Raw genomic sequence first — 57671 nt, forward strand, 5'->3', positions numbered from 1 at the left:
CCGCAGCCGAACCAAAACTTGCCGGCACACGGGGAGCGGTGCGGAATGTCCTGTCAGGAGGGAGGTAAGATAATATTAGCCATAAGTAAGATAGTATTCAGATACGCGATTCGGTCACGGCTTTGCTGGCGACCTCCAGCATGCAGCCGGAGGAACGAGCATGAGCAGGCTGTCGATATCCAAGACGGGCTTGGCGGCGTGGCTCGCTTTGGCGCTGACGTGGGCAGCGCCAGGGGCGGCGCAGGATGCGAGCTGGCTCGCCGCTCCGTCCGGCAGCAGCTTCAACGACGCGGCGAACTGGACCCCGGCCACCGTGCCGACCGGCACCGCATCGTTCGGCATGTCGACCGGCACGAACATTACGTTCGCGAATGACACCACCCTGGGAGGGTGGACCTTCAACACCGGCGCTTCGAATTATACCTTTACCAGCGACCATGCTCTGATGTTCACCGGCGGGGGGATCGTCCTCAACGACGGCAGCGCCAGTATTACCAACAATAATTTGCTGCAATTCTCTCACGGCAGCACAGCCGGCAGCGCCAGCATCACTGACACCAATAACGGTGTCCTGCAGTTCATCGACACCAGCACGGCCAGCAACGCCGTCATCACTAATCATGGTAGCCTGGAGTTCTATGACGCCACCAGAGCGGGCAGCGCCAACATCACCAACAACAACACCCTGTACTTCTTCGGCAGCAGCACGGCCGACAACGCCAGCATCACGAACAACAGTTCTCTGCAATTCGCCACCCACGGCACGGCCGGCAACGCCAGCATCACTAATAACAGTGTCATGGAGTTCCTCGACACCAGCGCGGCCGGCAGCGCCAGCATCACCAATAACGGCAGCGGGTACTTCTACAACGACAGCACGGCCGGCGGCGCCGGCATTACCAGCAATAGTTACCTGCAATTCGCCAACAGCAGCACGGCCGGCAATGCCAGTATCACGAATAACAATCTTCTGCAGTTCTCCGACTCCAGCACGGCCGGTGACGCCAGCCTCGCTAACAACAGGTTCCTGCAATTCGCCGCCAACAGCACGGCTGGCAACGCCAGTATCACCAATGGGGGCACCGGTGCGTCGACCGACTTCTCGGGGTCGAGCGGACCGCTCAACAACGGGCAGCTCTCGGCTGGCTCGATCGCCGGCAATGGGCAATTCTACCTCGGCGCCAATCAACTCACGGTCGGCGGCAACAATCTGAGCACCACCGTCAGCGGCGTCATCAGCGACTGCGGACCATCAGGCTCGAGTTGTAGTTTACCTGGCGCCGCCGGCGGCGCGCTGATCAAGGCGGGGACGGGAACGCTGACGCTCGCCGGCGCCAACCTCTATACCGGAGCCACCACCGTCGATGCCGGCACGCTCAACGTCACCGGCTCGCTGGCGGCGTCAAGCCCGGTCAGCGTCAACACCGGCGCGGTGCTTGCCGGCACCGGCAGCGTCGGCAGCGTCGGCATCAACAGCGGCGGAACGCTGGCGCCGGGCGACGGTACGCCGGCCTCCTCTCTGAATCTCGGCAGCGTGGCCCTGCAATCGGGCGCGAAATATATGGTGATGCTCAACCCCGCCACCGCGTCATCCGCCCATGTCACGGGTGCAGCGACGCTCGGTGGCGCCACCGTCAAGGCGATCTATGCCAACGGCAGTTACATCTCGAAGCAATATACCATCCTCACCGCGGGCAACGTCAGCGGCACGTTCGGCTTGCTGGCCAATACCAATCTGCCGGCGAACTTCGCGACCAGCCTGAGTTACGACCCGACCCATGCCTATCTCAACCTGACGCTGAACTTTGTTCCCCAACTGGCGAGGGCCTTTGCCAGCCCAAATCAGCGCAATGTCGCCAATACGCTGATCAATTCCTTCAACACCGCCGGCGGCATTCCGCTGGCATTCGGTGCGCTGACGCCGGCAGGCCTGACCCAGGTCTCGGGTGAAGCGGCGACCGGCTCGCTGCAGGCCACCTTCAATGCGATGAACCTGTTCCTGGGGATCCTGAGTGATCCCTTCATTGCCGGCCGCGGCAATGGTGCAACCGCAAACGGTGCGGCCCCGGCCTATGCCGGAGATGGCTACGGCGTCGGCGCCTATGCATCGGGAGACGCGCCACGTTCAAAAAACGAGCGTGACGCCTATGCCGCGATCTCTCGCACGGCGCCTGCAATGGCCGATCCCCTCATTCCGCGCTGGAGCGTGTGGGCCACAGGTTACGGCGGCTCGCAGACCACCGACGGCAATACCTCGCTCGGATCCAGTACGGCGACCTCGAGTGTCGCCGGCGTCGCGGTCGGCGCCGACTATCGTATCTCGCCGTTCACAACCGCCGGCTTCGCGCTGGCGGGCGGCGGCACCAGCTTCAATGTCGCCAACGGGCGGGGCAGCGGACAGTCCGACCTGTTCCAGGCCGGCACCTTCATTCGACATGCCGTCGGCGCCGCCTATCTTTCCGGTGCGCTCGCTTACGGCTGGCAGGACGTCACCACCAACCGCATGGTGACGATCAGCGGCGCGGACCGGTTGCAGGCGCGCTTCAACGCCAATGCATGGTCGGGCCGTGTCGAAGACGGCTATCGCGCGGTCAGTCCCGCAACGGGCGGCATCGGGATCACGCCCTATACGGCCGGCCAGTTCACCACCTTCGATCTGCCGGCTTATGCCGAAAGTGTTCTGTCTGGCGCCAACACCTTTGCGCTGGCCAACCGCGCCAAAAGCGTGACGGATATCCGCAGCGAAGTCGGTCTCCGCACCGACAAATCCTACGCGGTGCAGGACGCGATCCTGACGCTGCGCGGGCGTCTTGCATGGGCGCACGATTTCAATCCGGATCGCACAGTCGCCGCGACGTTCCAGACCCTGCCCGGCGCCAGCTTCGTCGTGAACGGCGCTGCCATGGCCTCCGACGCCGCGCTGGTCACCGGCGCGGCCGAGATGAAGTGGATCGACGACTGGTCGGTGGCCGCCACCTTCGAGAGTGAGTTCTCCAACGTCACACGATCCTACGCCGGCAAGGGCACCATCCGCTACGTGTGGTGAGCCGCGGGCCTAACGTCACAATCGCCTTCGCATCTGGAAGCCGGCGACCCCCCACAAGACGAAGTCGCGCGGAAACAGCCGGAGCAGGAACGGCACCGCCTTGATCCCGAGACCGGGAAGCACGGACCTTTTGTTGGCCATCAGCGCGCGATAGCCGTCCGCGGCGACGTCCTTTGCCGACACATTGAGGATCGCGGAATCAAAACCGGGCTTGAGCCCCGCCCGCGCCTGAAATCCGGACGGCACCGGACCCGGGCAGATCACGGTGACCCGGACCCCGAGCGGCCCCAGTTCGCCGCGCAGCGCTTCGCTGAACGAGAGGACAAAGGCTTTTGACGCGTAATAGACCGCCATGCCGGGGCCCGGCAAAAATCCTCCGATCGACCCGACGTTGAGAATGCCGCCGCGCAGCCGGATCACGCTGGAGACGAAACGCAAGGTCAGATCCGTCAGCGCCCGAACGTTGAGGTCGATCATCGCAAGCTGGTCGGCGCGGTCCAGCTCGGCAGCCCGGCCGGACAATCCATACCCGGCATTGTTCACCAGATACTTGACCTCGACATTCTCGGCGGCGAGCGCCGCGGCGATCCGATCAGCCGCATCCCTCGCGCCGAGATCGCAGGGGACCACGATCGGAGACATGCGGCCCGACGCGGCGATGTCAGCCGCAAGAGCCTCGAGACGGTCGGCGCGCCGGGCGACCAGAACCACGCGGTGCCCGTGGGCGGAGAACACCCGCGCAAGCTCGGCGCCGATGCCGGAGGAAGCGCCTGTTATCAATGTCACGGGACTGGTCACGATCCACGCTCTTGCAAACGACGTTCGACGTAAAAGGCTCGATGGCAGCTTCCAATATCGTGTCGGAAATCAGCGATCAGGTCGCGGGATCGGCCGACCGCTTGCCGACGCGGTGCTTGAGGTCGATGCGGTCGCGCGAGGAGACCGCCAGAAGATCGGCGGCGCGCCACACCACGTTCTCCTCGAATTCGCTGACGTGGCCGTCCGCATAAACCAGCTCCCACATCATTTCGACGATGCGCAAGCGATCCTCGTCATTGAGCGAACGCATGATCACGCTGGTGAAATGATAGAGGTCGACTGCGTCGCCCTCCACCCGCGTCGCCGCCTCGATCAGCCTGTCGGCCGTTCCCGGGTCCAGCCCGAAGCGGGTTTCGATCAGTTCGTGCAGCTTGCGGATTTCGACCTCGGAAGGCGCACCGTCGAGCGAGATGATATGGACGAACAGCGCCGTCGCCGCGAGCTTGCACCCGGTTTCATCGAATGACCGGTTTTCCGGGGTTTCGGATGATACAACGTCGGCGATGAAATGGCGCAGCCTGTCAAGCATCGGTCCGTCCGCCACAATGTCTGGAATGTCAAGCGACCGCGTTCATCACACGAAAAACAACCGTGCGCCCTGGGCACAGGTTCCCCCGCAAGGGATTACACTTCGGCAAGGCCCGCGGGCCGCGGCTTACTGGCCATGCTCGGTCAATGTCCTGGCGCACCTTTTGCTGAGCCTGGCGCGGTGTTCCTTCAAGCATGCGAGAACTGTCGCGTCCCCGTCGTTCATCTTGGATCGGCAATACCGAGCCACATCGCGCGCGCAGTCGGAATGGTGTTTCTCCGCGGCGGTTTGCGCCGACGCGACTGCAGTCGTGACGAGAAGGGGAACAAGCGATAAAACAGCGGCGAAACGGATCATCGGCGCTCCATCGATTCAGTGGAAATGCCCGCATCTTGCAAAATCGACTGGTGATCCCCGATCACCTCTGTCGTCAGGATTGGATGATGAAGGAAACTAGAGCTATTCCGGCTTCGATTCCATCGAAGCCGGAATAGCTCTAGTTTTTTGACGCGTTTTCGTGAACCGGTATCCACCTCGCTTGAAAACGCTATAGAACACGCGGGCACCTCGTTTCCGGAAGCTTTAGCACAGGGCCTCGATGGGTCACAAGGCCGTACGAAATCCGCTGTGTCTTCAAATATTTGTCAAGCGCAGGCGGCGCTTCGAGGCGCTTTGATCCACACAGGAGAAAATACAGGAGTTTCAGCCGTTTTTTTCCCTCCCTGTCCATCGTTCAAGAGCCCGCCAAGGAGTCCGATCAACCGACGGGCTCGCGTTAGCATTGACTCCCAATGTGCCGCACTTCAGTAAACGATAGCCTCGTGTCGCTTCCTGCGCTCACGAGCAGCCCGCGACCATCTACTTTCATGCGGTCACTCCCGGTTACGGCGTCGCAAACTGACAGCCTGTCTCGGCATGCGACCGGCAAACGGATTAGCCGCGTCGGGGGCAAGCGGCATTGAGGTTAGAGGAAGATCGATGATTGACGACGATGAATTCAACGCCTTCGTGATCGGCTCGTTGCGCCGTGCCCTGGAGCAGGGAGGCGAGGCATTCAACCGCTCGATGCAGCAGGATGACACGTTCCTTCGCGAAAGTTTCGACAGGTGCAGTATCGTGTTTGCGCTGTGGCCCGACGCCCAGTCGAAATGCGGTTTTGCGATGATGCCCATTAAACGTGAACCGCCGCCGGACCCGCACGACGTGAAGGGCGAGGTGATGCCCTGCCCAAACAGGGAGGCTGCGTTCGCGCTCCAAGAGCGCTTCGGCAATCCGTCATTGAAGGACGAATTCCGACACTTCACGGTCGATGGCGTAATTCCATTTCCAAATCGCCTGAATTGAATGATTGTGGTTACCAGCCGGGCGCAGTCGATGGGCGCCGACCGACGCCGGCTGTCCAACGCTGCCGACCGGTTTCGCCGCCGCAGCTCTAAAATATTGAGGATGCGTATGATCTTTCGCCAAACCGCTCACCCTTTGGCGGATCGTGCGCTGGGCGATTCTGGCTAAACTAGAGCCTTTCCGCTTCTGATGGAACCAAAAGCGGGCTCTATGTTTTGATTTGACGCGTTTTCTTTAAGCGAACCGGTAGCCGCTTCGCTCGAAAACGCTCCAAAGGAGGAGTGGTGCCGCTTGCGTGACTCGAACACGCGACCCCATCATTACGAATGATGTGCTCTACCAACTGAGCTAAAGCGGCTTAGACCTTCACGCCATGCTTGCGGCGTGCCCGGCAAAGGCCCGCGCGCCGGGCCTCTGATATCGGGCACCGTCCCCCTTTGCAAGAACCCGCCGCCGTGTCGCCGGCAAATATCGCGCCCGACGCCGTCAACTACTGCCCCGGCGCGACAGGAGTCCGCGCAACCCTCCGGCTTGACGCGCGACCGACGTGTTTTCTTCAGCGAATCCGTCGTTTTGCGAGCCTTCGTCGACCCCGGGATCATCGGGAGCGCGAACGATCGGAATGACGGCGGGAATATCGGATCCGCCGGGTTTGCCCGTGTCCGACTGGGTTTGAAAGGCCGGCGAGGTCGCGGCCTCGACTCCGGGCGATGCCGATTCGACCGCAACTGCCGGGGCTGCGCCATCCGGGGGGACAGAATGCTCGTTCGGAAATGCCGCGGGCAAGGCTTCGACGCGCGGCGCATCTCCGGCGATCTGCTCCGGAACTTCGGCCTCGACCAAGGCGGGTCGGCTCGACGGCAGCGCCGCCAGCGGGGTCTGCCACTGAAACGCATCGAGCCGTCCTGTCACCGGCGAAACCGGGCGCCAATGATCCGACACATACCCATCTGCGGTCCACACCGGATCGTGCAGGGCGCGCACGGCCCGCAGCGTCCAGGCGCGCGCCCGGCCGCTGTCGCCGCGTTCGCTATGCTCGATTTCGGCCATCAGCATCGCAACGCGCTGGGTCGGGGCGGCGATCAGCGGCTCCAGAACCTGGCGGGCCCGGACGAACTCGCTGGCATCGATCGCCGCGCGCGCAATCGCCATCGCGCCTTCGGGATGACCCGGCGTTTTTTCCGCCAGCGTCTCGACGCGCGCCAGCCGCTCCCGCGCGGAATCGCCGGGCATGACATGAGCGTAGGCATCGGCAAGATCGGGATGCGGCTGCGCCAGCCACGCGGTTTCGATGAGCCGCATTGCGCGCCGCATCTGATTCGTTTCGCTCAGATACTTGCTTGCAAGCACCACCGCCGGAACGAGCGTCGGGGCAAATTTCACCGCCTCCATCACGGCATTGCGCGACGCGTCGCGATCCGACTGTTCGAGCTCCAGCGCCCGCGCGGTCAACAGCACGCCACGCTGACGACGATACACCGCCTTGTCGATCAAGCCCGATGCGACGTTCTTGTCGAGGATGGCGAGCGCGCCGGCCCAGTCGGCCCTGGCGCAGCGGAAACCCAGCGCGGCCTGCGAGGCCCATATCGAGGACGGAGAAACTTTAAGCGCCTCCTCCGCGATCGCCACCGCGGCCGCGCGATCGTCGGCCCGTTGGGCTTCGATGAAAAGTCCGCGCAAGCCCAATAACCGCGTATCCGCCCGTTCGGCCATGGCGCGGAACGCGCGCTGCGCTCGGTCCGCATTGCCATCGAGTTGCGCCGACTGAGCGTGCAACAGCAGCGCCAGCGGGTCGTGCGACACCAGGCGCCGGGCCACCCTGGCATGGCTGCGTGCAGCCGCGGCGTCGCCGTGACCGATCGCAAGCAATCCGCGGGTAATCGCATCCCGGCCGCGCGCGGTCCGGCGCTCCCGGCGCGCCCGCCGGATGCGTTTCGGCGCGAGCCACAGCCCCCGCACGATGCTCCACACCAGCACGGTCGCGACCACAAGCAGACCCAACCCGAGCGCGAAAGCCGGCAGCGTGGTCTCGATTCGCCAGACATCCCACGACATCACGATCGTGCCGGTCTGATCGGCGACCCAGGTGGCGCCCAATGCCGCCAGCGCAATTAGAACGAGGAACAGGATAATACGGAACATCTGAAACCTATGGCGCTGGTTTGGTCAGCGCCGTCATCGCGTCGGCTGCGAATTGACGCGACGCGGCAAGGGCGGCATCGTGTGCGTCGGCCCTGGCGATCCAGGGCTCGGCGGCGGTGCGGTCGGCCGAAGGGAGCGTTTTCAATTCTGCCTTCGCGGCGGCAATATCATTTTGCCGCGCAGACGCCGCGATCCGCGCAACCGTCGCGCTTGCGGACTCCGTGTGCGCACCGTCGATGCGTTCGATATGCACCAGACGTGCGGCGCCTTCCTGTAGCCTGCTCACGATGCTGCCGGTTGTCGCCATGACCGGCGGCGGTGCCGGCGCGATCTTCGGCACGATCGCAAGCAATTCGCGGCACAGCACGTTCGCGCTCGGCACGCCCGAATCCGCGAACACCTCCAGCGGCTTCAAGGTCTCAGGATCGGCGATCAGAGCCTTCGATGCCGCCAGCAGATCGCCATAGGGCTGCCCCTGGCGCACCGCCACATTCAGCAGCGTTGCGGCCATGGCCCGGCGAAGCGGCACGTCGTCGGCCACGGCCGGCCCGTGCTTGGTTGCCTCGGCGCTCAGAGTTTGCGTCGTCTGCTCGACCTGATGCTCGACCTGGGCGAGCCGCGCGCTGAGGGCTGCAAGATCAGACGCGTCGTCGGCGTCGTGCGGCGCGGTCGCGCCCTCTTTCAACCCCGCAGCCAGCTTGTCGGACTGACCGCGAACAGCCGCCAGTTCACCGTGCAAGGATGCAACCGATTTTTCCAGGGCATCGATGCGCGCAGCAGTGGCCGGGTCGGACGCCGGAGCAGCCGGCTTGCCGGCCTTGGACTCGATGCTCGCTATCCGGTTCGAAAGATCCCCGAATTGCGCCATGCTGACTTGCGGCGCGGAAGCGGAGGGTGACGGAGGCCAGCCCGCCACCCACGCACCGCCGATCACGGCGCCGGCGGCAATCGCGCCGCTGAGCGCACCAAATACGGCCGACAAGGCGCGGGAGCGCGGGGGCGGAGCAACCGCCTGCCCGGAGATGAACTGGTCATCGCCAGCCGCTTTATCCGCGTCGCCGGAACCAGGCTCATCCGCCATCCCCAAGGCTCGGTTGGGTTCGAGGTCTGCGGCAGACGAGTGGTTGTGCCAGCCCCCCTCCTGCGTCGCGTCATCTTGCCTGTTATCGGCGGCTCCGTCCGAAAGCCCCGAAGCGGCTTGATCCGCCTCCTTGGCGCCTTCAGTCGTTTCAATGTCCGTGGCAGGCGAGTGCTTCTGCGAGCTCCCCTCCTGCAACGCGTCATCGTGCCTGTCATCTGCCATCGTCACGGTTCCCCATTGCGGCGACACATCAGTATCAGATCGAGACCCCTCTCCCTATTACCCTATTATCCCGATTACGGGCGCAACGCATCAACTACCGCGCCGGCGGCCGCACCGCACAATTCACCGCGATAAAGGCTGCAACGCGCCATCGAGCGCCTCCAATACCGCATTTTCGGCCGGCGCGCTCGCCACCACGACACGGGGAGCGCCGGCATCGCGCAGAATTGAGGCAACAGCTCCGGAGATACAGCATTGCGGAATCGCCAAAGCCGATATTTCAACGCCACCGACGCGAACGGCATCCAGAAATGCGCGGGCGCTGCGTCGCGAGTAATGCAGCACCGCCGAGATCCGGTGGGCGGCAAATGCATCGCAGACGTCGCGGGCGAGATTCGCCACCGGCGCCATCCGGTAGCAGATCGCCGTGACGACGGCCAAACCGCGCGCTCCGAGTTCTCCGGCGAGATCGCATGACCGGTCAGCCGCTGCGAGATAAAGTATTCTGGCCCCCTTCGGCAGGGTTTTGGCGCGAACGCTGTTGATGATGAGGTCGCGCAACGCAATCGCGTCTCCGCCCGCCGCGGCCACGTTGTGGAAGCCGGCATCGCGCGCCGCCTCCGCGGTATGCCGGCCGACCGCAAACACAGCCAGCCTCAGCAGCGACTCTTTCCCCGGATGGGCAGCGAGCGCGCGCAAGGCGTTGGCGCTGGTTACGATGACGGCATCATAGCCTGCATGTGGGTCGATCTCGAAAGCGACCGGCTCGAAACGCAGCACCGGCGACAGCAGAACCTCGAACCCCCTCGCACGGAGCGCCGCGGCCGTGGTCTCGTTGTCCGGTTCAGGCCGTGTGACGAGAACCGCCATGACTCATGCCCCGGCGAACAGCGTGAAGAACTTCTCGCCGGCGCGCTCGCGCAGTTCATGCGCCGCGTCGGCGCCGAGCGCGATCGCATCGGCGCGCGCGCCCTCGCGCGTGGTCTCGTAGGACTCCTTGCCGTCGGGAGAAATGATGAGACCGCGGAAGTGAACGCGCTCGCCGTTGACGCGGCAATGGCCGCCAATCGGCGTACGGCAGGAGCCGTCGAGCAGCGCCAGAAAGCTGCGCTCGGCGCTCAGCGCCACTTCCGTATCCGAATCGCCGATCGCCTTGACGAAGGAATTGATGCGGTCATCCTCACGGCGCGACTCGATCGCGATGGCGCCCTGCCCGACCGCGGGCAGGAATTCGTCGACCTCCAGAACCCGCGTCGCCTTGTCCTGCAGTCCGAGGCGATTGAGGCCGGCCAGCGCCAGCAGCGTGGCGTCCGCTTCTCCCGCCGCGATCTTGCGCAAGCGCGTCTCGACATTGCCCCGCAGCGAGTTGACCTTGAGATCAGGACGCAGCCGCAGCACCATGGCCTGCCGCCGCAGCGATGCGGTCCCGACCGTCGCGCCTGCCGGCAGATCGTTCAACGAACCGGCATGCGGACTGATGAAGACGTCGCGCACGTCCTCGCGTGGCAGAAACGCCGGCAGCCAGGTGGCGTCGGGCAGAAACGTCGGCACGTCCTTGGACGAATGCACCGCGAAGTCGATGGAGCCAGCCAGCAGGGCTTCCTCGATCTCCTTGGTGAAGAGACCCTTGCCGCCGACATCGAGCAGCGGACGATCCTGAATCGCGTCGCCCGAGGTGCGGATGGTCTTGATGACGATCCGCCCGGGCTCGACCCGATGCGCCCGCGCCAGCCGGTCACGCACCTCGTGGGCCTGCGCCAGCGCAAGCGGGCTGCCCCGGGTGCCGATCGTCGCCAGAATGTCTGTCTCACCCGAGGATTGCACGCCAGGACCTCATAATGCTACGCGAAGAGAGACAGGGAAACGCTGGTTTGCGGGATAACGCAAGACCCATAATCTAGGTGCGATATATCGATGCTGGTGCTAGGGATCGAGACCACCTGCGATGAAACCGCAGCCGCCGTGGTCGAGCGCCAGGCAGACGGCCATGCCCGGATTCTCTCCAACGTCGTACGTTCGCAGACCGCAGAACACGCCCCCTATGGCGGCGTGGTTCCGGAAATCGCGGCGCGCGCCCATGTCGATCTGCTCGACGGCATCGTCGCCAGCGCCATGAAGAAGTCGGGCGCGGACTTTCCCCAGCTTTCCGGGGTCGCCGCCGCCGCCGGACCCGGCCTGATCGGCGGCGTCATCGTGGGGCTGACCACCGCCAAGGCGATCGCGCTGGTTCATCGCTTGCCTTTGATCGCGGTCAATCATCTCGAAGCCCACGCGTTGACGCCGCGGCTGACCGGCCTGCTCGAATTTCCCTACTGCCTGTTCCTCGCCTCCGGCGGCCATACCCAGATCGTCGCGGTGCTCGGCGTCGGCGACTATGTACGGCTCGGCACCACGGTCGACGACGCCATGGGGGAAGCCTTCGACAAGGTGGCGAAGATGCTCGGCCTGCCCTATCCCGGCGGTCCGCAGGTCGAGCGCGCGGCAGTGAACGGCGACGCCACGCGATTCAATTTCCCGCGACCGATGCTCGGTCGCCCCGACGCCAACTTCTCGCTCTCCGGCCTGAAAACCGCCGTGCGCAACGAGGCCAGCCGCATCGACCCGCTGGAGCCGCGGGACATCAGCGACCTCTGCGCCGGGTTTCAGGCCGCCGTACTGGAGGCGACGGCCGACCGGCTCGGCGTCGGCCTCAGGCTGTTTCGAGAACGGTTCGGCACGCCGCGCGCGCTGGTCGCCGCCGGCGGGGTCGCCGCCAACCAGGCGATCCGCGGCGCGCTGGAGGATGTCGCCGCCAGAGCCCAGACCACGCTGATCATCCCGCCCCCGGCATTATGCACGGATAATGGCGCCATGATCGCATGGGCCGGCGCCGAACGGCTGGCGGCTGGTTTAACCGACACGCTCGAGGCCCCTCCGCGCGCCCGCTGGCTGCTGGATGCCACGGCTCAGGCGCCCGCTGGCTTCGCCAATAGCCGCGCCGGATTTTGAAGGCGTTGGCGCGATGAGAGCGCTCAACCGCGTTTCCGTGATCGGCGCCGGCGCCTGGGGCACGGCGCTGGCCGGCGTCGCCGCGCGCGCGGGCCGGAAGGTGACGCTGTATGCGCGCGACGCCGTGCTGGTCGAAGCGATCCTGGCAACGCGGCAAAATCCGCGGCTGCCCGGCGTTCCGCTCGACCCCGGCATCGCCGTGACCGACGACGTCGCCGCCGCCGGTCGCGCCGACATTGTCGTGATCGCGGTCCCTGCGCAGAACTCGCGCGCTGCGCTCGCCATGCTGGCCCCGCACCTCGCAGACGGGACGCCCGTCATCGCCAGCGCCAAGGGCATCGAGCGCGGCACGCGGCGCTTCATGACCGAGGTGATCGAGGAAGCCGCGCCTCGGGCTGCGCCTGCGATCCTGTCCGGGCCGAGCTTTGCCGACGATGTGGCGCGGGGACTGCCGACCGCGGTGACGCTGGCGGCGAAAGGCGAAGCCATGGCGGTCGCGCTGGTCGAGGCGCTCGGCTCAAAGACCTTCCGGCCCTATCACACCACCGATATTCGCGGCGTCGAGATCGGCGGGGCCGCCAAGAACGTGCTCGCGATCGCCGCGGGCATCGTCGCTGGCCGGCAATTGGGAGCCTCGGCGCTGGCGGCGCTGACGACGCGGGCTTTCACTGAGCTGATGCGACTCGGACTTGCCTGCGGCGCGCGGCCCGAGACGATCTCCGGGCTGGCGGGACTGGGCGACCTGATCCTGAGTTGCTCCAGTCCACAATCGCGCAATTTCGCGCTCGGCGTCGCGCTCGGCCGCGGCGAGCCGTTCCCGCGCGAAAAACTCAGCGAAGGCGAATTCACCGCGCCCGCGCTGGCCGAACTGGCGGCGGCCAACGGAATCGACATACCGGTCGCACAGGCGGTCGCGGCCATTCTCGCCGGCCGGTTGACGATCGACGAGGCCATCGACAATCTGCTGACCCGGCCATTCCGGGCTGAGGGGTAGCTTTCGCTGTCATGCCCACGCTTGTCGCGGGCATCCACGTCTTGGTAGTGAGAGACAGGAAGACGTGGATGGCCGGAACAAGTCCGGCCATGACGTGGGATCGTTCTCATGAACTACTGGCTGGTGAAATCGGAGCCTTCGGCGTGGTCGTGGGACCAGCAGGTGGCGAAGGGCGCGAAGGGCGAGGCGTGGACCGGCGTGCGCAACTTCACGGCGCGGCAGAACCTCGTCGCCATGAAGAAGGGCGACCTGGCCTTTTTCTATCATTCCAACGAAGGCAAGGAGATCGTCGGCATCGCCGAAATCATCCGCGAAGCCTATCCCGACCCCACCGACAAAACCGGCAAATTCGTCTGCGTCGATATCCGCGCCGACAAGCCGCTGAAGACGCCGGTGACAATCGCCGCCGTCAAGGCCGACAAGCGCCTGGCCGACATGGCGCTGGTCAAATACTCCCGCCTCTCGGTGCAGCCGGTGACGGCGGCGGAATGGAAGCTCGTCTGCAAGATGGGCGGGCTGTAGGAGGGCTCGCGCCCCGAGGACGACGCCCCGATGACGACAATGTCGCCGCAAGCCAGCCTGGTTCAGCGAGTCAACCCTCGGCGGCGCAACCATGGTATCGGCGCAGACGAGCCGAATGGCCTCGAAATTCAACAGGCAACATGGTTATATGTTGCGGGCGCGTAGCGGAGGCAACCATGCCGGCGATTTCCGGCCCGCCGCGCGCGGTCCTGACGGTCCCGCCATGGTTATCCACAGCCATGGTTATCCACAGCGGGCAGCATGACCCGTCCGACCAAGGTCCTAGTGCTGACGGCTTGTCGCCGTACCACGCCGCGACGCATAATCGTCGCAATGGTGAAAAACGGACCCGCCTGTGTTTTCCGGGCGCGGGTCCCGCGGTGGAGCAAAGACGATGTCCGACAAGATTTATGACGTAAGCGCGGATTGGGCCAAGCGGGCCTGGATCGACGACGCCAAATATCGCGAGATGTATGAGCGCTCGATCAAGGATACGGACGGGTTCTGGTCCGATGCAGCCAAGCGGGTCGACTGGATCAAGCCGTTCACCAAGGTCGAGAACGCCTCGTTCGAACTCGGCAAGGTCTCGATCAAATGGTTCGAGGACGGCGTGCTCAACGCCGCCTATAACTGCATCGACCGGCATCTGGAGAAACGCGGCGACCAGACCGCGATCATCTGGGAGGGCGACGATCCCTCGCAGTCGAGACACATCACCTATCGCGAACTGCATGACGAAGTCTGCAAGATGGCCAACATCCTCAGACTGCGCAACGTCAAGAAAGGCGACCGCGTCACCATCTACCTGCCGATGATCCCGGAAGCGGCGTATGCGATCCTCGCCTGTGCGCGGATCGGCGCGATCCACTCGGTGGTGTTCGGCGGCTTCTCACCGGATTCCATCGCCGGCCGCCTGCGCGATTGCAAATCGCGCGTCGTCATCACCTCCGACGAGGGCCTGCGCGGCGGCCGCACCATCGCGATGAAGGCCAACGTCGATGCCGCGATCGAGAAGGTCAACGGCGAGGTCGACTGGGTGATCGTCGTCAAGCGCACCGGCGGCAAGGTCAACATGGATCCGACGCGCGACGTCTGGTACCACGAGGCCGCAGCCGTTGTCGAAAGCGAATGCCCGTGCGAGCCGATGAACGCGGAAGACCCGCTGTTCATTCTCTACACCTCGGGCTCGACCGGACAGCCCAAGGGCGTGCTGCACACCACCGCCGGCTATCTGATCTTCGTGTCGATGACGCATCAATACGTGTTCGATTATCACGACGGCGACATCTACTGGTGCACCGCCGACGTCGGCTGGGTCACCGGCCACAGCTACATTCTCTACGGACCGCTGGCGAACGGCGCGACCACGATAATGTTCGAGGGCGTGCCGAACTATCCGGACAATTCGCGGTTCTGGAGCGTGATCGACAAGCACAAGGTCAACATCTTCTACACCGCGCCGACCGCGATCCGCGCATTGATGCAGGCGGGCGACGAGCCGGTGAAGAAAACCTCGCGCGCGAGCCTGCGCCTGCTCGGCTCGGTCGGCGAGCCGATCAATCCGGAAGCCTGGGAATGGTACCACCGCGTGGTCGGCGACAGCCGCTGCCCGATCGTCGACACCTGGTGGCAGACCGAGACCGGCGGCATCATGATCTCGGCGCTGCCCGGCGCGATCGCGCAGAAGCCGGGCTCGGCGACCAGGCCGTTCTTCGGAATCGTGCCCGAGATCGTCGATGCCGAGGGCAAGGTGCTGGAAGGCGAATGCAGCGGCAACCTGTGCATCGCGCGATCGTGGCCGGCCCAGATCCGCACGGTCTATGGCGATCACGCCCGCTTCGAGCAGACCTACTTCTCCTCCTATAGGGGCAAGTACTTCTCCGGCGACGGATGCCGCCGCGACGCCGACGGCTACTACTGGATCACCGGGCGGGTCGACGACGTCATCAACGTCTCCGGCCACCGCATGGGCACGGCGGAGGTCGAAAGCTCGCTGGTGGCGCATGACAGCGTCTCGGAAGCCGCCGTGGTCGGCTATCCCCACAACATCAAGGGTCAGGGCATCTACGCTTACGTCACCCTGATGAAGGGCGTGGAGCCGAGCGAGGCGTTGCGCAAGGAACTGGTCGCCTGGGTGCGCAAGGACATCGGCCCGATCGCTTCACCCGACCTGATCCAGTTCGCGCCGGGCCTGCCCAAAACCCGTTCCGGCAAGATCATGCGCCGCATCCTGCGCAAGATCGCCGAGGACGAGCCGTCGAGCCTCGGCGACACCACGACGCTGGCCGATCCCGGCGTCGTCACCGATCTCGTCAAGAACCGCCAGAACAAGAAGGACGGCGCCGCGGCGTAGGTTTGGAGCAATTTACATTTAGAGCGTTTTCAAGCGAAGCGGCTACCGGTTCGCGTAAAGAAAACGCGTCAAATCAAAAATATAGAGCCCGCTTCTGATTCCATCAGAAGCGGAAAGACTCTAGACGGAAACGCATCGCTGGGCACAGCGGACTCCCTCTCCCATTGGGAGAGGGTTGGGGTGAGGAGATCCGACGTCTCGATGCTGAATCCCCCCCCACCCGGCACCCCGTGCCGACCTCTCCCCGGCGGGGAGAGGTGGTCGGGTCAGGGCTGCTTTGATCAACATCATCTCCCGATCACTGGCTCGCCCACACGATCCGCGCGATCCATTCCACGTCGGCGGCGGGAATCGTCCGGTTGACATGGCTCGGATTGAGCGACTGCAGTTCGATCATCTTCGCGGTCCGGCGCTTGAGTTCCTTCACCATCACCTCGCCGTCCCTGGTCTTCACCACCACGCGGTCGCCACGCCGGATCGGCGTGCCCGGCGAGACCACGATGACATCGCCGTCGCGATAGGCGGGCTTCATCGAGTCGCCGGAGATCTCCAGCGCATAGGCGTGCTCGTCGTTGACGCAGGGAAGACCCACCTCGTCCCAGCCCTTGCCGACAGGAAAGCCGCCATCGTCGAAATAGCCGCCGGCGCCGGCCTCGGCGAAGCCGAGCAGCGGCACCGCCTGCGCGGCGCGCGCCGTATCCTCGATAAGCTGCACGAAGGTGTCGATCGCGGTCTCGGTGGCGGCGAGCGCTTTCGCGACCGACTCGGTTGAAGGCCACCGCTCGCGGCCGTCGCTGGTGATGCGTTTCGACCTGTTGAAGGTCGTCGGGTCAAGTCCGGCCTTTCTCGCAAGGCCCGACGGCGACAGGCCGGCGCGCTCCGCGAGACGATCCAGCGCCGACCAGATCTGGGCGTGTGTCAGCATGGTCATGTGGCGCGTCCTGATTTCCGCTTTCCGGAACGATGAATTCTGTCAAGAACTAGGAATTATTACCTCAACCGGCGGAAGCCTGCAATGCGCCGGGGTTAAAATGCGGCTCTTGAAGTGCGGGCGGGCCACCGATACGGTCACGCATGAACCGCTGCAATTTAAGCGAGCGGAAACAAAATCATGCGCTTCTCAGTATCGTGAAGGCGCAATGACGGGCTCGGGACACGCGTGCGAACGATCTACAAAATCTGTTCCGCTTCGGCCTGGCGGGAAGCCGAGCGGCACGGCGTTTTTCGCGGCAGCGCCGATGACTTGCGCGACGGCTTCATTCATTTCTCCACCGCCTCCCAGGTCGAAGGCACGGCCCGCAAGCACTTCGCTGGCCAGACCGGGCTGCTCCTGATCGCGATCGATGCCGATGCACTGGGCGAGGCGCTGCGCTGGGAGGTCTCGCGCGGGGGCGAGCGGTTTCCGCATCTCTACGGCGAACTCGATCTCAGCCATGTCTCGGCGGTGCAGGACATGCGCGCACGCGCGGACGGATATCACGACATCCCGGAGCTTGCGCCGTGATCCGCGCCTTCGACAATTTCTCGCTGCCGCTGTTGCGCTGGTTCGATCCGGAAGACGCCCATCGCATGGCGATCCAGGGACTGCGGCTGCTGCCGCCGATACGCCAGCGCGCGGACGACCCGAAACTCGCGGTTCGCGCCTTCGGTCTGAATTTTCCCAATCCGATCGGCCTGGCCGCCGGCTTCGACAAGAGCGGGGAGGTCCCCGACGCGCTGCTGAAACTGGGATTCGGCTCGGTCGAGATCGGTTCGGTGACGCCGAGGCCGCAGCCCGGCAATCCGCGCCCGCGCGTGTTCCGGCTCGAACGCGACGAGGGCGTCATCAACCGCATGGGATTCAACAACGACGGCGCCCACGTCGTGCTGCGCCGGCTGGCGGCCCGTGCGCATTCCGGCGGTATCATCGGGGTCAACATCGGCGCCAACAAGGATTCGGCCAACCGCGTCGCCGACTATGTCAGGCTGATCGAAATCTTCGCGCCGGTGGCGAGCTACTTCACCGTCAACGTGTCCTCACCCAATACGCCAGGCCTGCGCAACCTGCAGCAGGCGCACGCGCTCAACGAGTTGCTGGCGAAGGTGATCGATGCCCGCGAGCGGGTCCGTCAGAATGCCGGCGACACGCCGGTTCTGCTCAAGATCGCGCCCGACCTGACGCTGGCCGAACTCGACGACGTCGTTCAGATCGCGCGCTCGCGCCGCATCGACGGCATGATCGTCGGCAACACGACAACGGCGCGGCCGTCGAGCTTGCGCGATCAATCGCGGGCGAAAGAACAGGGCGGGCTGTCGGGCCGACCGCTGTTCAGGTTGTCGACCCGGATGGTGGCGGAGACCTATGTGCGCGCCGAGGGCGCGTTTCCGCTGGTCGGGGTCGGCGGCATCGACTCCGGCGGCGCGGCATTGACCAAGATTCGCGCCGGCGCCACCCTGATCCAGCTTTACTCGTCGCTGGTCTACAAGGGGCTTGGTCTTGTCGACGACATCAAGCGCGATCTGATGTCGACGCTGCTGCGGACTGGGCGCGACTCGCTGTCGGAAATCGTCGGCGCGGACGCCGCGGCGATCACGGCGGAAGACTGGCCGGTTTAAAGCAGGTGTGGTTTGGACGAAATCAGCAACCCGTCATGCCCGGCTTTATGCCGGGCATCCATGTCATCAAAGCGCAAACCGCTTTAGCTACCGCGGCGCCCCGAACAGGCGCGACAGCAGCCAGATCGGGATCACGATGACGGCGCCGAGCAGGAAGTAGCGCCACAATCCGTTAATCGCATCGAAGCCGAGATTCCAGACCCGTTCGACCAGCAGGCGCACGCTCTGCACGATATTCCAGGGGTCGAAGCCGACCGCCGCGAGCATCACGCCGACCAGCGTCGACAGCAGGATCAGGCGGAACGCGACCGCCAGCGGCGAGCCACCCAGAAAACGCGACAGGCTGTCGCGGTCGGCGGGAAATTTCCGGGTCTCGTTCGGCATCGTGACTCTCCTGCGGGATTCGACGACCCGCGCGTCGCAGCATAGCCCAAAAAAACCGCGTGATGCAGATGGGGAACCGCCGTTCCCTCGTCAATGGTTGTTCATGCGGATCGACTCGCGGCAGCGGAGGCCAGCATCCGTTCCAGCGTCTCCAGTCGATCGGCTTCGCGCGGCGGCTTGTCCCAGCGCAACCGGCTGATGCGGGGAAAGCGCATCGCCACGCCGGACCTGTGCCGGGCCGAACGCTGCAATCCCTCGAAAGCAATTTCCAGCACCAGCCCCCGATCGGGCTCATGCACGACATGGCGCACCGGACCGAAGCTCTCCGTGGTGTTGCGGCGGACGAACCGGTCGATCCGCAGCAGCTCCTCGTCGGTGAAACCAAAATAGGCCTTGCCGACCGGCACCAGTTGCTCCTCACCGCCCGCCGCTGTCCAGACACCGAAGGTGTAGTCCGAGTAGTAGGACGAGCGCTTGCCGTGGCCACGCTGCGCATACATCAGCACGGCGTCGATGACATGCGGATCGCGCTTCCATTTCCACCAGAGGCCCTTGGGACGTCCCGGCAGATATGGCGCGTCGCGGCGTTTCAGCATGACGCCCTCGACGGCTGCGGCATCCGCTCCCGCCGCGGCCGGATCGGCACGGACCGCCGCGAGTTCATCCCATGTGGCGAACGGCACCTGCGGCGAGAGGTCGATACGCGGATCGTCAAGCGCCGCGATGAAATCAACAAGCCGCCGCCGCCGATCGTCGAACAGCAACTCGCGCAGATCGTTGTCGCCGTCGTCGAGCAGGTCGTAGGCGCGCAGGTGGATCGGAAACTCCTTCATTAGCCTGGGCGTCACCGCCTTGCGGTTCAGCCGCTGTTGCAGGACGTTGAACGATTGCACCCGCCCCTCGCGCACCACCAGCAACTCGCCGTCTATCGCGCCGAATAATCTCAGCGAGGGCAGCAAATCCGGAAAGCCGCTTGTGATGTCCTCGCCGGTGCGCGAATAGAGCCGCGTCGCAGCATTGCCATGCTCGTCGCGGCCGCCGACGGCCTGCACGCGAATGCCGTCCCATTTCCACTCGGCGGCGAAATCGGCTGCATCCAGGCGTGCAAAGTCGGCATCCTCGATCGCGTGCGCCAGCATCACCGGACGGAACGGCGCGGGAATGCGATTAACCGGCTTGTCGGCGCGGCCCTCGAGCCATGCGAACAGATCGAGATAAGGCGGCGCAAGACCCGGCCAGATCAACTCGACATCGTGCGTCTCCTTGCCGCCAAGCGCAGCCGCCGCGGTTTTGGCGAGTCGCGCCGACACGCCGATCCGCATCGCGCCTGTGACGAGTTTCAAGAGCGCCCAGCGCCCGATTTCGTCCAACTCGTCGAGCCAGCAGGCGAGTTGCGCCGGCAGTTCGGCCTTGCCGAGCGTGCGCAGCGTCGCGACGACTTCGGTGAGAGTCGGAGGGGACTCTTCACCTCTCCCGCTTGCGGGGGAGGTCGGATCGCGAAGCGAGCCGGGTGGGGGCTTTCTTTGATTGTTTGCTGCTGCAAGTTGCCTCCTCCCCAACCCTCCCCCGCAAGCGGGAGATGGAGCAGGCTGAGAATCGGGAGTTTGCGGCCACATCAGCGCCACCGTCTCAGAGAGATCGCCGACGTAATCGTAGGACAGCGCGAACAGCACCGGATCGGTGCGCGCGGCGATCAATTCCCGGATCAACGCGGGCTTGGCGTGCTTGAACGATAATGCGCCGGTGAGCGCGGCCAGCGCGTAGCCGCGATCCGGGTCCGGCGTCTCGCGGAAGTAGGCCGTGATCAGCCGCAGCTTGTTGTTGCGCCCGGGCTCGTAGGCGAGACGGTCGAGCAGTTCGGCGAAGCGATTCATCCGCCGCCCTCTTCGACTGAGGACGTATCCTCCCCGCTGTCCTCGTCGCCGTAGCCGACCAGCGCCAGCGGGCGCGCGACGAGACCTCGCGTCGTGCACCAATGCACCAGCGCATCTTCCTGGCCGTGCGTGACCCAGATCTCGCCCGCCCCTGTCGCGGCGATGGTGCGGATCAGGCCATCCCAGTCGGCATGATCCGAGATGACCAGCGGCAATTCGACGCCGCGCTGGCGCGCCCGCGCGCGCAGGCGCATCCAGCCTGACGCAAACGCCGTCACCGGATCGGGGAAGCGGCGCGTCCAGAGATCCGCGGTGGCCGAAGGCGGCGCCAGCGTGATGGTGCCCGCAAGGTCGGCCTTCTTCATCCCCTTGACTGGCCGCAGGTCACCAAGTGCGATGCCGCGGCTTTGATAGTACCGCGTAACCTTTTCCATCGCACCGTGCAGATAGATCGGCGCGCCGTAACCGGCCTCGCGGATCAGCGCGATCACGCGCTGCGCCTTGCCGAGGGAATAGGCGCCGATCAGATGCGCGCGTTCCGGAAACAGCGCGACCGACGCCAGCAGCTTGTCCACTTCGGACGCCGCGTCGCCATGACGGAACACCGGCAGGCCGAACGTCGCCTCGGTGATGAAGACATCGCACGGCACCAGCTCGAACGGCGCGCAGGTCGGATCGCGGACATCCTTGTAATCACCGGACGCGACGATTCGGATAGGACCATGCCTGACCGCGATCTGCGCCGAGCCCAGCACGTGCCCCGCGGGATGAAGGGCGATCGAAACGTCGCCGAGCCTGATCTCTTCGCCATAGCAAACAGCCTGCGTGGAACCCGCAAAATCATCGCCGTAACGCAGCCGCATGATATCGAGCGTTTCCTGCGTCGCGAGCACCGCGCCGTGACCGGGGCGGGCATGATCGGAATGACCGTGAGTGATGACCGCGCGATCCACGGGACGCACCGGATCGACATGGAAGCCGCCAGACCTGCAATATAGCCCGGCAGCGTCAGGCATCAGGATATCTTGCGGACGCATCCCGCGCATATAAGCAGCCGCCGGAGTCGTTCGAGTCCAGCCGCTCGATATCGAGACGCAAAAAAAAGCCCCGGCCTTGGCCGGGGCTTCGATCGTTCGATCGCGCGATAGTTACTCGCGTTGTCCGAGCAACTGCAGGAGCAGCGTGAACAGGTTGATGAAGTTCAGGTAGAGCGACAGCGCTCCGGTGATCGCCGCGCGTTCCGCGATCTCGCCACCCTGTGAAGCGTAGCCGTAGATATAGTCGTTCTTCAGCCGCTGGGTGTCGTAGGCGGTCAGGCCCGCGAACACCAGCACACCGATCACGGAGATAACGAAGCCCATGGCTCCATTGGCCAGGAACAGGTTAACAAGGCTCGCAATGATGATGCCGAACAGGCCCATCATCAGGAACGAGCCCATGCCGGTCATGTCACGCTTGGTGGTGTAGCCGAACAGGCTCAGCGCGCCGAACGAGGCCGCGGTGATGAAGAACACCCGCACGATCGAGGTGTGGGTGAAGACCAGAAAGATCGACGACAGCGACACGCCCATCAGCGCCGAGAACGCCCAGAACAGCATCTGCGCGGTCGCGGGCTTGAGGCGGTTGATGCCGAACGAAATCACGAACACCATCGCCAACGGCGCGAGCATGAACACCCACTTCAAGGGGCTGACGAACAATGCAACGCCAAACGGCGTCAGGTATTGTCCGCCTCTCAGCGCGATTGAAGCGCCTGTCGCCGACTTGGCCGCAAGGGAAGCGTCGCCGGTCACGGCGAACATATACACGCCGAGCGCGGCCAGGCCGGTGATGGCGAGGCCGATCGACATGTAGTTGTAGATCTTGAGCATATAGGACCGAAGACCGGCATCGACGGCCGCTGTATCAACGCGCCCGGCGGCCCGGCCAAACGGAGAGGCATAATTTCGGTCTAAGTCCGGCATGGTCGAATTCCCGTGGTTGTCTGGCGCCGCAACTTACGCGCCAGTTCGAATTCTGTCTCGGATAGGTCAGCCCGCTATATTAATTTTTGGTCATCAGGGCCTGTCATCCGACCCAAGCTGTATGTGGGAAACTAGCACAATCGGCGCAAGCTTCCATGCGCGGCTGAATGTCGCCCTCAGGACCGGGATCGGCCTCTTCCGCAAAAGACCGATGCGCCAAAAACGCCCGGTCCGCAAGAGGATCCGTCGTCCCGCCCGGCATGGCGAATATCATGGATCCCATTGCCGTGACGCCTGCTACATATTGTCATAAATGACGTAACACCGAAGCCGGCTTCCGGTTGAGCGCCATCAGCGTGCCGGCCAGCCCGAGTCCGACCGTGACGAGCAGTGCGGCGCCGACCACCGTCGCCGCGCTGCCCGCCTGCCATTCGAACCCAAGTGTCATCAGCCGCGTCACAATCAGCCACGCGGCGACCGAGCCGGCGGCCACGCCGAACACGGCCGTAGCCGCGCCGATCATCAAATACTCCAGGGTGTAGGCGCCAAGCAGTCGCAACCGGGTGGCGCCGAGGGTTTTGAGGATCACCGCGTCGTACACGCGATGGCGATGCCCCGCGGCCAGCGCGCCGCCGAGCACGAAAAGAGCCGAGATCAGGGTCACGGAGCTGGCGCCGCGGATCGCCACGACCAGGTTGGCGACGACGGCGCCGATGGTTTCCAGGGCCTCGCGGACCCGCACGCTCGTCACCATCGGGAATGCACCAGCAACGGCCTTGATGATGGCGGTGTCCTCGGCGGCGCTATCATGCACCTCGGTCAGGGTTGCGATATGGGTATGCGGCGCACCGCGAAAGGCATTGGGCGAAAACACCAGGACGAAATTGATGCCGAGGCTCTGCCAGTCCACGCTGCGCATGTTGCTGATGGTGGCCGTGATATCACGGCCGAGGACATTCACGACGACGGTATCGCCGAGCTTGAGCCCGAGGCCGTCGGCAAGCTTCTTCTCGAACGACACCAGCGGCGGCCCGTCATAATCCGGCCCCCACCATCGGCCTTCCACCACTTTCGACCCCTTCGGGACGTCACCGGTATAGGTCAGGCCGCGGTCGCTCTGCAGCACCCATTCGGCTTCGTGCGAGGGTTTCAGATCTTCGGCCTTGACGCCACGCGCCGCGACGATGCGCCCGCGCAGCATCGGAACGTCTTCCACCGTCGCCCGCGGAACCTGCTGCTTGAGAAACGCGGTGAACCGGTCCGACACCGACGAGGGAATATCGATGAAATAGAACGACGGCGCACGCTCCGGCAATGCGGCCAGGAACTGCCTCCGCAGATTGCCGTCGATCTGGGTAATCGTGACCAGCACGGCAAGGCCAAGGCCGAGCGAAAGCACCACCGACGGCGTCAGCGTTCCCGGGCGATGGATGTTCGAGACCGCAAGCCGCACCATGGTGACTCGCGATCGCGGCAGCCTTCGCGCCAGCGCCATCACGGCGGAGGCAACGCCGCGCAACACCACGAACACCGCCGCGGACGACGCTACGAACACCACGGCCACGCGCTTGTCGTAGGCAAGGCCGATGGCGATCCCGGCCAAAAGCGCGATCAGGAGCGCCATCCAGACCAGATAGCGGGTCTGCGGCCGATAAACTTCATTTGCGACGGTGTCGCGAAATAGCGCCGCGACCGGAATGTCATGAACCCGCGCCAACGGCCACATGCAGAAGGCCAGCGCCGTCAACAAGCCGTATACGACTGATAACGCCAATGCCTCGGGATGCAGCGCCGGCACGACCGGTAACGGCAGGAGATGACCGAAGACGCCGACGATGATGAAGGGCAGCGCCGCGCCGACCGCCAGACCGGCGAGCGATCCGAGAGCGGCCAGCACCATGACCTGCGCCAGATAGATCGCAAACACATCGCGTCCGGTCGCGCCCAGCGCCTTGAACGATGCGATGACATCGCGGCGGCGGTCGATGTGGCTCTTGACGGCATTTCCGACGCCGACACCCCCCACCAGCAAGGCGGCGAGCCCGACCAGCGTCAGGTACTGGGTGAACCGCGAGATGGTTCGCTCGAGTTGTGGCGAGGCGTTGTTGCGGTTGCGGATGTTCCAGCCTGCCTCCGGCAGCGCCGCGCGCGCATCCGCGGCCAGCGCGGCCGCCGCTTTGTCGTCCGCGCCGTTGCCGGCAAGCCGCACCCGGTAAATCCAGCGCACCAGACTGCCGGGCTGCAGCAAGCCGGTGGCGCGCAGGCCATCGATGCTGGTGAGAAAGCGTGGGCCGAACCCCAAACCGCCGATGAGTTTGTCCGGCTCGGCGTCGACCGCGCTGCGGATTTCAAAGGTCGCGCTGCCGACCGTGACGCGATCGCCGACCTTGAGATCAAGCCGCGCCAGCAGCGTCGGGGCGACAGCCGCGCCGAACACGCCGTCCCGCTCAATGAACAGATCGGCCATCGGGACGTTCGGCGCCAGCGTCAGCGCGCCGAGCATGGGATAGGCGCGATCGACCGCCTTGAGTTCGACCAGCGCCGGCGTGCCGTTTGGCGCGCGCGCCATCGCGCGCAACATCGCAGCCACCGAGACCGTTCCTCGCGCGCGAAGGAATGCGATCTCGTCAGGCTTCGCCTCGCGCTGCATCAGCGAAAACACGACGTCGCCCCCGAGCAGCGTGCGGCCCTCGCGCGCCAACCCCTCCGAGAGACTCGACGCCACCGAGCCGACCCCGGCAATCGCCATGACGCCGAGCGCGATGCAGGCGATGAAGACGTAGAAACCGCGCAAGCCGCTGCGCAATTCGCGCAACGCCAGCCGAAGGGGAAGAAACGGCGTGCGACCCATCTACGTCTGCTTCGTCATTCCGGTGCGCGCCGGAGGTGCGCACCCGGAATCCATGAACACACGCCGCCGGGCGGCTGGTTTCCGTGTTCGCGGCCTTTTGGCCGCGCCCCCGAATAACGGGTGATTTGCGCTGCGGAACAACGGATGATGAGTCATCGAGCCGCTCCGTCGATGCGCCCCGAGCGCAGCCGGACCACGCGGTCGCAGCGTTGGGCGAGCGCGTTGTCGTGGGTGACCAGCACCAGTGTCATGCCGCACTCGGCATGTTTGGTGAAAAGCAGATCGACGATCTGCCGGCCGGTCGCCTCGTCCAGATTGCCGGTCGGCTCGTCGGCGACGAGGATGGCCGGATCCGGCGCGAACGCCCGCGCCAGCGCCACCCGCTGCTGCTCGCCGCCGGACAATTGTGCCGGATAATGATGCAGCCGCTCGCCGAGACCCACCGCCTCCAGTTCGCGCGCCGCGCGCGCCGATGCATTCGGAGCACCCGCAAGTTCGAGGGGCACCGCGACGTTCTCGAGCGCCGTCATGGTCGGGATCAGATGAAACGACTGGAACACGATGCCGACGTGACGGCCGCGAAATCGCGCAAGCGCATCCTCGTCGAGAGCATTGAATCGGGTGCCGTCGACCACCACCTCTCCGCTGTCAGGACGTTCAAGCCCGGCCATCACCATGAGCAGCGTCGATTTGCCCGACCCCGACGGGCCGATCAGACCGACAGCTTCGGCGCGGCCAACGCGGAGATTGATGTCCTTGAGGATGTGGACCCGCGCCGCGCCGCTGCCGAGCGTGAGATTGACATTGGCGATAACGATGGCATCGGGAGCTTCGGAATAACCGGCCGGAGACGAGCGTTCGATGAGACTGTCCATGCGAAAGTCATATGGGGCTTCCTTCCCGGCAGTCGAGTGGTTGAAGCGCATGTTTATGTGGCTGGCGCTGAGCGTGCTGTTCGCGACATCCGCATTCGCGCAGCCCCCCTCCGCCGGCCCGATCAAGCTCGTCGTGCTCGGCGACTCCTTGAGTGCCGGCCTCGGACTTCCAGCCGCCGCCGCATTTCCCGCGCAATTGGAAAAGGCATTGCAAAACAAGGGGCTGAACGTCGCGATCGACAATGCCGGCGTTTCCGGCGACACCGCCTCCGGCGGTCTCGACCGGCTCGACTGGTCGGTGCCTGCCGGCACCCAGGGCGTGATTCTCGAACTGGGCGCAAACGATGCGCTCCGCGGCCTCGATCCCAAGGTGACGCGCGCCGCACTGGACAACATCCTGAGGCGGCTGAAGGCGCGCGGTGTCGCGGTCCTGTTGTGCGGGATGCTCGCGCCGCCGAATTACGGCGCCGAATATGCCGCGCAATTCAATGCGATCTTTCCCGATCTCGCCAAGGCACACGACGTGCCGCTTTATCCGTTTTTCCTCGACGGCGTCGCGGCCAACACCAAGCTCAATCAGGCCGACGGCATGCATCCGACCGCCGACGGCGTAGCGGTGATCGTGAAGAACATCATGCCGACGGTTGAGTCCTTTGTCCGCGGCATCGCCGAGCAGAAGAAGTGAGAAACCGCATGCTTCGCACCATCACAGAACTGCGATAAAAACGGATATCGGCGATTCGCCGCCGAATTGGTTTCGAGCCTCGCTTTTCGCCACGCGACTTTCGGAACCGGGTCTCAGCATCGAGGGTGTCGCGATGCCGCGTTTGTTCACCGGGCTGGAGATACCGCCCGACGTCTCCCGCACACTGTCCGGTTTGCGCGGCGGTCTGCCGGGCGCCCGCTGGATCGATCCCGAAAATTACCATCTCACGCTGCGCTTCATCGGCGATATCGACGGCGCATCCGCCAACGAGATCGCGTCGGTGCTGCTGCGGGTCAATCGCAAGCCATTCGAGGTGACGCTGCGCGGGCTGTCCAGTTTCGGCGGCAAGAAACCGCGCGCCGTCGTCGCTTCGGTGGAGCCGAGCGGGCCGCTGGTCGAATTGCAGGCCGAACTCGAACGGCTGATCCAACGCTGCGGGCTCGATCCCGAGAGCCGCAAGTTCACGCCTCACGTGACGCTCGCGCGGCTGCGCGACGCATCCAACCATGACGTCGCGAACTATCTGTCGGTGCGGGGTTATTTTCCGTCCAAAGTCTTCACCGCCGAGCGTTTCGTGCTGTTCTCCTCGCGCGCCTCGGTCGGCGGCGGACCCTATGTGGTGGAGGATGCCTACGCGCTCAGCCCGTAACCATCCGACCTGCAAGTTCTTCAACCAATTCACGGCTTGCATTTCGGCTGATATGGAGTCGTAAGCTGTCTGATGCTTTCAGCCTCGCCCACGCTGTTCCGTGATCACTATCAGGATCTCGTCGCATCGGGCGCGATCGAGGCCGACCCTGCGCAGGCGCGGGCGGCGGACGCTCTCGCCGCGCTGGACGAGCGGCTCATGGCCTACAAGCCGGCCGGCAAAGGCGGCTTTCTCGACAAGCTGTTTCATCCCGACCACGCGCCTCCTCCGAAGGGACTTTATATTTACGGCGACGTCGGGCGCGGCAAATCCATGCTGATGGACCTGTTCTTCCATGACAGCGCGGTCACGCACAAGCGCCGCGTCCATTTTCATGAGTTCATGGCCAACGTTCACGAGCGCATCTTCGCCTTTCGCCAGAGCATCGCGCGCGGCGAAATAGCCGACGCCGACGTCATTCAACTCACCGCGGCCGCGATCTTCGAGGAAGCGTGGCTTTTGTGCTTCGACGAATTCCACGTCACCGATATCGCCGATGCCATGATCCTCGGCCGCCTGTTCGCGCGCCTGTTCGAACTCGGCACGGTGGTGGTGGCGACGTCCAACGTCCCGCCCGAGAATCTCTATGAGGGTGGCCTCAACCGCGTGCTGTTCGTGCCGTTTATCGAACAGATCGAGGAGCGCATGGAAGTGCTGCGCCTCGATGCGCGCACCGATTTCCGCATGGAAAAGCTGGCAGGCGTCACGATGTGGCTGACGCCCGCAGACGCCAAGGCCGAAGCGGCGCTCGACAAGGGTTGGGCGCTGATGACCGGCGGCGCACCGTGCCGGCCCCGCGACATCGTGATCAAGGGCCATACCTTGCGCGTGCCGTGTTCGTCCCACGGCGTGGCCCGGTTTTCCTTCGCCGACCTCTGTGAGCAGCCGCTTGGCGCCTCCGACTATCTGCGGCTCGCGCGGGACTATCATACCCTCATCATCGATCGCATTCCGGTCATGAACGACGCCGACCGCAATGCCGCCAAGCGGTTCATCGCGCTGATCGACACGCTGTATGACAACGGCGTGAAACTGATGGCCTCGAGCGACACCGATCCATTATCGCTCTACCGCGCCACTGAGGGCTTCGAGGCGAACGAATTCAAGCGCACCTCCTCGCGCCTGATCGAGATGGGCTCGGACTCCTACCTGGCCCAGGCCCACGGCCGCAGCGATTCCGCCGCCGGCGGCTCCAGCACCGGACTGGTCGAGACATGACGTTGATCCCGCCATTGGTCACGGGGATCGAACGCCGGACGAAACAGGAATGCACGCTGCGCGACTTGAACGGGCAAGGCGAAAGGTCTAACCACCATCGTGTGGAGATTTTTTATCCCGCCTCTTTGCCATCAAAGGATAGGTTCCCATGGCGCGCGACAAGATCGCCTTGATCGGCTCCGGTCAGATCGGAGGGACGCTCGCTCATCTCATCGGACTGAAAGAGCTCGGCGACGTCGTGATGTTCGATATCGCCGAAGGCATTCCGCAAGGCAAATCCCTCGATATCGCGCAGTCGTCTCCGGTGGAGGGATTCGACGCCAGGCTGACCGGCGCCAATTCCTACGAAGCGCTTGAGGGCGCCAGCGTCTGCATCGTCACCGCCGGCATCCCGCGCAAGCCGGGCATGAGCCGCGACGATCTCTTGGGCATCAATCTCAAGGTGATGGAGCAGGTCGGCGCCGGCATCAGGAAATATGCGCCCGACGCCTTCGTCATCTGCATCACCAACCCGCTCGACGCCATGGTCTGGGCGCTTCAGAAAGCCTCGAGCATACCGGCGAAGAAAATGGTCGGCATGGCCGGCGTGCTGGACTCCTCGCGCTTCCGCTATTTCCTCGCCGACGAATTCGACGTGTCGGTGGAAGACGTCACGGCTTTCGTGCTCGGCGGCCATGGCGACAGCATGGTGCCGCTGGTGAAGTACTCGACCGTGGCCGGCATTCCGCTGCCGGACCTCGTCAAGATGGGCTGGACCTCGCAGGCGCGAATCGACGAGATCGTCGAGCGCACCCGCAACGGCGGCGCGGAGATCGTCAACCTGCTGAAGACCGGCTCGGCCTTCTACGCGCCCGCGACGTCGGCGATCGCGATGGCGGAAAGCTACCTGCGCGACAAGAAGCGCGTGCTGCCGTGCGCCGCCTATCTCAACGGCGAATACGGCGTGAAGGACATGTATGTCGGCGTCCCCGTGGTGATCGGCGCCAAAGGCGTCGAGCGCGTCGTCGAAATCGAACTTGGGGGCAAGGATCGCGAGGCCTTCGACAAATCGGTCGGCGCGGTTCAGGGGCTCATCGATGCCTGCAAGAAGATCGCGCCCGATCTGCTCCGCTGATCGACCGCGAGGCGACTATACGCCTGCCGCTCGGCCGGAATATCCCCGGTCTGCGGCGGGTGGAGACAGGTGAGGTCGAAAATTTTCGTTGCCAATTGTCACTGCCACGCGCCGGAGACCATCGCGATGAACATCCACGAGTACCAGGCCAAGGCGTTGCTGCGCGAATTCGGCGTGCCGGTCTCGCGCGGGGTGCCGGTGCTGAAGGCGTCGGAAGCCGAGGCGGCGGCCAACACGCTGGGCGGCCCGGTCTGGGTGGTGAAAAGCCAGATCCATGCAGGCGGCCGCGGCAAGGGCAAGTTCAAGGAAGCCTCCGCTGGAGACAAAGGCGGCGTCCGTCTCGCCAGGTCGGTCGCCGAGGTCAGCGAGTACGCCACACAGATGCTCGGGGCGACGCTGGTCACGGTGCAGACCGGCCCCGCCGGCAAGCGGGTCAACCGTCTCTACATCGAGGAAGGCTCCGACATCGACAAGGAGTTCTATCTCTCGGCGCTGGTCGACCGCGAGACCTCGCGGGTCGCGTTCGTGGTCTCCACCGAGGGCGGCGTCAACATCGAGGACGTCGCCCATAAAACGCCTGAGAAGATCGTGACCTTCTCGGTCGATCCCGCCACCGGCGTCATGGCCCATCACGGCCGCACCGTCGCCAAGGCGCTGAACTTGACCGGCGACCTCGCCAAGCAGGCGGACAGGCTGGTGACGCAGCTTTACACCGCCTTCATCGCCAAGGACATGGCGCTTCTGGAGATCAACCCGCTGGTCGTCACCAGGCAAGGTGAACTGCGCGTGCTCGACGCCAAGGTGTCGTTCGACGGCAATGCGATGTTCCGCCATTCCGACGTGCTGGCGCTGCGCGACGAGACCGAGGAGGATCCCAAGGAAATCGAGGCGTCGCGCTTCGATCTGAGCTACGTCGCGCTCCACGGCGAGATCGGCTTGCATGGTCAACGGCGCCGGCCTTGCGATGGCGCCATGGACATCATCAAGCTCTACGGCATGAGCCCAGCGAACTTCCTCGACGTCGGCGGCGGCGCCACCAGGGACAAGGTCGCGGCCGCCTTCAAGATCATCACCGCGGACCCGAACGTGAAGGGCATTCTGGTCAACATCTTCGGCGGCATCATGAAATGCGACGTCATCGCCGACGGCGTCGTCGCCGCGGTGAAGCAGGTCGGCCTCAATGTCCCGCTGGTGGTTCGCCTCGAAGGCACCAACGTCGATGCCGGCAAGAAGATCATCCGCGAGTCCGGCCTCAACGTGCTGTCCGCCGACGATCTCGACGATGCCGCGCAGAAGATCGTCAAGGCCGTGAAGGGGGTCGGGTAAATGTCCGTTCTGATCGACAGGAACACAAAGGTCATCTGCCAGGGCTTCACCGGCAAGAACGGCACGTTTCATTCCGAGGCCGCCATCGCCTACGGCACCAAGATGGTCGGCGGCACCTCGCCGGGCAAAGGCGGCAGCAAGCACCTTGACCTGCCGGTGTTCGACACCGTCCGCGAAGCGCGCGAGGCGACCGGCGCCGACGCCAGCGTGATCTACGTTCCGCCGCAGGGCGCGGCGGACGCGATCTGCGAGGCGATCGACGCCGAGACCCCGCTGATCGTCTGCATCACCGAGGGCATTCCGGTGCTGGACATGGTGCGGGTCAAGCGCTCGCTGTCGGGATCGAAGTCGCGGCTGATCGGGCCGAATTGTCCGGGCGTGGTCACCGCCGGCGAGTGCAAGATCGGCATCATGCCGGCCAACATCTTCAAGCCGGGCCATGTCGGCATCGTCTCCCGCTCGGGAACGCTGACCTATGAAGCGGTATTCCAGACCAGCCAGGAAGGTTTGGGGCAAACAACCGCGGTCGGCATCGGCGGCGACCCGGTCAAGGGCACCGAATTCATCGACGTGCTGGAAATGTTTCTCGCCGACCCCAAAACCACGTCGATCGTGATGATCGGCGAAATCGGCGGCTCGGCCGAGGAAGACGCCGCCCAGTTCCTGATCGACGAGGCCAGACGCGGCCGCAAGAAGCCTGTGGTCGGCTTCATCGCCGGCGTCACCGCGCCGCCCGGCCGCCGCATGGGCCATGCCGGCGCCATCATCTCCGGCGGCAAGGGTGATGCCGCATCTAAGACCGCCGCCATGGAAGCCGCCGGCATCATTGTCTCGCCATCCCCGGCGCGGCTTGGAAAGACCCTTGTCGAAAAATTGAAATCCTGATTCAGGCCTTGGTTCTTTTCGGCGCGAAGTTTCACCCCAAATAAGGTAAGTAAAAATTTCGAATTCGCGCTGATTCCGCCGCGGAATCGGCGAACGCGCCGTTTGCTATGCGCAAGACTGGAAATCGTCAGGATACGATATGTCTCGCCAGAACGCGAATGCAGCATTTGCCCTTTCCTCGTTCCTGCACGGCGTGAACGCCACCTATATCGACGGACTTTACGCCCGCTATGAGAAGGACCCCGGCTCGGTTGATGCCGAGTGGCGGGAGTTCTTCAGCAGCCTGAAGGACGCTCCCGAGGACGTCGCGAAGAACGCGGAAGGCCCGTCCTGGGAGAAGGCGAATTGGCCTTCGACGCCACGGGACGACCTCACCTCCGCGCTCGACGGCAACTGGGCGCAGGTCGAACAGGCGGTCGGCGCCAAAATACAGGCCAGGACAGAGGCGAAAGATTCGGCGCTGGCCGGCGTCGACGTCCATCAAGCCACCCGCGATTCGGTTCGCGCGCTGATGCTGATCCGCGCCTATCGCATGCGCGGCCACTTCCATGCCCGGCTCGATCCGCTCGGTCTCGAACCCGCGCGCGATCCCGAGGAACTCGATCCGCGCGTCTACGGCTTCACCGACGCCGACATGGATCGCAAGATCTTCCTCGACCATGTGCTCGGCCTCGAATACGGCACGCTGCGCGAGATCGTGGCGATCTGCGAGCGCACCTATTGCCAGACGCTCGGCGTCGAGTTCATGCACATTACCAACGGCGCGCAGAAAGGCTGGATCCAGGAGCGCATCGAGGGGCCGGACAAGGAGATCAGCTTCACGCCGGAGGGCCGCCGCGCCATTCTCAAGAAGCTCGTCGAGGCGGAGGGCTTCGAGAAGTTCTGCGACGTCAAGTTCACCGGCACCAAGCGTTTCGGTCTCGACGGCGCCGAATCGCTGATTCCGGCGCTGGAGCAGATCATCAAGCGAGGCGGCAATCTCGGCGTCAAGGAAATCGTGATCGGCATGCCGCACCGCGGACGGCTGAACGTGCTGACGCAGGTGATGGGCAAGCCACACCGCGCGCTGTTCCATGAATTCAAGGGCGGCTCGGTCAATCCCGACGCCGTGGAAGGCTCGGGCGACGTCAAGTATCACCTCGGCGCCTCAAGCGACCGCGAGTTCGACAACAACCGCATCCACCTGTCGCTGACCGCCAATCCCTCGCACCTCGAGATCGTCGATCCGGTGGTACTCGGCAAGGTGCGCGCCAAGCAGGACCAGCACGGCGACCCGCCCGACCAGCGCAACTCGGTGCTGCCGCTCCTGATGCACGGCGACGCCGCCTTCGCGGGCCAGGGCGTGGTGGCGGAGTGCTTTGCGCTGTCGGACCTCAAGGGCTACCGCACCGGCGGCTCGATCCACTTCATCGTCAACAACCAGATCGGCTTCACCACCTATCCGCGCTACTCGCGCTCATCGCCCTATCCGTCCGACGTCGCGAAGATGATCGAAGCGCCGATCTTCCACGTCAACGGCGACGATCCGGAAGCCGTGGTGTTCGCCGCCAAGGTTGCGACCGAATTCCGGCAGAAATTCCACAAGCCGGTCGTGATCGACATGTTCTGCTATCGCCGGCACGGCCACAACGAAGGCGACGAGCCGTCGTTCACCAACCCAACGATGTATCAGAAGATTGCCGCGCATCCCTCCACGCTCGAACTGTACGCGAAGCGGCTGACCGCTGACGGCGTCATCACCGAGGGCGAGGTCGAGAAGCTGAAAGCCGACTGGCGCGCGCGGCTCGACGCCGAGTTCGAGGGCGGCACCGGCTACAAGCCGAACAAGGCCGACTGGCTCGACGGCAAGTGGGCCGGCTTCAAGCTCGCCGACCAGGACGAGGAGCCGCGCCGCGGCGTCACCGGCGTCGACGTCGCGACGCTGAAGGAGATCGGCCGCAGCATCACCCGCGTGCCGGACGGTTTCCGCGTGCATCGCACGGTCCAGCGCTTTCTCGAAAACCGCGCCAAGGCGATCGAGGGCGGCACCGGCATCGACTGGGCGACGGCGGAGGCGCTGGCGTTCTGCTCGCTGATGCTGGAAGGCCATAACGTCCGGCTGTCGGGCCAGGACAGCGAGCGCGGCACCTTCTCGCAACGGCATTCGGTATTGTTCGACCAGCAGGACGAGAGCCGCTATACGCCGTTCAACCACCTCGGCAAGGACCAGGGCGGCTACGAAGTCATCAACTCGCTGCTGTCCGAAGAAGCGGTGCTCGGATTCGAATACGGCTATTCGCTCGCCGAGCCCAATGCGCTCACGCTATGGGAGGCGCAGTTCGGCGACTTCGCCAACGGCGCGCAGGTGGTGTTCGACCAGTTCATCTCCGCCGGCGAACGCAAGTGGCTGCGCATGTCCGGCCTCGTCTGCATGCTGCCTCACGGCTATGAAGGCCAGGGACCGGAGCATTCCTCGGCGCGGCTGGAACGCTTCCTGCAGATGTGCGCGGAAGACAACATGCAGGTGGTCAACCTCACCACGCCCGCCAACCATTTCCATGCGCTGCGCCGACAGTTGAAGCGCCAGATCCGCAAGCCGCTGATCATGATGACGCCGAAGTCGCTGCTGCGCCACAAGCGGGCGGTATCGCGTCTCGACGAACTCGGCACCGATACCGCCTTCCACCGCATCCTGTACGACGACGCGGTTATGCTGCCGGACCAGAAAATCAGACTGGTGGAAGACGACAATATCCGCCGCGTGGTGCTATGCTCCGGCAAGGTCTACTACGACCTCTACGAGGAACGCGAGAAACGCAACATCGACGACGTCTACCTGTTGCGGATCGAACAGTTGTATCCGGTGCCGCTGAAGGCGCTGGTCCAGGTGCTCGGCCGCTTCAAGAACGCGGAGATCGTCTGGTGCCAGGAAGAGCCGCGCAACATGGGCGCGTGGCACTTCATCGAACCCTATCTCGAATGGATTCTCAACCAGATCGACATCCCCAACAAGCGCCCGCGTTATGCCGGCCGCGCCGCGTCCGCGGCCACCGCGACCGGATTGATGTCGAAGCATCTCGCACAACTCAAGGCGCTTCTCGAAGAAGCACTTGGATAATTAATTGCGTTGCCATGCCCGGTGCGCCATCAAGCATGCGCAGATTGCGTCAACCTGTCTGCGACGCGCGGGGATCCACGTCTCTGCATCGCGTCCAAGACGTGGGTAGCGGGACAGCGAGCGAAGCGGCGCCGTGCTTCGGACGGATATGGCCGGCCATGGCCGGCAGAGGATTGAGGAAGGGCTGCTCACATGACTGAGATACGCGTTCCGACGCTCGGCGAATCGGTGACCGAGGCCACCATCGGCAAATGGTTCAAGAAGACCGGCGACACTGTCGCCGTCGACGAACCGCTGGTCGAACTCGAAACCGACAAGGTGACCATCGAAGTGCCCGCGCCCTCCGCCGGCACGCTCGGCGAGATCGTCGCCAAGGATGGCGAGACCGTCGCCGTCGGGGCGCTGCTCGGGCAGATTTCGGAAGGCGCCGCGCCCGCAAAACCCGCGGCCGCCAGAGCTTCGGCGGGCGTCGCGCCTGAAAGCGCAACCGGACGTCCTGACCTCAAGTCGGACACAACCAAACCGATCAATGCCGGCCCGGAAGAGCCGCGGCCCAAGCCGGAAACCTCAGCGACGGAAACCTCAGCGTCTTTCGACGCGCCGCTCGCGCCTTCGGTCCGCAAGCTCTCTGCCGAGAGCGGTGTCGATGCTTCCACGGTGCCGGGTTCGGGCAAGGATGGCCGCGTCACCAAGGGCGACATGCTGGCCGCGATCGAGAGAGCGGCGTCGGCGCCGACACCGGTCAACCAGCCGGCCGCCGCGGTTCAGCTTCGCGCCCCCTCACCGCCCGACGACGCCGCCCGCGAGGAGCGCGTGAAGATGACACGGCTGCGCCAGACCATCGCGCGCCGCCTCAAGGAAGTGCAGAACACCGCCGCGATGCTGACGACCTTCAACGAGGTCGACATGACCCATGTCATGGCGCTGCGTGCGCAGTACAAAGAGGTGTTCGAGAAAAAGCACGGCGCGAAGCTCGGCTTCATGGGCTTCTTCACGAAAGCCTGCGTTCAGGCGCTGAAGGACGTTCCCGCCGTCAATGCCGAAATCGACGGCACCGACCTGATCTACAAGAATTACTATCACATCGGCGTCGCAGTCGGCACCGACAGGGGCCTCGTTGTGCCTGTGGTGCGCGACTGCGACCGCAAGACGATCGCCGAGATCGAGAAGAGCATCGCCGATTACGGCCGTCGCGCCCGCGACGGCCAACTCAAGATCGAGGAGATGCAGGGCGGCACCTTCACCATCACCAACGGCGGCATCTACGGCTCGCTGATGTCGACGCCGATCCTGAACGCGCCGCAGGCCGGCATCCTCGGCATGCACAAGATCCAGGAGCGGCCGATGGCGATCGGCGGCAAGGTCGAAATCCGCCCGATGATGTATCTCGCGCTCTCCTACGATCACCGCGTCATTGATGGCAAGGAGGCCGTCACCTTCCTCGTGCGCGTCAAGGAATCGCTCGAAGACCCGGCCCGGCTGGTGCTGGATTTGTAGTTCAAGCAAGGGGGATCACATGACGCAAATCCTGCTGAAGTCCGATACCAAAGCCACCGAGTTCGGTCATTTGACCTCAATCGATCTGGAGTTGAATGCGGTCATTCTGGAACTGGTTTACCTGGCCTGCCTGAGCTTTGAGCACGGAGAATCCGCCGCACATATTTATGTCTCCGAATACGGCGGAGAAATTAAAAGCATCGACCGTGAAAACCCCTTCAACGCTCTGGGATCTTTCGAGAACATTTCGAAAAAATCAGCAGACTGGGTCTTGTCGCGAACGCTGTTCTACCATGACAACCAGAGGCGACGGGCAAGAGCCGACCAGGAAAACACGAAAGCTGAAGGCAAGCATCAACCGGCGATCGAGAAAAAGCTCGGCAACCTCGACAAGGCGCACGCTTTGAGGCGGAAGATGATCACCGACGGAGCCGATCCCGACGAACTCAACCGGCTCGTCGGCGGATTGCTCTTCGACCAGCGTGCAAAATTGCTCTCCGTAGCGGACCAAACGGATTGAGAGGCGCCATGCGTCACAAGGATTGAAACGATAGGATCGAGACCATGGCGACTTACGACCTCATCGTTATCGGCACCGGCCCCGGCGGTTACGTCTGCGCCATTCGCGCGGCGCAGCTCGGCATGAAGGTCGCCGTGGTCGAGAAAAATCCAACGCTCGGCGGCACCTGCCTCAATGTCGGCTGCATGCCGTCGAAGGCGCTGCTGTACGCCTCCGAGACGTTCGAGGAAGCCGGGCATTCGTTCGCGAAAATGGGCATCGGCGTCGACGCGCCGAAGCTCGATTTGCCCGCCATGATGAACTTCAAGCAGCAGGGCATCGACGGCAACGTCAAGGGCGTCGAATACCTGATGAAGAAGAACAAGATCGACGTCATCAACGGCACCGGCAGAATTCTCGCCGCCGGCAAGGTCGAGGTGTCAGGCATCGACGGCAAAAAACAGACCGTTGAAACGAAAAATATCGTCATCGCCACCGGCTCCGGCGTCGCGAAGCTCAAGGGCATCGAGATCGACGAGACGCGCATCGTGTCGTCCACCGGCGCATTGTCTCTTGAGAAAGTGCCGGGAAAACTTCTGATTGTCGGCGCGGGCGTGATCGGCCTCGAACTCGGCTCGGTGTGGCGTCGCCTCGGCGCGCAGGTGACGGTGGTGGAATTTCTCGACCGTATCCTGCCCGGCATGGACGGCGAGATCGCCAGGCAATTCCAGCGCATCCTCGAAAAGCAGGGCTTTGCGTTCAGGCTCGGCGCCAAGGTCACCGGCGTCGACTCGTCAGGCAAGACGCTGGCGGCCCGGGTCGAGCCCGCCGCGGGTGGCGCGACTGAGACGATCGAGGCCGACGTCGTACTCGTTTGCATCGGCCGCACGCCCTACACCGACGGCCTCGGCCTGAAGGAAGCGGGCGTCGCGCTGGACAACCGCGGGCGCGTGGACATCGACGCGCATTTTTCGACCAGCGTGAAAGGGATCTACGCCATTGGCGACGTCGTGAAAGGACCGATGCTGGCGCACAAGGCCGAGGACGAAGGCGTCGCCTGTGCCGAAATCATCGCAGGTCAGGCCGGGCACGTGAACTACGACGTCATTCCCGGCGTGGTCTACACCACGCCCGAGGTCTCGTCAGTCGGCAAGACCGAGGAAGACCTGAAACAGGCCGGCACGGCCTATACTGTCGGCAAGTTTCCGTTCACGGCCAACGGCCGCTCCAAGGTCAACCAGACCACCGAGGGCTTTGTGAAGATTCTCGCCGACGCGAAAACCGACCGCGTGCTCGGCGTTCACATCATCGGCCGCGAGGCCGGCGAGATGATCCACGAAGCCTGCGTCTTGATGGAGTTCGGCGGCTCGGCGGAAGATCTCGCCCGCACCTGCCATGCGCATCCGACGCGATCGGAAGCCGTCAAGGAAGCCGCGCTCGCCGTCGGCAAACGCGCCATCCATATGTAATGTATGAGGCGTGACGCAAGCCTTCGGCTTGCCGCTCAGGCGCGAGGGTGCGCCGTCTTGTAGACCTCGAGCAGCCGCTCGCTGTCGATGCCGGTGTAGATTTGCGTTGTCGAAAGCGATGCGTGGCCCAGCAGTTCCTGGATCGCGCGCAGATCGCCGCCGCGACTCAACAGATGCGTCGCGAATGAATGACGCAGCGCGTGCGGCGTCGCGCTGTCGGGCAGGCCGAGCGCGCCGCGCATCCGCGCCATGACGAGCTGGATGATGCGCGCCCTGAGCGGACCGCCCCGCGCGCCGACAAAGATCGGCCCTTCCGGCGGCAGCGAATGCGGACACATCGCGACATATTCCTGGATCAGCGCCAACACGTTCTGCAGCACCGGCACCATCCGCGTCTTGTTGCCCTTGCCGGTGACGACCAGGACGTCGCCCGCGCCGGGCTGCGGTACGTCGCGACGCTTCAAGCCGAGCGCCTCGGAAATGCGCAGGCCCGATCCGTACAGCAGCGCCATCACGGCGGCGTCGCGCGCCCAGATCCAGGGTTCGCGATCCTCGCCGGCGCGCTCGGATGCATCGGCAAAACGCTTCGCCGCGCTCATATGAATCGGTTTCGGCAGGCTCTTGCCGACCTTCGGGGCACGCACCGCGCCGAGCGCGCCGGCCTTGCCGAGCCCTTCCCGCTCCAGAAATCGCGCGAACGATCGCAATCCCGCCAGCGCGCGCATCAGCGACCGGCCACCGATCTCATCGGCGCGACGCGCGGCCATGAAGGCGCGGATATCGCTCGCTTCAAGCGCGGCGAAGCGCTTCAGCGTCACCGACTCGCCCCAGTGCTCGCCGAGAAACGCCAGGCATTGCCGGACATCCCGCGCATAAGCCTCACACGTTTTGGGCGACAACCGCCGCTCGGTGCCCAGATGCGCCAGCCACCGCGCGATTTGCCGCCCCACATCGGGGGCCGCGCAGGCAAGATCGGGGAGCGGTTCTGGAGCGGGCTTGGGCATGATTCGTACCCGTCACGAGGATTCCGGCGATTATATCGCGCCGCTTTGGTTTATCGTTTGCTAACTTTGCGACTGGCGACCCTACTCGAACTCGATTCTTCGGATGGACCATTTTTCGCGCAACCGCTCGGCATCGTCATCGTCGACTCGCGTCGTCGATGTTCTGGTTCCCGTTGCGATCGATCATGCCTATTCCTACCGCGTTCCGCGCGGCATGGAGGTCGCGCCCGGCGATATCGTGACGGTGCCGCTCGGACCGCGCGAGGTCATCGCCGTGGTCTGGGCCGAAAATCTGTCGCCCGATCCGCGTCTGCACAACCGGTTGAAGGACATCGGCGAAAAACTCGGCGTGCCGCCGCTCAAAAACGAACTGCGCACGCTGATCGACTGGGTCGCGAACTACACGCTGTCATCTCGGGGCATGGTGATGCGCATGAGCCTGCGGATGGGCGAGCATCTCGGGCCGGAGCGGGCGCGAGCCGGGGTGCGACTCAGCGGCGAGCCGCCGCAGCGCATGACGCCGGCACGACGGCGGCTGATCGCGGTGTTGTCCGATCGCCTGCTGCACGGAAAATCCGACGCCGCGAAGGAAGCGGGCGTCAGCGCCGGCGTGGTCGACGGCCTCGTCGACGAGGGCACGCTGACGGTCGAGCCGATGCCGCCTCCGCCGCCGCCGCCACCGCCCGATCCCGATTTCGCCGTCCCCGACTTTTCCCGCATCCAGCGCGCGGCCGTGGACGCCATGCGCGCGCTCGCCGCGAACGGCACGTTCCACGTCGCGCTGCTCGACGGCGTCACCGGTTCCGGCAAGACCGAGGTCTATTTCGAAGCGGTCGCCGAAACCATCCGCCGGGGCAAGCAGGCGCTGATCCTGATGCCGGAGATCGCGCTGACCGGCCAGTTCCGCGACCGCTTCGCGGCGCGCTTCGGCGAGCGCCCGCTGGAGTGGCATTCCGAACTGACGGCGCGCACGCGCGCGCGCAACTGGGCCGCGATCGCGGCGGGCGAAGCGAAAGCCGTGGTCGGCGCGCGCTCGGCGCTGTTCCTGCCCTACGCCGATCTCGGACTGATCGTCGTCGACGAGGAGCACGACCAGGCCTACAAGCAGGACGAAGGCACGCATTATCACGCCCGCGACATGGCCGTGGTGCGCGCCCATATCGCGAAGATCCCGATCGTGCTGGCGTCGGCGACGCCTTCGGTCGAGAGCGAAGTCAACGCCCGCAAGGGCCGCTACCAGCGCATCGCGCTGACGTCGCGGTTCGGCGGCCAGCATTTGCCGCAGATCGAATTGATCGACCTGCGCCGCGAGAGCCCGCCGCGCGGGCGTTTCATTTCTCCGCGTCTTGCCAGCGAGATACGCGACGCCCTCGAACGACGCGAGCAGGCACTCCTGTTCCTCAACCGCCGCGGCTACGCGCCGCTGACGCTGTGCCGCGCCTGCGGCCACCGCTTCGCCTGTACGATCTGCGACGCCTGGCTGGTGGATCACCGCTTCCGGCAGCGTCTCGTATGCCATCACTGCGGCTTCTCGATGCCGCGTCCGCATCAATGTCCGCATTGCGCAGCGGAGGAATCGCTTGTCGCTGTCGGTCCCGGCGTCGAACGGCTGCAGGAAGAGGCCGCCGCGCTGTTCCCGGACGCCCGCACGATGGTGCTGTCGAGCGATCTGATCACCTCGGTCGAGACGATGCGCACCGAACTCAACGACATCGCGGAAGGCCGCGTCGACATCATCATCGGCACGCAACTGGTGGCGAAGGGACATCATTTTCCGCGCCTGAACCTCGTCGGCGTCGTCGACGCCGACCTCGGCCTCGGCAACGGCGACCCGCGCGCCGCGGAACGGACTTTCCAACTGCTCAACCAGGTGATCGGCCGCACCGGCCGCGAGCAGGGCCGCGGCATCGGTTATCTGCAAACCCACCAGCCCGAACATCCCGTGATGAAGGCGCTGGTCGCAAGCGACCGCGAGGCGTTTTACGCCAGCGAGATCGAGGCGCGGGAACGCGCGGGCTATCCGCCGTTCGGCCGCCTCGCCAGCCTGATCATATCCGCGGGCGACCGCCCGACCGCAGAGGGTTTCGCCCGCCAGCTCGCCGCGACCGCACCGATCGACGAACGCGTTCAGGTGCTCGGACCGGCGGAAGCGCCGCTTGCCGTCATCAAAGGCCGCTATCGCTTTCGCTTGCTGGCGAAATCGGCGCGCGGCGTGGACCTGTCCGGCTATCTGCGCGAGTGGCTCGCCGCGGGACCGAAGACCAGGGGCAACCTCAAGCTCGAAGTGGACGTCGATCCGCAGAGTTTTCTTTAAGAGCGCGTCTTCGTCATTCCGGACGCCGTGTGCCCGCCATGTGCTGTGGATCACGCCCGCCTCTGTCCAACGGGCGCGCCGGGATTGACGGCTTCCGGGTTGGCATTCAATCTGCCGCCCCGCGAGGGCTGAATGCACATCTACTTCCGCGGCAGTGGTTTGCAGCGTCTGAGGTTGGCGTCGGGGCTGGCGCTGATGGCGTTCGCGGCCACGCATTTCGCCAACCACGCGGTGGGCCTTCTCAGCCTCGAAGCCATGCATCGGGTGCAGGAGTTGCGGACCGCGATCACCCGGTCATGGCCGGTGTCGATCATCCTGCTGGTTGCACTGATCACCCATGTCGCCCTCGGCCTTTATAAATTGAGCCGACGGGAAACCTGGCGGATGCCGCTCTGGGAAGCGCTGCAGATCGGCATCGGCCTGGCGATTCCGTTTCTGCTGTTTCCGCATATCGTCAACACCCGCGTCGCGCACGCGGTATTCGGCGCCAACGACATCTACCTCTACGAACTGGTGCGGCTCTGGCCCGACGGCGCGATCCTGCAAAGCACCCTTCTGGTACTGGTGTGGCTTCACGGCTGCATCGGCATCCACTACTGGCTGCGGCTGTCCGATTCCTACAGCCGGTTCGCTCCGTTCCTGTTGATCGGCGCGCTGCTGTTGCCTGTGCTGGCGCTGTCGGGATTTGCGGTCGCGGGGATGCGCGCAACCGACATCATGTCGGACCCGAATGCCTTCGCCGCGCTGAAAGCGCGAACGAATTGGCCGAACGCCCATGATGCGGCCACCATGGCGACGCTGCGCGATCTCGTCCGATGGGGATTCGGGCTGCTTGCTGCAACCGCCATCGGCATCGCGTTCCTGCGCTACCGCCGCGAAGCCGCAAAACGCGGGCCGGCGCGGATCAGTTACCTCGATGGACCGGCCGTCGACCTGACGCCCGGCATGACGCTCCTGGAAATCAGCCGGTCGGCCGGCATTCCGCATGCGTCGCTTTGCGGCGGACGCGGGCGCTGCTCGACCTGCCGGGTCCGCGTCGAGAAGGGATTGGACTCGCTCCCCTCCCCGGACGCCGTGGAGGCGGCGACCCTCGGCGCAATCGATGCGCCCTCGAACGTGCGGCTCGCCTGCCAGATCCATCCCACCTCACCCTTGACAGTAGCCGTCATCAGCCGGCCCGGCGTCCGCAGCCCTATCCATACCGAGTTCGCCGAACTCAAGGAGCTGGTCGCAGCCCACATCCGCGCCGACGTCGGCGGTTCTCCGGTCGAGTTCACATCATCCGATCCGGCGGAGGTGGAAGCCTGGCTTCTGCGTCAGTCGGGACATGCCGCAAAAGTCCGCGACGTGGAGAGATGGGGCTATCGCCTCCGGGGCGCACGGCTCGACTATGTCGGAGAACAAACCGTCGGCACTTGCGTCTATGAGCGGGACAGTCTGCTTATCTCCGTCTTCTTGTTTCCTGAAACGAACTCCGCGCCGCTCGCGATCCGCGGCCAGCGCAATCGGTACGCGGCGCTGACCTGGCGTGATCCCGGCACCATCTGCTGCTCTGTGTCGCAAGTCACAGTGGAGGTCCTTGAGCATCTGGCAGAGGCATGGAACGAAGCGGCTTCGCAATTGACGGAACCGGACAACCCGGCAGAATTGGGAACCAATGAGGCGCTGGGATGAGTGATCTGTTTCGCCGCGAAGCCATCGAACATGCCACGCAACGGCTGGAGGGCCAGGTCTTTCTGGCCTCGCCGCTCTCCTTGAAGACGCTCGGCCTGCTGCTGTCGGGCATCGTGTTCGCCGCCGCGACCTTCGCCGCGACCGCGACCTACGCGCGGAAGACGACCGTGACCGGCTTTCTGGTCCCCGACCGGGGCCTGATCCGGATCACCTCGCAAGCGCAGGGGACATTGCGGAGCGTCCTCGTCAAGGAAGGCGACACCGTCGAGAAAGGCACGCGCCTTGCCATTCTCGACGTCTCGACCGCGACCGCAACCGGCAATACCGGCGAGGCGCTTCTCAAGGGCTTCGAATCGGAATCGCTCGCGGCGAAGTCGCGGGCCGAATCGAAACTGGCGCTGCTGCAACTGGAGCGGGATCAATCCAAGGTCCGCGCGAGCAAGAGCGAAAATGAACTCACCGAAGTCGATCAGCAGATCGAGTTGCAGCAGGAACGGCTCAATCTGGCCCGCGACGAGGTGGATCGCGGAAACGCCCTCGCGGCCAAAGGCTTCATGCCGAAGCGCGAGGTCGATCAGCGCCGGCTCGCCGCGCTGGCGATCGAACAGGATCTCGCCGGCGCGCGCCGCCAGAAGGCGACGGTCGAACGCGAGCTTGCGGATATCAAGGCGCGGCTGGCGTCGATCCCGCTGGAGATCGAAGCCGCCCGCTCCGACGCCGACGTCGCCCGGGCGACGCTCGAGCAGCGCCGCGCCGAATCGGAATCGCGGAACCTGCAGTTTTTCGTCGCGCCGACCGCCGGGCGGATCGCCGCCCTTCCCGTCAGCAACGGCCAGGCGGTCGCTGCGGGCGGCATCATCGCGGTCATCATCCCCTCGGGCAGCCAGATCGAAGCCGAACTATTGGCGCCCTCGCGCGCCATCGGCTTCGTCCAGCCGGGACAACAGGTCGAGCTCAGCCTGCAGGCCTTTCCGTATCAGCGCTTCGGAACGGTGCGCGGGACGGTCAGAACCGTGTCGACCACGGTGCTCGGCCCCTCCGATGTCGGCTTTCCCGGTCTCGGCATCAAGGAGCCGGTATTCCGGATCCGGGTGTCGCTCAGCCGCGACTTCATGGAAGCCTATGGTCAGCCGGTGCCGATGCAGCCGGGAATGCTGGTGTCGGCTGAAATCATTTTCGAGCATCGGAGCCTGCTGCGCTGGCTGTTCGATCCGATCTATGCCGTGGGCCGCCGCGCATGAACATTCTCCGCGAACTCAATCTGGGCCGGCGTACGCTCCCGATCGTGGTGGCGTCGGAGGCCGCGGAATGCGGCCTTGCCTGCCTCGCCATGGTCTCGCGCTATCACGGGCATGATGTCGACCTCAACGCGCTTCGTCAGCGGTTCGCGGTTTCGATGGCCGGCGCATCGCTGAGAAGCCTGATGGGCATCGCCGACCAGCTCGGATTCTCGACACGCGCGATCCGCGTCGAATTGACGGCGCTGCCCAAGGTCCAGCTCCCCGCCATCGCGCACTGGGACCTCAACCACTTCGTGGTGCTGAAATCGGTCACGTCCAAAGGCATCACCGTCCACGATCCGGCGATCGGCCTTCGCACTTTCACAATGGAGGAGGCCTCGAAGCACCTGACCGGCGTGATCCTCGAACTGGCGCGAGGCGAGACCTTCGAGCCGCTCGAAGCGCGCCTGCCGATGAAGCTGTCGCTGCTCTGGTCGAAAATGCACGGCTGGGGCTGGGCGGTCGCGCAGGTGCTGATCCTGTCGGTGGCGCTCCAGATCGCGGCTTTCGTGATGCCGTTGCAGATGCAGCTTGTGGTCGACGAGGCGCTCGCGCAATCCGATCATCAGTTGCTGACGGTGATCGCACTGGGATTCGGCGCCCTCGTCGTTATTCAAGCCGGGCTTGAGGCGATCCGCGGCTGGGCGCTGCGCATCTTCGGCCAGCTCCTGAGCTTCCAGATCACCGGCAATCTTGTGCGGCACCTGCTGCGGCTGCCCAACGACTACTTCGAGAAGCGGCATGTCGGCGACATCATCTCGCGTCTCGGCTCGGTCAAGCCGGTGCAGGACGCGATCACGCAGGGCGTGATCGGGACCGTCATCGACGGCATCATGGCGCTGATCGCCGGCTTCATCCTGTTCTTCTATTCCACGGCGCTCGCTCTCATCGTCATCGTCGGCGTGCTGATCAATCTCGGCATCACGCTGGCGCTGTTTCCCGGCACCAAGCGCCGCATGTCCGAATCCATCGTCGCCGAGGCCAAGGAACAGTCGCACCTCATCGAAACCATCCGCGCCGCGACGACATTGAAACTGCTCGGCCGTGAAGCGGTGCGGGAAGCAACCTGGCGGAACCTGCACGTCGAAACCACGAATGCCAGCATCGCGGTCGGTCGCTATCAGATTTCGCAGACCTTCCTGCAATCGGTCGTCACCGGCCTGCAAACCGTGATCGTGATCTATGTCGCCGGCGTCACCATCCTGCAGGGCGCGGGGTTTTCCGTCGGCATGATCTTCTCGTTCCTGTCCTATCGGCAGACATTCACCGACCGCGCGATGGCGCTGGTCAACCAGATGTTCCAGTTCCGCCTTCTGCGCCTGCACCTCGATCGCCTCTCGGACATCGTCACCACCCGCTCCGAAATCACCCAGGGCCTGCCCGGTCCGCTGGTCAATCAGGGGCACATGCGGCTCAAGAACGTCTGCTTCCGCTACGGCATCAGCGATCCGCTGATCCTCGAGGACGTCAACCTCGACATCAAGCAGGGCGACTATATCGCCATCCAGGGAGGATCCGGCGGCGGCAAGACCACGCTGCTCAAGCTGATGCTCGGACAGATCCATCCGACCGACGGCACCATCGAACTCGACGGCCACCGCGCGACGCCCGAGCGCTGGCGCAGTTGGCGTCAGAGCGTCGGCGTCGTCGCCCAGGACGACCGGTTGATGTCCGGCACGATTTCGGAAAACATCGCCGGCTTCGATCCGAACCTCGACATGGAGCGGGTGGTCGCCGCCGCCCATGCCGCGCGCGTGCATGCCGACATCATGCGTTTCCCGATGCAGTATCTCAGCCTTGTCGGCGACATGGGCTCGACGCTGTCCGGCGGGCAGCGGCAGCGCGTGCTGCTGGCGCGGGCGCTGTATCGTCAGCCGCAGATTCTGATTCTCGATGAAGGCACCGCGAACCTCGACGAGCAGAACGAGGAGCTGATCGCGGACCTGATCGACCAGATGAATATCACCCGCATCGTGGTCGCGCATCGCCCGGCGCTGCTGCGGCGCGCGCGGCGCGTGTTCTGCGTCCAGAATCGCGGACTGGAGCGCGTCGGCGGAACCGAACCGTTGCCCCGCGAGGCGCTCACGGACATAACCCCGCTGTCGGTCGCGCCGCCCGAGGCCGCGCAATGACGGGGCCGGTTGAAGCCCGGTCCACGCGACGCGGGCTTCCTCACGCGTCTTCTCAGGCCGAACCGCTTCGCTCGAAGACGCCTTGAGGCGACGCTTACATCACTTCGGCGACCACCCGGCCGACGCCGCGGCCGGTCAACCCGATCGCGCGGGCGGCGCCCTTCGAAAGATCGAGCACGCGTCCGCGGATGAACGGGCCGCGATCGTTGATGGTGACGACGACGCTGCGGCTGCCATGGGTGACCCTCAGCCTGGTCCCGAACGGCAGGCTGCGATGGGCGGCGGTCATGGCGTTCTGGTTGAAACGCTGGCCCGACGCGGTGCGGCTGCCGGACTCGCTGCCGTAGTAGGAGGCCATACCGGAGAACGACCGGCGCGGAGTGAAGGAACGCCCAAAGGAGGCATTGGCGTTCATCCAGGATTGTCCCCAAGCCTGCCCCGTGACGCCCCGGTCCGCGGCATGATGTCCCCGATGGTGATGGTGAGAATGATGCCGATGATGGTGGTGGCGCGAACGGGCCGACGCCTCGGTCACGCTTCCCGTAATCAACACGGCTGCGGCGATCACGGCAGCCGCCACGCGCGGCCGGATGAGAAACCCCAACGTCGACTTTTGTGGGTACAACATATTGAAAGTCCCCTTGGATAGTATTGCCGCCCCTGCGGCAAGTGAAACCCCTGACCTTTGAGTCGCCGCAGGGTTGATCCTGTAACTAAGGCGTAAAATGGGCAGAGAATTGCTTGATGACTCCGCTGAAATATCTTTTGATCGGCCGGCTGTCGTTATCTAATCAAATCAATACTAATTTTAGTGGATTATATACGATGATATACATATCTATACTGTAAAAGAAAGTCATGTCACGGCGTCAGCGCTCCTTCAACAAGTACTACAGTCCGTTTCGGGGCCCGATGTGGTCGCAAGCCGGCGGGAAAACCGCTGTGACACAAGGCGAACCGAGCCTTCCTCCGGACTCCGGCGCGCTCGAGCGAATTACTATGCGGCGGAGACCCGCCCTTTTCCGCAGGCGCCCGCTGTAATTTTCCGCCTGGTTAATTCAGGCCATGCGACAAGGCATCGCCGCATGCTGCCGTCATGTTGCACCTGCGCGCGCGCTATGTTAGCAAAGCCGCGATTTTAACGCTGCCGGCACGTTGTACCGGTCGGAAATCGAAGTCCCTCTTGAATTCCAAGGGCTTGGGCCGCGATCGCGCCGCTCGTTCGGCGACGGCTTTTCCCTTGCGGGTTTGACAGCTTGAAGAGCGCTCTGGTGGCTGCTGTAGATCCCTCGGTTTCTGGTGTGTCCGGCCGTTATGCGACGGCCCTGTTCGAACTGGCCCGCGACGACAAATCAATCGACGCCGTCAAGGCCGACCTCGACAAATTCGATGCGATGCTCACCGACAGCCCCGAACTGGTTCGTCTGGTGCGCAGCCCGGTTTTCAGCGCCGGTACCCAGGCCAAGGCGCTCGGCGCCGTGCTCGACAAGGCCGGGATCGGCGGCACGACCGCAAAATTCCTCAAAGTCCTGACCGCCAACCGCCGGCTGTTTGCCGTTGCCGACATGATCCGGGCATTCCGCGCGCTGGTCGCCAGGTTCAAGGGCGAGGCGACGGCAGACGTCACCGTCGCCGAAACGCTCAATGCCAAGAATCTGGATGCGCTGAAGAGCGCGCTGAAATCGGTGACGGGCAAGGACATCACGCTCAACGTGAAGGTCGATCCCTCCATTATCGGCGGACTTGTGGTCAAGCTCGGCAGCCGCATGGTGGACACCTCGCTCCGCACCAAACTCAATTCGATCAAGCACGCGATGAAAGAGGCAGGCTGATGGACATCCGCGCCGCGGAGATTTCCGCGATCCTGAAGGACCAGATCAAGAACTTCGGCAAGGAGGCCGAAGTCTCCGAAGTCGGACAGGTGCTGTCCGTCGGCGACGGCATCGCCCGCGTCTACGGCCTCGACAACATCCAGGCCGGCGAGATGGTCGAGTTCGAAAACGGCACTCGCGGCATGGCGCTGAACCTGGAGACCGATAACGTCGGTATCGTGATTTTCGGCGCCGACCGCGAGATCAAAGAAGGCCAGACCGTCAAGCGCACCCGCGCCATCGTCGACACGCCGGTCGGCAAGGGCCTGCTCGGTCGCGTCGTCGATGCGCTGGGCAATCCGATCGACGGCAAGGGCCCGATCCAGGCCACCGAGCGCAAGCGCGTCGACGTCAAGGCTCCCGGCATCATTCCGCGCAAGTCGGTGCACGAGCCGATGGCCACCGGCCTCAAGGCCATCGACGCCCTGATTCCGATCGGCCGCGGCCAGCGCGAGTTGATCATCGGCGACCGCCAGACCGGCAAGACCGCGATCGCGCTCGACACCATCCTCAACCAGAAGCCTCTGAACGTCGCGGGCGCCCCCGAAAGCCAGAAACTCTATTGCGTCTACGTCGCGGTCGGCCAGAAACGCTCCACCGTGGCGCAGTTCGTCAAGGTGCTCGAGGAACAGGGCGCGCTGGAATATTCGATCGTCGTCGCCGCGACCGCCTCCGATCCGGCCCCGATGCAGTACCTTGCGCCGTTCACCGGCTGCACCATGGGCGAGTACTTCCGCGACAACGCCATGCACGCCGTCATCATCTATGACGACCTCTCCAAGCAGGCCGTCGCCTATCGCCAGATGTCGCTGCTGCTGCGCCGCCCGCCGGGCCGCGAAGCCTATCCGGGCGACGTGTTCTACCTGCATTCGCGCCTTCTGGAGCGCGCCGCCAAGCTGAACGACAGCCAGGGCAACGGCTCGCTGACCGCGCTGCCGGTGATCGAGACCCAGGCCAACGACGTGTCGGCCTACATCCCGACCAACGTGATTTCGATCACCGATGGCCAGATCTTCCTCGAAACCGACCTGTTCTTCCAGGGCATCCGCCCGGCGGTGAACGTCGGTCTGTCGGTGTCGCGCGTCGGCTCGTCGGCGCAGACCAAGGCGATGAAGAAGGTCGCCGGCAAGATCAAGGGCGAACTGGCGCAATACCGCGAAATGGCGGCGTTCGCGCAGTTCGGCTCCGATCTCGATGCCTCGACCCAGCGCCTGCTCAACCGCGGCTCCCGTCTCACCGAACTGCTGAAGCAGCCGCAGTTCTCGCCGCTGAAGATGGAGGAGCAGGTGGTCGTGATCTGGGCCGGCACCAACGGCTATCTGGACAAGCTGCCGCTCAACAAGGTGCGCGCCTTCGAGGACGGGCTGTTGTCGCTGTTGCGGGGCCAGCACGCGGACATTCTCAGGACCATCCGCGAAAGCCGAGACCTCAGCGACGATACGGCCGCCAAGCTCAAGAGCGCGGTCGAGGGTTACGCCAAGACGTTTGCCTGATCTTTCTTCACCTCTCCCGCTCGCGGGGGAGGTCGACCGGCGCAGCCGGTCGGGTGGGGGAAGTTTGCGATAGATTTCGGCCCCCTCCTAACCCTCCCCGCACGCGGGAGAGGGAAAGGCCGAGCAAGAGGATAAACAGAGTTACCGATGGCCAGCCTTAAAGACATGCGGGTGCGCATCGCCTCGACCAAGGCGACGCAGAAGATCACCAAGGCCATGCAGATGGTGGCGGCGTCCAAGCTCCGCCGCGCGCAGAATGCCGCGGAAGCGGCGCGGCCCTACGCCCAGAAGATGGATGCGGTGATTTCCAACATCGCCGGCGCCGCGGCCGGGTCGCCCAATGCGTCGCCGCTTCTGGTCGGCACCGGCAAGGATCAGGTTCACCTGCTGCTGGTCTGCACCGGCGAGCGCGGCCTGTCCGGCGCGTTCAACTCGGCCATCGTCCGCCTTGCCCGCGACAAGGCGCTTGCCCTGATGAACCAGGGCAAGGAGGTCAAGTTCTTCTGCGTCGGGCGCAAGGGTTTCGAGCAGCTTCGACGCACCTTCGAAAAACAGATCGTCGAGACCGTGGAACTGCGTTCGGTGCGCCAGCTCGGCTTCGTCAACGCCGAGGCGATCGCGACGAAAGTGCTGGCGCGGTTCGAGGCCGGCGAGTTCGACATCTGCACCCTGTTCTATTCGCGCTTCCAGTCCGTCATCGCGCAGGTTCCGACCGCCCAGCAGATCATCCCGCTGGCGGTGGAGGCTCCGGCCGCGAGCGACGGTCCCGCGCCATCCTACGAATACGAGCCGGAAGAGGATGAAATTCTCACCCGGCTGCTTCCGCGCAACCTCGCGGTGCAGATCTTCCGCGCGCTTCTGGAAAACAACGCCTCGTTCTACGGCGCGCAGATGACGGCAATGGATAACGCCACCCGCAACGCCGGCGAAATGATCCGCAAGCAGACCCTGATCTACAACCGCACCCGACAGGCGATGATCACCAAGGAACTGATCGAGATCATCTCCGGCGCCGAGGCGGTCTAGCCAACGGAGACGCAGCATGGCTTATGTCACCAAGGCAACGACAAGCGGCGGCCGCAACGGCCGCGCCGTTCTCGACGGCGGCGGGCTGGCATTGGCGATGGCGCTTCCGAAGGATCTCGGCGGCGCCGGCGACGGCCATAATCCCGAACAGCTTTTCGCGCTCGGCTGGTCCTCCTGCTTCGGACAGGCGATTCTCGTTCTGGCGAAAAAGCATGGTCTCGACGGGCAGGCCGCCAAGGTGACCTGTGAAGTCACGCTCAATGTCGACGACGGCGCGTTCTCGCTGGCGGCCGAACTGAAGGTCGCTCTGCCGGGCGCAGACAAGGCCAAGCTGCAGGCGCTGATCGAAGACGCCCACACCATCTGCCCTTATTCCAAGGCGACCAGAGGCAACGTGCCCGTCAAGCTGACGGCCGTTTGATCGGGGACCTCTTATAAAATGATTATCACAAGGACCATCTCAGCGACGTTGGCGAGCGTCGCCTTTGTCGTAGCGCTCGATCTTTCGACGCCGCTCCGTGCGCAGTCAGCCGAAACCCTGGCTGCTGCAGACCGGCTGATCGCCGCGCAGGATCTTCCCAAGATGATGAACGAAATTGCGACAAGTGTTGCTTACCAGATTCCAAATGCGACGGAAGCTCAAAAGCGCGCTTTTGTCATGGCGATGACCTCTCCGGATTTCATGGGGCGCCTCCGCGATGAGACACGCAACGGTATGGCAAAGACTTTCACCGCAGATGAACTCAACGCCTTGGCGGACTTTTACTCCAAGCCGATCGCTAAATCGGCAATGGCCAAGATGGGACCTTATATGTCGCGCATGATGGCGTTCATCCAGAAAGAGATTCCAAGCATGGTTCAACGCGTTGAGCAGGCAAAGTGAATATATCGGCTGCGAGTTGCATCAGCCAGAACGAGACGGTTGCAAGGAGACTATCAATGGCCCAACCCGCCAATCAGACCGGACGCATCACGCAAGTCATCGGCGCCGTCGTCGATGTGCAGTTCGAAGGCCACCTGCCGGCGATTCTCAACGCCATTGAGACCAAGAACGGCGACAACCGCCTGGTTCTCGAAGTCGCCCAGCATCTCGGCGAATCCACCGTGCGCACCATCGCCATGGACACCACCGAGGGCCTGGTGCGCGGCCAGGACGTCACCGACACCGGCGCGCCGATCCGGGTGCCGGTCGGCGCAGGCACGCTTGGCCGCATCATGAACGTGATCGGCGAGCCGGTGGACGAGGGCGGTCCGATCAAGGCCGACGATCTGCGCCCGATCCACGCAGAGGCGCCTTCCTATACCGACCAGTCGACCGAAGCGGAAATTCTCGTCACCGGCATCAAGGTCGTCGACCTGCTCGCGCCTTACGCCAAGGGCGGCAAGATCGGGTTGTTCGGCGGCGCCGGCGTCGGCAAGACCGTGCTGATTCAGGAACTGATCAACAACGTCGCCAAGGCGCACGGCGGCTACTCGGTGTTCGCCGGCGTCGGTGAGCGCACCCGCGAGGGCAACGACCTCTATCACGAGTTCATCGAGTCGGGCGTCAACAAGAAGGGCGGCGGCGAAGGCTCCAAATGCGCCCTCGTCTACGGCCAGATGAACGAACCGCCGGGGGCGCGCGCGCGCGTCGCGCTGTCGGGTCTCACGGTCGCCGAGCAGTTCCGCGACCAGGGCCAGGACGTGCTGTTCTTCGTCGACAACATCTTCCGCTTCACCCAGGCCGGCTCGGAAGTGTCGGCGCTGCTCGGACGCATCCCGAGCGCCGTGGGTTATCAGCCGACGCTCGCCACCGACATGGGCGCGTTGCAGGAGCGCATCACCACCACGCAGAAGGGTTCCATCACCTCGGTGCAGGCCATTTACGTGCCGGCCGACGACTTGACCGACCCGGCGCCGGCCACATCCTTCGCCCACCTCGACGCGACGACGGTGCTGAACCGCGCGATTTCGGAAAAAGGCATCTATCCGGCGGTGGACCCGCTGGATTCGACTTCGCGGATGCTCTCGCCGCTGATCGTCGGCGAGGAGCACTACCAGACCGCGCGCACGGTGCAGCAGGTGTTGCAGCGCTACAAGTCGCTGCAGGACATCATCGCCATTCTCGGCATGGACGAACTGTCGGAAGAGGACAAGCTGACGGTCGCCCGCGCCCGCAAGGTCGAACGCTTCCTGTCGCAGCCGTTCCACGTCGCCGAGGTGTTCACCGGCTCGCCGGGCAAGTTCGTCGATCTCGCCGACACCATCAAGGGTTTCCGCGATCTTTGCCAGGGCAAATACGACCACCTGCCGGAAGCGGCGTTCTACATGGTCGGCACCATCGAGGAAGCCGTCGAGAAGGGCAAGAAGCTCGCAGCCGAGGCGGCTTAAGCTAACAGAAGACGCGCTGCAGCGTTTGCGGCGCACCCCCTCTCCCGCTTGCGGGGGAGGATTGGGGAGGGGGTCTTAACCTCCTCTGCATGAAAGAGAGCCCCCACCCCGACCGGCTTCGCCGGTCGACCTCCCCCGCAAGCGGGAGAGGTGAAGAAAGAGACCGTGTGCCATGGCGACTTTCCATTTCGATCTCGTCTCGCCGGAGAAACTGGCCTTTTCCGGCGATGTCGATCAGGTCGACATCCCCGGCGTCGAAGGCGACTTCGGCGTCCTCGCCGGCCACGCGCCCGTTGTGGCGGCGATCCGTCCCGGAATCCTGACCGTCACCGCTGGCGGCGCGCATCAGAAAATCATCGTGCTCGGCGGTCTGGCCGAGGTCTCGGAAAAGGGCCTGACCGTCCTCGCCGACGTAGCGACCTCGATCGAGGAGCTTGATCGTGCCAGGTTCGCCGACACGATCGCGAGCATGGAGGCCAAGCTGGCGGAAAAGGAAGGCTCCGAACTCGACAAGGCCATCGAGCGGCTGGATCATTTCAAGAGCATCCAGAGCCAGATCAACACCACGGCGTTGCACTGAACTATATGGAGCCTTCCGCTTCTGATGGAATCAGAAGCAAGGCTCTATTTTTGATTTGACGCGTTTTCTTCACGCGAACCGGTAGCCACTTCGCTCGAAACCGCTCTAATCGCCTGAGAGGCTTGCGAATTCCCTGACCACCCGCTCGTAGACAGGGCGCTTGAAAGGCACGATGAGCCGCGTCAGGTTCCGCATCGGCTCCCAGCGCCAGGCGATGAATTCCGGCTTGTGGCCATCGCCCGGATTGGCGACGTCGATCTCGTCGTCGCTGCCGGTGAAGCGCATCGCGTACCACTTCTGGCGCTGTCCGCGATAGCGGCCCTTCCAGGCTCGCCCGGCCACCGTGCGCGGAATGTCGTAGATCAGCCAGTCGGATACCTCGGCGAGCTTCTCGACCGAGCGAACGCTGGTCTCCTCGTAAAGTTCGCGTTTTGCCGCAAGCCACGTGTCCTCGCCGGGGTCGACGCCGCCTTGGGGCATCTGCCAGACATGCTCGTCATCGACATGCTCGATACCGGTGCGGCGACCGACGAAGACAAGTCCTCTCTCGTTGATCAGCATCATACCGACGCAGGTGCGGTAGGGTAAATCGTCGTAGCGCGCCATTCCGTCAACGCCTTTCGCGCCTCGCCGCCTTGGTAAAAGGAATGAGACGCGGATTTTAAAGATCAGCTCGATTTTGATTTCAGCATCGCGGTTGTCAATGGCACAAGCATCACGCCACGGCTTTCGAGACCTTTGGCCCAGGCGCCGATGCGGTCGAGGGAAACCGGAAGCGCCGAGGCCATGCCGATGGCGACCCCCTGTCTCTTCGCCAGGTCTTCAAGCCGTGCGAGCGCCTTGTCGATCTCCACCGAGGTCGGAACAGTATCAATGGTCAGGTCAGCCTTGGCGAACGGCATCGCCTGACCCTCCGCGAGTTGACCTGCGACGCTCCTCGGAGCAGAGCCGTCGTCAAGATAGCCAAGGCCGCGCTTGGCTGCTTCGTGAATGATCGGCTCCATGACCTCGGCAGTGGCGACAAACCGCGCGCCCATGAAATTGGCGAGACCGACGTAGCCCTGAAAGCGGCTGAGGTGCCAATGCAGGCGATCGATATTCTGGTCTGCCCCGAGCGTCGTCAGCAGGGTCTGCGGTCCCGGGTCGTTGTCGGGATAGTCGTACGGCTCCATGGGGACTTCCAGCAGAACCTCATGACGTTGCGTACGAGCCCGCTCCACCAATTTGCCCGGATCAGACCCGTAAGGCGTGAACCCCAGTGTCACGGCCGGCGGCAGTTTCGTGATGGCATCGATGGTCTTGGCCGCGCTGACGCCGAGACCGCCAACCACGATCGCGACCACCGGCATCGTTGCCGCCTTCGCGCGATCGGCGTCGGTGCCCATCGCGTAGGCCTTGAAAGGCTTTAGCCCGTCGGCGGCGACCGGAATCATTCCGTAACGCGACTTCTCCAGCAGACGCTGATCGATTCCCGCCATCGTCGCCGGCGCGGCGCCGCCGCCTGCATCCGCATCCGCGCCCGCGACAACGACATCCTGGCGCGAACCGCTGGAGCCGTCGATAATGGTGATGGTCTTCCGGCCGGCTTCGGGTTGAGCCGCAACCGCGGCCGCGCCGGACGGCTTCGGCGCAGGTGGCACGGCCGCGGACTGGTCGTCGGGAATCGCGGGCTTCTGGATCGCGATCCGCGCCGTGGGTTCGCCGCCGAGAGGGTCGTGATTGAAAAGAGCAAAACTCAGGAAGACGACCAGGATCGATCCAAACAAGGTCGCCATGACCTGCGGCAGCGTGAAGGGGAGTCGAAAACGGCGCTTGGACGCAGAGTTCTGCCCGAGCGGCGCGCTGAGATCGTCCGTCGTATCAGCCATGGAAGTCCCCGAATCACCCGATTCGACGATATCATGGACGCACGCAAAGGTGGCAGAACGCAATTACGCGCCCGCTGGCCGCCACCTTTGGCAGGAACGAAACCGGCGGACGCCCGAATCGGGAATCCGCTTCCAGTATGTCAGTTCGCCGCCTTGTTCGCGGGCTTCTCCATTGCCGCCTTTTCACTCGGAGCGCGCGACGAGGCGTTGATCTTGACGCCGTGCAAAAGGTCGTCGGCCATCTTCAGTGCCTTGTCGTTCTTGGCGTCCGGCGGAACGTAGGATTGCGAGCCGGTCTTCTCGTCGGTGCCGTTGCGCAGATGGCCGCGCAACGAGGCCTCTCCCTTGGTGTCGGTCCGCGACTTCAACTCATCCGGCACGTCCTGGAGCACCTCGATATCCGGAACGATGCCCTTGGCCTGAATCGAGCGGCCCGACGGCGTGTAATAGCGCGCCGTGGTCAGCCGCAGCGCGCCGTTGCCCGAACCGAGCGGAATGATGGTCTGCACGGAGCCCTTGCCGAACGAACGGGTGCCGATCAGCGTCGCCCGCTTATGATCCTGCAAGGCGCCGGCGACGATTTCGGACGCCGATGCGGAGCCGCCGTTGATCAAAACGACCACCGGTTTGCCCTTGGTGAGGTCGCCCGGATGCGCGCTGCGGCGCTGGGTTTCCTCGGCATTGCGGCCGCGCGTCGATACGATCTCGCCGCGATCGAGGAAACTGTCGGAGACGGTCACGGCTTCCTCGAGCAATCCGCCAGGATTGTTGCGCAAATCGATGATGTAGCCCTTGAGCTTGTCGCCGATCTGGCTTTGAAGGTCGGCAATCGACTTCTTGAGGCCTTCGGTGGTCTGCTCGTTGAAGGTGGTGATGCGGATATAGGCGATGTCGTCAGCCTCGACGCGCGAGCGCACCGAGCGGACGCGGATGTTGTCACGCACCAGCGTCACGTCGATCGGATTGTCCTGACCCTT

48 protein-coding genes and 1 tRNA gene (1 of these 49 cut by a window edge) are annotated in these 57671 nt (G+C 64.3%); 29 read left to right on the plus strand and 20 right to left on the minus strand.

Going from position 1 to position 57671, the window contains the following annotated elements:
• Positions 1-160 precede the first annotated feature (160 nt).
• A complete protein-coding gene (locus ACMDCM_RS11720) occupies positions 161-3046 on the plus strand; it encodes an autotransporter outer membrane beta-barrel domain-containing protein (protein WP_412773719.1) in 2886 nt (961 codons plus the stop codon).
• A gap of 15 nt (positions 3047-3061) precedes the next feature.
• On the opposite strand, the gene ACMDCM_RS11725 is transcribed toward ACMDCM_RS11720, so the two are convergent.
• The 3 genes from ACMDCM_RS11725 to ACMDCM_RS11735 all read right to left on the minus strand — a co-directional run bounded on the left by ACMDCM_RS11725 (position 3062) and on the right by ACMDCM_RS11735 (position 4751).
• Positions 3062-3844, minus strand: a complete 783-nt coding sequence (locus ACMDCM_RS11725; protein ID WP_412773720.1) for an SDR family NAD(P)-dependent oxidoreductase — start codon at positions 3842-3844, stop codon at positions 3062-3064.
• 76 nt (positions 3845-3920) lie between these two features.
• Positions 3921-4394 (minus strand): tellurite resistance TerB family protein, encoded by a 474-nt coding sequence (locus ACMDCM_RS11730; RefSeq protein WP_412773721.1) that lies wholly within the window; start codon positions 4392-4394, stop codon positions 3921-3923.
• A gap of 126 nt (positions 4395-4520) precedes the next feature.
• The gene (locus ACMDCM_RS11735; RefSeq protein ID WP_412773722.1) at positions 4521-4751 is read right to left on the minus strand and encodes a hypothetical protein; all 231 of its coding nucleotides are present in this window, start codon (positions 4749-4751) and stop codon (positions 4521-4523) included.
• A 621-nt stretch (positions 4752-5372) separates the two neighbouring features.
• Between ACMDCM_RS11735 and ACMDCM_RS11740 the strand changes: the two genes are divergently transcribed.
• Positions 5373-5738 (plus strand): hypothetical protein, encoded by a 366-nt coding sequence (locus ACMDCM_RS11740; protein WP_412773723.1) that lies wholly within the window; start codon positions 5373-5375, stop codon positions 5736-5738.
• A 282-nt stretch (positions 5739-6020) separates the two neighbouring features.
• Here the strand turns inward: ACMDCM_RS11740 and ACMDCM_RS11745 are convergent.
• The 5 genes from ACMDCM_RS11745 to hemC all read right to left on the minus strand — a co-directional run bounded on the left by ACMDCM_RS11745 (position 6021) and on the right by hemC (position 11007).
• Positions 6021-6096, minus strand: a tRNA-Thr gene (locus ACMDCM_RS11745).
• A 128-nt stretch (positions 6097-6224) separates the two neighbouring features.
• Positions 6225-7880: a heme biosynthesis protein HemY gene (locus tag ACMDCM_RS11750; protein WP_412773724.1), complete on the minus strand. Its 1656-nt coding sequence runs from the start codon at positions 7878-7880 to the stop codon at positions 6225-6227.
• A gap of 7 nt (positions 7881-7887) precedes the next feature.
• Complete coding sequence (locus tag ACMDCM_RS11755; RefSeq protein WP_412773725.1) at positions 7888-8961, minus strand: COG4223 family protein; 1074 nt, start codon at positions 8959-8961, stop codon at positions 7888-7890.
• Between the two features lie 345 nt (positions 8962-9306).
• Positions 9307-10053 (minus strand): uroporphyrinogen-III synthase, encoded by a 747-nt coding sequence (locus ACMDCM_RS11760; RefSeq protein ID WP_412773726.1) that lies wholly within the window; start codon positions 10051-10053, stop codon positions 9307-9309.
• A gap of 3 nt (positions 10054-10056) precedes the next feature.
• Positions 10057-11007 carry a hydroxymethylbilane synthase gene (gene hemC / locus ACMDCM_RS11765; RefSeq protein ID WP_412773727.1) on the minus strand — a complete coding sequence of 317 codons (951 nt, stop codon included), beginning with the start codon at positions 11005-11007 and terminating at the stop codon, positions 10057-10059.
• A 90-nt stretch (positions 11008-11097) separates the two neighbouring features.
• Here hemC and tsaD point away from each other — a divergent pair, with 90 nt between their 5' ends.
• The 4 genes from tsaD to acs all read left to right on the plus strand — a co-directional run bounded on the left by tsaD (position 11098) and on the right by acs (position 16040).
• Positions 11098-12171, plus strand: a complete 1074-nt coding sequence (gene tsaD, locus ACMDCM_RS11770) for a tRNA (adenosine(37)-N6)-threonylcarbamoyltransferase complex transferase subunit TsaD (RefSeq protein WP_412773728.1) — start codon at positions 11098-11100, stop codon at positions 12169-12171.
• Between the two features lie 13 nt (positions 12172-12184).
• Entirely contained in the window at positions 12185-13165 is a 981-nt protein-coding gene (locus ACMDCM_RS11775) for an NAD(P)H-dependent glycerol-3-phosphate dehydrogenase (protein WP_412773729.1), read from the plus strand.
• A 108-nt stretch (positions 13166-13273) separates the two neighbouring features.
• Positions 13274-13687 (plus strand): EVE domain-containing protein, encoded by a 414-nt coding sequence (locus tag ACMDCM_RS11780; protein WP_412773730.1) that lies wholly within the window; start codon positions 13274-13276, stop codon positions 13685-13687.
• A gap of 394 nt (positions 13688-14081) precedes the next feature.
• Complete coding sequence (gene acs / locus ACMDCM_RS11785) at positions 14082-16040, plus strand: acetate--CoA ligase (protein WP_412773731.1); 1959 nt, start codon at positions 14082-14084, stop codon at positions 16038-16040.
• A gap of 298 nt (positions 16041-16338) precedes the next feature.
• Here the strand turns inward: acs and ACMDCM_RS11790 are convergent, their stop codons facing one another.
• Positions 16339-16965 (minus strand): S24 family peptidase, encoded by a 627-nt coding sequence (locus tag ACMDCM_RS11790; RefSeq protein WP_412774736.1) that lies wholly within the window; start codon positions 16963-16965, stop codon positions 16339-16341.
• 234 nt (positions 16966-17199) lie between these two features.
• On the opposite strand from ACMDCM_RS11790, the gene ACMDCM_RS11795 reads away from it, so the two are divergent.
• Together ACMDCM_RS11795 and ACMDCM_RS11800 are read left to right on the plus strand one after the other, a co-directional pair.
• A complete protein-coding gene (locus ACMDCM_RS11795) occupies positions 17200-17544 on the plus strand; it encodes a DUF952 domain-containing protein (protein WP_412773732.1) in 345 nt (114 codons plus the stop codon).
• Positions 17541-18635 carry a quinone-dependent dihydroorotate dehydrogenase gene (locus tag ACMDCM_RS11800; RefSeq protein ID WP_412773733.1) on the plus strand — a complete coding sequence of 365 codons (1095 nt, stop codon included), beginning with the start codon at positions 17541-17543 and terminating at the stop codon, positions 18633-18635. Before ACMDCM_RS11795 ends, ACMDCM_RS11800 begins: the two co-directional genes overlap by 4 nt.
• Positions 18636-18722: 87 nt before the next feature.
• Here the strand turns inward: ACMDCM_RS11800 and ACMDCM_RS11805 are convergent, their stop codons facing one another.
• The 6 genes from ACMDCM_RS11805 to ACMDCM_RS11830 all read right to left on the minus strand — a co-directional run bounded on the left by ACMDCM_RS11805 (position 18723) and on the right by ACMDCM_RS11830 (position 26583).
• Entirely contained in the window at positions 18723-19019 is a 297-nt protein-coding gene (locus ACMDCM_RS11805) for a DUF6460 domain-containing protein (protein WP_412773734.1), read from the minus strand.
• Between the two features lie 101 nt (positions 19020-19120).
• Entirely contained in the window at positions 19121-20893 is a 1773-nt protein-coding gene (locus tag ACMDCM_RS11810) for a cisplatin damage response ATP-dependent DNA ligase (protein WP_412773735.1), read from the minus strand.
• Positions 20890-21939: a ligase-associated DNA damage response exonuclease gene (locus tag ACMDCM_RS11815; RefSeq protein WP_412773736.1), complete on the minus strand. Its 1050-nt coding sequence runs from the start codon at positions 21937-21939 to the stop codon at positions 20890-20892. The genes ACMDCM_RS11810 and ACMDCM_RS11815 overlap by 4 nt, the downstream gene beginning before the upstream one ends.
• Before the next feature lie 102 nt (positions 21940-22041).
• Positions 22042-22857 carry a Bax inhibitor-1/YccA family protein gene (locus ACMDCM_RS11820; RefSeq protein WP_412773737.1) on the minus strand — a complete coding sequence of 272 codons (816 nt, stop codon included), beginning with the start codon at positions 22855-22857 and terminating at the stop codon, positions 22042-22044.
• 307 nt (positions 22858-23164) lie between these two features.
• Positions 23165-25708: an ABC transporter permease gene (locus ACMDCM_RS11825; RefSeq protein WP_412773738.1), complete on the minus strand. Its 2544-nt coding sequence runs from the start codon at positions 25706-25708 to the stop codon at positions 23165-23167.
• 152 nt (positions 25709-25860) lie between these two features.
• The gene (locus ACMDCM_RS11830) at positions 25861-26583 is read right to left on the minus strand and encodes an ABC transporter ATP-binding protein (RefSeq protein ID WP_412773739.1); all 723 of its coding nucleotides are present in this window, start codon (positions 26581-26583) and stop codon (positions 25861-25863) included.
• A 55-nt stretch (positions 26584-26638) separates the two neighbouring features.
• Here ACMDCM_RS11830 and ACMDCM_RS11835 point away from each other — a divergent pair, with 55 nt between their 5' ends.
• From ACMDCM_RS11835 to lpdA, 10 genes are all read left to right on the plus strand, one after another.
• Positions 26639-27268: an arylesterase gene (locus ACMDCM_RS11835; protein ID WP_412774737.1), complete on the plus strand. Its 630-nt coding sequence runs from the start codon at positions 26639-26641 to the stop codon at positions 27266-27268.
• Positions 27269-27401: 133 nt separating this feature from the next.
• Positions 27402-27938 (plus strand): RNA 2',3'-cyclic phosphodiesterase, encoded by a 537-nt coding sequence (thpR, locus tag ACMDCM_RS11840; RefSeq protein ID WP_412773740.1) that lies wholly within the window; start codon positions 27402-27404, stop codon positions 27936-27938.
• Between the two features lie 72 nt (positions 27939-28010).
• Positions 28011-29195, plus strand: a complete 1185-nt coding sequence (zapE, locus tag ACMDCM_RS11845; RefSeq protein WP_412773741.1) for a cell division protein ZapE — start codon at positions 28011-28013, stop codon at positions 29193-29195.
• Positions 29196-29343: 148 nt separating this feature from the next.
• Positions 29344-30309 (plus strand): malate dehydrogenase, encoded by a 966-nt coding sequence (gene mdh, locus ACMDCM_RS11850; protein ID WP_412773742.1) that lies wholly within the window; start codon positions 29344-29346, stop codon positions 30307-30309.
• Between the two features lie 126 nt (positions 30310-30435).
• Positions 30436-31635 (plus strand): ADP-forming succinate--CoA ligase subunit beta, encoded by a 1200-nt coding sequence (gene sucC / locus ACMDCM_RS11855; protein WP_412773743.1) that lies wholly within the window; start codon positions 30436-30438, stop codon positions 31633-31635.
• The gene (gene sucD / locus ACMDCM_RS11860) at positions 31636-32520 is read left to right on the plus strand and encodes a succinate--CoA ligase subunit alpha (RefSeq protein WP_412773744.1); all 885 of its coding nucleotides are present in this window, start codon (positions 31636-31638) and stop codon (positions 32518-32520) included.
• A 139-nt stretch (positions 32521-32659) separates the two neighbouring features.
• Positions 32660-35617 carry a 2-oxoglutarate dehydrogenase E1 component gene (locus ACMDCM_RS11865; protein WP_412773745.1) on the plus strand — a complete coding sequence of 986 codons (2958 nt, stop codon included), beginning with the start codon at positions 32660-32662 and terminating at the stop codon, positions 35615-35617.
• 192 nt (positions 35618-35809) lie between these two features.
• Positions 35810-37114: a 2-oxoglutarate dehydrogenase complex dihydrolipoyllysine-residue succinyltransferase gene (gene odhB / locus ACMDCM_RS11870; RefSeq protein ID WP_412773746.1), complete on the plus strand. Its 1305-nt coding sequence runs from the start codon at positions 35810-35812 to the stop codon at positions 37112-37114.
• A 19-nt stretch (positions 37115-37133) separates the two neighbouring features.
• A complete protein-coding gene (locus ACMDCM_RS11875) occupies positions 37134-37634 on the plus strand; it encodes a hypothetical protein (protein ID WP_412773747.1) in 501 nt (166 codons plus the stop codon).
• Positions 37635-37678: 44 nt separating this feature from the next.
• The gene (lpdA, locus tag ACMDCM_RS11880) at positions 37679-39082 is read left to right on the plus strand and encodes a dihydrolipoyl dehydrogenase (RefSeq protein ID WP_412773748.1); all 1404 of its coding nucleotides are present in this window, start codon (positions 37679-37681) and stop codon (positions 39080-39082) included.
• 35 nt (positions 39083-39117) lie between these two features.
• Here lpdA and ACMDCM_RS11885 read toward each other — a convergent pair whose 3' ends face one another.
• Positions 39118-40086, minus strand: coding sequence for a tyrosine recombinase XerC (locus tag ACMDCM_RS11885; protein ID WP_412773749.1), 969 nt, complete (start codon positions 40084-40086; stop codon positions 39118-39120).
• A 103-nt stretch (positions 40087-40189) separates the two neighbouring features.
• Here ACMDCM_RS11885 and ACMDCM_RS11890 point away from each other — a divergent pair, with 103 nt between their 5' ends.
• The 4 genes from ACMDCM_RS11890 to ACMDCM_RS11905 all read left to right on the plus strand — a co-directional run bounded on the left by ACMDCM_RS11890 (position 40190) and on the right by ACMDCM_RS11905 (position 47486).
• Entirely contained in the window at positions 40190-42400 is a 2211-nt protein-coding gene (locus ACMDCM_RS11890) for a primosomal protein N' (RefSeq protein ID WP_412773750.1), read from the plus strand.
• Positions 42401-42532: 132 nt separating this feature from the next.
• On the plus strand, positions 42533-44074 hold the full coding sequence (locus tag ACMDCM_RS11895; RefSeq protein WP_412773751.1) for a 2Fe-2S iron-sulfur cluster-binding protein: 1542 nt from the start codon (positions 42533-42535) through the stop codon (positions 44072-44074).
• Positions 44071-45315, plus strand: coding sequence for an HlyD family secretion protein (locus ACMDCM_RS11900; RefSeq protein ID WP_412773752.1), 1245 nt, complete (start codon positions 44071-44073; stop codon positions 45313-45315). The genes ACMDCM_RS11895 and ACMDCM_RS11900 overlap by 4 nt, the downstream gene beginning before the upstream one ends.
• Positions 45312-47486, plus strand: coding sequence for a peptidase domain-containing ABC transporter (locus ACMDCM_RS11905; protein ID WP_412773753.1), 2175 nt, complete (start codon positions 45312-45314; stop codon positions 47484-47486). The genes ACMDCM_RS11900 and ACMDCM_RS11905 overlap by 4 nt, the downstream gene beginning before the upstream one ends.
• Positions 47487-47580: 94 nt before the next feature.
• On the opposite strand, the gene ACMDCM_RS11910 is transcribed toward ACMDCM_RS11905, so the two are convergent.
• Entirely contained in the window at positions 47581-48114 is a 534-nt protein-coding gene (locus ACMDCM_RS11910; protein ID WP_412773754.1) for a septal ring lytic transglycosylase RlpA family protein, read from the minus strand.
• A 643-nt stretch (positions 48115-48757) separates the two neighbouring features.
• On the opposite strand from ACMDCM_RS11910, the gene ACMDCM_RS11915 reads away from it, so the two are divergent.
• The 7 genes from ACMDCM_RS11915 to ACMDCM_RS11945 all read left to right on the plus strand — a co-directional run bounded on the left by ACMDCM_RS11915 (position 48758) and on the right by ACMDCM_RS11945 (position 54826).
• Positions 48758-49318 carry a F0F1 ATP synthase subunit delta gene (locus tag ACMDCM_RS11915; RefSeq protein ID WP_412773755.1) on the plus strand — a complete coding sequence of 187 codons (561 nt, stop codon included), beginning with the start codon at positions 48758-48760 and terminating at the stop codon, positions 49316-49318.
• Positions 49318-50850 carry a F0F1 ATP synthase subunit alpha gene (atpA, locus tag ACMDCM_RS11920; RefSeq protein WP_412773756.1) on the plus strand — a complete coding sequence of 511 codons (1533 nt, stop codon included), beginning with the start codon at positions 49318-49320 and terminating at the stop codon, positions 50848-50850. The genes ACMDCM_RS11915 and atpA overlap by 1 nt, the downstream gene beginning before the upstream one ends.
• Positions 50851-50997: 147 nt before the next feature.
• Positions 50998-51876, plus strand: coding sequence for a F0F1 ATP synthase subunit gamma (locus ACMDCM_RS11925; protein ID WP_412773757.1), 879 nt, complete (start codon positions 50998-51000; stop codon positions 51874-51876).
• 16 nt (positions 51877-51892) lie between these two features.
• Positions 51893-52297, plus strand: coding sequence for an organic hydroperoxide resistance protein (locus ACMDCM_RS11930; protein ID WP_412773758.1), 405 nt, complete (start codon positions 51893-51895; stop codon positions 52295-52297).
• A gap of 18 nt (positions 52298-52315) precedes the next feature.
• Positions 52316-52759 (plus strand): DUF2059 domain-containing protein, encoded by a 444-nt coding sequence (locus ACMDCM_RS11935; RefSeq protein ID WP_412773759.1) that lies wholly within the window; start codon positions 52316-52318, stop codon positions 52757-52759.
• A gap of 56 nt (positions 52760-52815) precedes the next feature.
• On the plus strand, positions 52816-54246 hold the full coding sequence (gene atpD, locus ACMDCM_RS11940; protein WP_412773760.1) for a F0F1 ATP synthase subunit beta: 1431 nt from the start codon (positions 52816-52818) through the stop codon (positions 54244-54246).
• A 172-nt stretch (positions 54247-54418) separates the two neighbouring features.
• On the plus strand, positions 54419-54826 hold the full coding sequence (locus ACMDCM_RS11945) for a F0F1 ATP synthase subunit epsilon (protein WP_412773761.1): 408 nt from the start codon (positions 54419-54421) through the stop codon (positions 54824-54826).
• Positions 54827-54931: 105 nt separating this feature from the next.
• Here ACMDCM_RS11945 and ACMDCM_RS11950 read toward each other — a convergent pair whose 3' ends face one another.
• From ACMDCM_RS11950 to ACMDCM_RS11960, 3 genes are all read right to left on the minus strand, one after another.
• Positions 54932-55432: an RNA pyrophosphohydrolase gene (locus tag ACMDCM_RS11950; RefSeq protein WP_412773762.1), complete on the minus strand. Its 501-nt coding sequence runs from the start codon at positions 55430-55432 to the stop codon at positions 54932-54934.
• 62 nt (positions 55433-55494) lie between these two features.
• Positions 55495-56694, minus strand: coding sequence for a divergent polysaccharide deacetylase family protein (locus tag ACMDCM_RS11955; RefSeq protein ID WP_412773763.1), 1200 nt, complete (start codon positions 56692-56694; stop codon positions 55495-55497).
• A gap of 140 nt (positions 56695-56834) precedes the next feature.
• Positions 56835-57671, minus strand: partial view of a S41 family peptidase gene (locus tag ACMDCM_RS11960; RefSeq protein ID WP_412773764.1) — the 3' portion only. It continues 519 nt past the right edge of the window; 837 of the gene's 1356 nt are visible here — the last part of the coding sequence; its start codon lies off the right edge, out of view; it ends in the stop codon at positions 56835-56837.

It is taken from the genome of Nitrobacter sp., from assembly GCF_047149785.1.
GTDB lineage: Bacteria > Pseudomonadota > Alphaproteobacteria > Rhizobiales > Xanthobacteraceae > Nitrobacter.

Bases quoted from the DNA above. Each gene is read 5' to 3' on its own strand.
- ACMDCM_RS11720 (WP_412773719.1), top strand. From the start codon at position 161: ATGAGCAGGCTGTCGATATCCAAGACGGGCTTGGCGGCGTGGCTCGCT.
- ACMDCM_RS11730 (WP_412773721.1), bottom strand. From the start codon at position 4,394: ATGCTTGACAGGCTGCGCCATTTCATCGCCGACGTTGTATCATCCGAA.
- ACMDCM_RS11735 (WP_412773722.1), bottom strand. From the start codon at position 4,751: ATGATCCGTTTCGCCGCTGTTTTATCGCTTGTTCCCCTTCTCGTCACG.
- ACMDCM_RS11740 (WP_412773723.1), top strand. From the start codon at position 5,373: ATGATTGACGACGATGAATTCAACGCCTTCGTGATCGGCTCGTTGCGC.
- ACMDCM_RS11750 (WP_412773724.1), bottom strand. From the start codon at position 7,880: ATGTTCCGTATTATCCTGTTCCTCGTTCTAATTGCGCTGGCGGCATTG.
- ACMDCM_RS11755 (WP_412773725.1), bottom strand. From the start codon at position 8,961: ATGGCGGATGAGCCTGGTTCCGGCGACGCGGATAAAGCGGCTGGCGAT.
- ACMDCM_RS11760 (WP_412773726.1), bottom strand. From the start codon at position 10,053: ATGGCGGTTCTCGTCACACGGCCTGAACCGGACAACGAGACCACGGCC.
- tsaD (WP_412773728.1), top strand. From the start codon at position 11,098: ATGCTGGTGCTAGGGATCGAGACCACCTGCGATGAAACCGCAGCCGCC.
- ACMDCM_RS11775 (WP_412773729.1), top strand. From the start codon at position 12,185: ATGAGAGCGCTCAACCGCGTTTCCGTGATCGGCGCCGGCGCCTGGGGC.
- ACMDCM_RS11780 (WP_412773730.1), top strand. From the start codon at position 13,274: ATGAACTACTGGCTGGTGAAATCGGAGCCTTCGGCGTGGTCGTGGGAC.
- acs (WP_412773731.1), top strand. From the start codon at position 14,082: ATGTCCGACAAGATTTATGACGTAAGCGCGGATTGGGCCAAGCGGGCC.
- ACMDCM_RS11790 (WP_412774736.1), bottom strand. From the start codon at position 16,965: ATGCTGACACACGCCCAGATCTGGTCGGCGCTGGATCGTCTCGCGGAG.
- ACMDCM_RS11805 (WP_412773734.1), bottom strand. From the start codon at position 19,019: ATGCCGAACGAGACCCGGAAATTTCCCGCCGACCGCGACAGCCTGTCG.
- ACMDCM_RS11810 (WP_412773735.1), bottom strand. From the start codon at position 20,893: ATGAATCGCTTCGCCGAACTGCTCGACCGTCTCGCCTACGAGCCCGGG.
- ACMDCM_RS11815 (WP_412773736.1), bottom strand. From the start codon at position 21,939: ATGCGCGGGATGCGTCCGCAAGATATCCTGATGCCTGACGCTGCCGGG.
- ACMDCM_RS11820 (WP_412773737.1), bottom strand. From the start codon at position 22,857: ATGCCGGACTTAGACCGAAATTATGCCTCTCCGTTTGGCCGGGCCGCC.
- ACMDCM_RS11825 (WP_412773738.1), bottom strand. From the start codon at position 25,708: ATGGGTCGCACGCCGTTTCTTCCCCTTCGGCTGGCGTTGCGCGAATTG.
- ACMDCM_RS11830 (WP_412773739.1), bottom strand. From the start codon at position 26,583: ATGGACAGTCTCATCGAACGCTCGTCTCCGGCCGGTTATTCCGAAGCT.
- ACMDCM_RS11835 (WP_412774737.1), top strand. From the start codon at position 26,639: ATGTGGCTGGCGCTGAGCGTGCTGTTCGCGACATCCGCATTCGCGCAG.
- thpR (WP_412773740.1), top strand. From the start codon at position 27,402: ATGCCGCGTTTGTTCACCGGGCTGGAGATACCGCCCGACGTCTCCCGC.
- zapE (WP_412773741.1), top strand. From the start codon at position 28,011: ATGCTTTCAGCCTCGCCCACGCTGTTCCGTGATCACTATCAGGATCTC.
- mdh (WP_412773742.1), top strand. From the start codon at position 29,344: ATGGCGCGCGACAAGATCGCCTTGATCGGCTCCGGTCAGATCGGAGGG.
- sucC (WP_412773743.1), top strand. From the start codon at position 30,436: ATGAACATCCACGAGTACCAGGCCAAGGCGTTGCTGCGCGAATTCGGC.
- sucD (WP_412773744.1), top strand. From the start codon at position 31,636: ATGTCCGTTCTGATCGACAGGAACACAAAGGTCATCTGCCAGGGCTTC.
- ACMDCM_RS11865 (WP_412773745.1), top strand. From the start codon at position 32,660: ATGTCTCGCCAGAACGCGAATGCAGCATTTGCCCTTTCCTCGTTCCTG.
- odhB (WP_412773746.1), top strand. From the start codon at position 35,810: ATGACTGAGATACGCGTTCCGACGCTCGGCGAATCGGTGACCGAGGCC.
- ACMDCM_RS11875 (WP_412773747.1), top strand. From the start codon at position 37,134: ATGACGCAAATCCTGCTGAAGTCCGATACCAAAGCCACCGAGTTCGGT.
- lpdA (WP_412773748.1), top strand. From the start codon at position 37,679: ATGGCGACTTACGACCTCATCGTTATCGGCACCGGCCCCGGCGGTTAC.
- ACMDCM_RS11885 (WP_412773749.1), bottom strand. From the start codon at position 40,086: ATGCCCAAGCCCGCTCCAGAACCGCTCCCCGATCTTGCCTGCGCGGCC.
- ACMDCM_RS11890 (WP_412773750.1), top strand. From the start codon at position 40,190: ATGGACCATTTTTCGCGCAACCGCTCGGCATCGTCATCGTCGACTCGC.
- ACMDCM_RS11895 (WP_412773751.1), top strand. From the start codon at position 42,533: ATGCACATCTACTTCCGCGGCAGTGGTTTGCAGCGTCTGAGGTTGGCG.
- ACMDCM_RS11900 (WP_412773752.1), top strand. From the start codon at position 44,071: ATGAGTGATCTGTTTCGCCGCGAAGCCATCGAACATGCCACGCAACGG.
- ACMDCM_RS11905 (WP_412773753.1), top strand. From the start codon at position 45,312: ATGAACATTCTCCGCGAACTCAATCTGGGCCGGCGTACGCTCCCGATC.
- ACMDCM_RS11910 (WP_412773754.1), bottom strand. From the start codon at position 48,114: ATGTTGTACCCACAAAAGTCGACGTTGGGGTTTCTCATCCGGCCGCGC.
- atpA (WP_412773756.1), top strand. From the start codon at position 49,318: ATGGACATCCGCGCCGCGGAGATTTCCGCGATCCTGAAGGACCAGATC.
- ACMDCM_RS11925 (WP_412773757.1), top strand. From the start codon at position 50,998: ATGGCCAGCCTTAAAGACATGCGGGTGCGCATCGCCTCGACCAAGGCG.
- ACMDCM_RS11930 (WP_412773758.1), top strand. From the start codon at position 51,893: ATGGCTTATGTCACCAAGGCAACGACAAGCGGCGGCCGCAACGGCCGC.
- ACMDCM_RS11935 (WP_412773759.1), top strand. From the start codon at position 52,316: ATGATTATCACAAGGACCATCTCAGCGACGTTGGCGAGCGTCGCCTTT.
- atpD (WP_412773760.1), top strand. From the start codon at position 52,816: ATGGCCCAACCCGCCAATCAGACCGGACGCATCACGCAAGTCATCGGC.
- ACMDCM_RS11945 (WP_412773761.1), top strand. From the start codon at position 54,419: ATGGCGACTTTCCATTTCGATCTCGTCTCGCCGGAGAAACTGGCCTTT.
- ACMDCM_RS11950 (WP_412773762.1), bottom strand. From the start codon at position 55,432: ATGGCGCGCTACGACGATTTACCCTACCGCACCTGCGTCGGTATGATG.
- ACMDCM_RS11955 (WP_412773763.1), bottom strand. From the start codon at position 56,694: ATGGCTGATACGACGGACGATCTCAGCGCGCCGCTCGGGCAGAACTCT.